This window comes from Streptomyces sp. NPDC054770 (assembly GCF_053611985.1).
In genome coordinates this window covers 503,004-558,900 of the sequence record NZ_JBSHBL010000001.1, presented here as the reverse complement: position 1 = coordinate 558,900, position 55,897 = coordinate 503,004, and the positions used below count along the sequence as shown (strand labels likewise).

53 protein-coding genes (1 of these 53 running past the window's edge) are annotated in these 55,897 nt (G+C 72.9%); 34 read left to right on the top strand and 19 right to left on the bottom strand.

The features are described from left to right. Positions 1-253, top strand: partial view of a TIGR03943 family putative permease subunit gene (locus tag ACWGKQ_RS02460; protein WP_453290009.1) — the end only. Its footprint begins 491 nt before the window's first position; 253 of the gene's 744 nt are visible here — the last part of the coding sequence; its start codon lies off the left edge, out of view; its stop codon occupies positions 251-253. Between the two features lie 39 nt (positions 254-292). Here ACWGKQ_RS02460 and ACWGKQ_RS02455 read toward each other — a convergent pair whose 3' ends face one another. Together ACWGKQ_RS02455 and ACWGKQ_RS02450 are read right to left on the bottom strand one after the other, a co-directional pair. Next, positions 293-1,099: a hypothetical protein gene (locus tag ACWGKQ_RS02455; protein WP_453289983.1), complete on the bottom strand. Its 807-nt coding sequence runs from the start codon at positions 1,097-1,099 to the stop codon at positions 293-295. Between the two features lie 119 nt (positions 1,100-1,218). Then, positions 1,219-1,740: a MarR family winged helix-turn-helix transcriptional regulator gene (locus ACWGKQ_RS02450; RefSeq protein ID WP_453289982.1), complete on the bottom strand. Its 522-nt coding sequence runs from the start codon at positions 1,738-1,740 to the stop codon at positions 1,219-1,221. Positions 1,741-1,795: 55 nt separating this feature from the next. On the opposite strand from ACWGKQ_RS02450, the gene ACWGKQ_RS02445 reads away from it, so the two are divergent. The 5 genes from ACWGKQ_RS02445 (at position 1,796) to ACWGKQ_RS02425 (ending at position 5,835) form a co-directional block, all read left to right on the top strand. Further along, the gene (locus ACWGKQ_RS02445; protein WP_453289981.1) at positions 1,796-1,939 is read left to right on the top strand and encodes a hypothetical protein; all 144 of its coding nucleotides are present in this window, start codon (positions 1,796-1,798) and stop codon (positions 1,937-1,939) included. Positions 1,940-2,330: 391 nt separating this feature from the next. After that, a complete protein-coding gene (locus ACWGKQ_RS02440) occupies positions 2,331-3,146 on the top strand; it encodes an alpha/beta fold hydrolase (RefSeq protein ID WP_453289980.1) in 816 nt (271 codons plus the stop codon). A 121-nt stretch (positions 3,147-3,267) separates the two neighbouring features. Next, complete coding sequence (locus ACWGKQ_RS02435; RefSeq protein WP_453289979.1) at positions 3,268-3,840, top strand: GNAT family N-acetyltransferase; 573 nt, start codon at positions 3,268-3,270, stop codon at positions 3,838-3,840. Further along, entirely contained in the window at positions 3,824-4,573 is a 750-nt protein-coding gene (locus ACWGKQ_RS02430) for a winged helix-turn-helix domain-containing protein (RefSeq protein ID WP_453289978.1), read from the top strand. Before ACWGKQ_RS02435 ends, ACWGKQ_RS02430 begins: the two co-directional genes overlap by 17 nt. A 2-nt stretch (positions 4,574-4,575) precedes the next feature. After that, on the top strand, positions 4,576-5,835 hold the full coding sequence (locus ACWGKQ_RS02425) for an MFS transporter (RefSeq protein WP_453289977.1): 1,260 nt from the start codon (positions 4,576-4,578) through the stop codon (positions 5,833-5,835). A gap of 35 nt (positions 5,836-5,870) precedes the next feature. Here ACWGKQ_RS02425 and ACWGKQ_RS02420 read toward each other — a convergent pair whose 3' ends face one another. The 3 genes from ACWGKQ_RS02420 to ACWGKQ_RS02410 form a co-directional block, all read right to left on the bottom strand. Further along, positions 5,871-6,197 (bottom strand): hypothetical protein, encoded by a 327-nt coding sequence (locus ACWGKQ_RS02420; protein WP_453289976.1) that lies wholly within the window; start codon positions 6,195-6,197, stop codon positions 5,871-5,873. 70 nt (positions 6,198-6,267) lie between these two features. Then, positions 6,268-7,029, bottom strand: coding sequence for an Lsr2 family DNA-binding protein (locus ACWGKQ_RS02415; RefSeq protein ID WP_453289975.1), 762 nt, complete (start codon positions 7,027-7,029; stop codon positions 6,268-6,270). Between the two features lie 210 nt (positions 7,030-7,239). Continuing rightward, the gene (locus ACWGKQ_RS02410; RefSeq protein ID WP_453289974.1) at positions 7,240-7,812 is read right to left on the bottom strand and encodes a TetR/AcrR family transcriptional regulator; all 573 of its coding nucleotides are present in this window, start codon (positions 7,810-7,812) and stop codon (positions 7,240-7,242) included. Positions 7,813-7,910: 98 nt separating this feature from the next. On the opposite strand from ACWGKQ_RS02410, the gene ACWGKQ_RS02405 reads away from it, so the two are divergent. The 3 genes from ACWGKQ_RS02405 to ACWGKQ_RS02395 all read left to right on the top strand — a co-directional run bounded on the left by ACWGKQ_RS02405 (position 7,911) and on the right by ACWGKQ_RS02395 (position 12,491). Then, complete coding sequence (locus ACWGKQ_RS02405) at positions 7,911-8,801, top strand: SDR family oxidoreductase (protein WP_453289973.1); 891 nt, start codon at positions 7,911-7,913, stop codon at positions 8,799-8,801. A 140-nt stretch (positions 8,802-8,941) separates the two neighbouring features. After that, entirely contained in the window at positions 8,942-11,434 is a 2,493-nt protein-coding gene (locus ACWGKQ_RS02400; protein ID WP_453289972.1) for an FG-GAP-like repeat-containing protein, read from the top strand. 88 nt (positions 11,435-11,522) lie between these two features. Continuing rightward, positions 11,523-12,491: a nucleoside hydrolase gene (locus ACWGKQ_RS02395; RefSeq protein ID WP_453289971.1), complete on the top strand. Its 969-nt coding sequence runs from the start codon at positions 11,523-11,525 to the stop codon at positions 12,489-12,491. A gap of 122 nt (positions 12,492-12,613) precedes the next feature. Here the strand turns inward: ACWGKQ_RS02395 and ACWGKQ_RS02390 are convergent, their stop codons facing one another. Continuing rightward, complete coding sequence (locus ACWGKQ_RS02390; protein WP_453289970.1) at positions 12,614-13,567, bottom strand: LAETG motif-containing sortase-dependent surface protein; 954 nt, start codon at positions 13,565-13,567, stop codon at positions 12,614-12,616. Between the two features lie 310 nt (positions 13,568-13,877). Between ACWGKQ_RS02390 and ACWGKQ_RS02385 the strand changes: the two genes are divergently transcribed. Next, positions 13,878-15,524: a glycoside hydrolase family 13 protein gene (locus ACWGKQ_RS02385; RefSeq protein ID WP_453289969.1), complete on the top strand. Its 1,647-nt coding sequence runs from the start codon at positions 13,878-13,880 to the stop codon at positions 15,522-15,524. A gap of 6 nt (positions 15,525-15,530) precedes the next feature. Here the strand turns inward: ACWGKQ_RS02385 and ACWGKQ_RS02380 are convergent, their stop codons facing one another. Then, the gene (locus tag ACWGKQ_RS02380) at positions 15,531-16,379 is read right to left on the bottom strand and encodes a DUF4142 domain-containing protein (RefSeq protein WP_453289968.1); all 849 of its coding nucleotides are present in this window, start codon (positions 16,377-16,379) and stop codon (positions 15,531-15,533) included. A 213-nt stretch (positions 16,380-16,592) separates the two neighbouring features. On the opposite strand from ACWGKQ_RS02380, the gene ACWGKQ_RS02375 reads away from it, so the two are divergent. Both ACWGKQ_RS02375 and ACWGKQ_RS02370 read left to right on the top strand, forming a co-directional pair. Next, positions 16,593-17,312, top strand: coding sequence for a DUF6445 family protein (locus ACWGKQ_RS02375; protein ID WP_453289967.1), 720 nt, complete (start codon positions 16,593-16,595; stop codon positions 17,310-17,312). A 138-nt stretch (positions 17,313-17,450) separates the two neighbouring features. Further along, on the top strand, positions 17,451-18,155 hold the full coding sequence (locus tag ACWGKQ_RS02370) for a DUF4232 domain-containing protein (protein ID WP_453289966.1): 705 nt from the start codon (positions 17,451-17,453) through the stop codon (positions 18,153-18,155). 20 nt (positions 18,156-18,175) lie between these two features. On the opposite strand, the gene ACWGKQ_RS02365 is transcribed toward ACWGKQ_RS02370, so the two are convergent. Together ACWGKQ_RS02365 and ACWGKQ_RS02360 are read right to left on the bottom strand one after the other, a co-directional pair. After that, entirely contained in the window at positions 18,176-19,114 is a 939-nt protein-coding gene (locus tag ACWGKQ_RS02365) for a formylglycine-generating enzyme family protein (RefSeq protein ID WP_453289965.1), read from the bottom strand. A gap of 57 nt (positions 19,115-19,171) precedes the next feature. Next, the gene (locus tag ACWGKQ_RS02360) at positions 19,172-19,528 is read right to left on the bottom strand and encodes a hypothetical protein (protein ID WP_453289964.1); all 357 of its coding nucleotides are present in this window, start codon (positions 19,526-19,528) and stop codon (positions 19,172-19,174) included. Between the two features lie 160 nt (positions 19,529-19,688). Here ACWGKQ_RS02360 and ACWGKQ_RS02355 point away from each other — a divergent pair, with 160 nt between their 5' ends. Next, positions 19,689-20,357 carry a hypothetical protein gene (locus tag ACWGKQ_RS02355; protein WP_453289963.1) on the top strand — a complete coding sequence of 223 codons (669 nt, stop codon included), beginning with the start codon at positions 19,689-19,691 and terminating at the stop codon, positions 20,355-20,357. 12 nt (positions 20,358-20,369) lie between these two features. Here the strand turns inward: ACWGKQ_RS02355 and ACWGKQ_RS02350 are convergent, their stop codons facing one another. Further along, entirely contained in the window at positions 20,370-20,645 is a 276-nt protein-coding gene (locus tag ACWGKQ_RS02350) for a hypothetical protein (protein WP_453289962.1), read from the bottom strand. A 31-nt stretch (positions 20,646-20,676) separates the two neighbouring features. Beyond that, positions 20,677-21,030 carry a VOC family protein gene (locus ACWGKQ_RS02345; RefSeq protein WP_453289961.1) on the bottom strand — a complete coding sequence of 118 codons (354 nt, stop codon included), beginning with the start codon at positions 21,028-21,030 and terminating at the stop codon, positions 20,677-20,679. Between the two features lie 108 nt (positions 21,031-21,138). Between ACWGKQ_RS02345 and ACWGKQ_RS02340 the strand changes: the two genes are divergently transcribed. Together ACWGKQ_RS02340 and ACWGKQ_RS02335 are read left to right on the top strand one after the other, a co-directional pair. Continuing rightward, entirely contained in the window at positions 21,139-21,804 is a 666-nt protein-coding gene (locus ACWGKQ_RS02340; protein ID WP_453289960.1) for an SDR family NAD(P)-dependent oxidoreductase, read from the top strand. Positions 21,805-21,949: 145 nt separating this feature from the next. Next, positions 21,950-22,885: an MIP/aquaporin family protein gene (locus tag ACWGKQ_RS02335; RefSeq protein ID WP_453289959.1), complete on the top strand. Its 936-nt coding sequence runs from the start codon at positions 21,950-21,952 to the stop codon at positions 22,883-22,885. Between the two features lie 9 nt (positions 22,886-22,894). On the opposite strand, the gene ACWGKQ_RS02330 is transcribed toward ACWGKQ_RS02335, so the two are convergent. Beyond that, entirely contained in the window at positions 22,895-23,119 is a 225-nt protein-coding gene (locus tag ACWGKQ_RS02330; RefSeq protein ID WP_453289958.1) for an antitoxin, read from the bottom strand. Positions 23,120-23,381: 262 nt separating this feature from the next. Here ACWGKQ_RS02330 and ACWGKQ_RS02325 point away from each other — a divergent pair, with 262 nt between their 5' ends. Then, on the top strand, positions 23,382-24,617 hold the full coding sequence (locus tag ACWGKQ_RS02325) for an amidohydrolase (RefSeq protein ID WP_453289957.1): 1,236 nt from the start codon (positions 23,382-23,384) through the stop codon (positions 24,615-24,617). A 10-nt stretch (positions 24,618-24,627) separates the two neighbouring features. Here the strand turns inward: ACWGKQ_RS02325 and ACWGKQ_RS02320 are convergent, their stop codons facing one another. Further along, a complete protein-coding gene (locus tag ACWGKQ_RS02320; RefSeq protein WP_453289956.1) occupies positions 24,628-27,369 on the bottom strand; it encodes a LuxR C-terminal-related transcriptional regulator in 2,742 nt (913 codons plus the stop codon). A 480-nt stretch (positions 27,370-27,849) separates the two neighbouring features. Between ACWGKQ_RS02320 and ACWGKQ_RS02315 the strand changes: the two genes are divergently transcribed. The 3 genes from ACWGKQ_RS02315 (at position 27,850) to ACWGKQ_RS02305 (ending at position 31,211) form a co-directional block, all read left to right on the top strand. Next, entirely contained in the window at positions 27,850-28,458 is a 609-nt protein-coding gene (locus ACWGKQ_RS02315) for a helix-turn-helix transcriptional regulator (RefSeq protein WP_453289955.1), read from the top strand. Between the two features lie 135 nt (positions 28,459-28,593). Then, complete coding sequence (locus ACWGKQ_RS02310) at positions 28,594-29,253, top strand: DUF4255 domain-containing protein (RefSeq protein ID WP_453289954.1); 660 nt, start codon at positions 28,594-28,596, stop codon at positions 29,251-29,253. Continuing rightward, positions 29,250-31,211 (top strand): ATP-binding protein, encoded by a 1,962-nt coding sequence (locus ACWGKQ_RS02305; RefSeq protein ID WP_453289953.1) that lies wholly within the window; start codon positions 29,250-29,252, stop codon positions 31,209-31,211. Before ACWGKQ_RS02310 ends, ACWGKQ_RS02305 begins: the two co-directional genes overlap by 4 nt. 16 nt (positions 31,212-31,227) lie before the next feature. Here ACWGKQ_RS02305 and ACWGKQ_RS02300 read toward each other — a convergent pair whose 3' ends face one another. Further along, positions 31,228-32,664, bottom strand: coding sequence for an RICIN domain-containing protein (locus ACWGKQ_RS02300; RefSeq protein ID WP_453289952.1), 1,437 nt, complete (start codon positions 32,662-32,664; stop codon positions 31,228-31,230). After that, positions 32,661-34,103, bottom strand: coding sequence for a hydrolase (locus tag ACWGKQ_RS02295; protein ID WP_453289951.1), 1,443 nt, complete (start codon positions 34,101-34,103; stop codon positions 32,661-32,663). Before ACWGKQ_RS02295 ends, ACWGKQ_RS02300 begins: the two co-directional genes overlap by 4 nt. Before the next feature lie 176 nt (positions 34,104-34,279). Between ACWGKQ_RS02295 and ACWGKQ_RS02290 the strand changes: the two genes are divergently transcribed. The 13 genes from ACWGKQ_RS02290 (at position 34,280) to ACWGKQ_RS02230 (ending at position 49,845) form a co-directional block, all read left to right on the top strand. Continuing rightward, positions 34,280-35,977 (top strand): eCIS core domain-containing protein, encoded by a 1,698-nt coding sequence (locus ACWGKQ_RS02290; protein ID WP_453289950.1) that lies wholly within the window; start codon positions 34,280-34,282, stop codon positions 35,975-35,977. 146 nt (positions 35,978-36,123) lie between these two features. After that, positions 36,124-37,707 carry a phage tail sheath family protein gene (locus tag ACWGKQ_RS02285; protein ID WP_453289949.1) on the top strand — a complete coding sequence of 528 codons (1,584 nt, stop codon included), beginning with the start codon at positions 36,124-36,126 and terminating at the stop codon, positions 37,705-37,707. A 66-nt stretch (positions 37,708-37,773) separates the two neighbouring features. Further along, complete coding sequence (locus ACWGKQ_RS02280) at positions 37,774-38,217, top strand: phage tail protein (protein ID WP_093500609.1); 444 nt, start codon at positions 37,774-37,776, stop codon at positions 38,215-38,217. Beyond that, entirely contained in the window at positions 38,217-38,687 is a 471-nt protein-coding gene (locus tag ACWGKQ_RS02275; RefSeq protein ID WP_351713193.1) for a hypothetical protein, read from the top strand. Before ACWGKQ_RS02280 ends, ACWGKQ_RS02275 begins: the two co-directional genes overlap by 1 nt. After that, positions 38,684-38,854, top strand: coding sequence for a DUF6760 family protein (locus ACWGKQ_RS02270; RefSeq protein WP_089100305.1), 171 nt, complete (start codon positions 38,684-38,686; stop codon positions 38,852-38,854). The genes ACWGKQ_RS02275 and ACWGKQ_RS02270 overlap by 4 nt, the downstream gene beginning before the upstream one ends. Positions 38,855-40,759: 1,905 nt before the next feature. Then, a complete protein-coding gene (locus ACWGKQ_RS02265) occupies positions 40,760-42,178 on the top strand; it encodes a hypothetical protein (protein ID WP_453289948.1) in 1,419 nt (472 codons plus the stop codon). A gap of 39 nt (positions 42,179-42,217) precedes the next feature. Further along, entirely contained in the window at positions 42,218-42,640 is a 423-nt protein-coding gene (locus tag ACWGKQ_RS02260; RefSeq protein ID WP_089100302.1) for a phage tail protein, read from the top strand. 15 nt (positions 42,641-42,655) lie between these two features. After that, positions 42,656-43,378, top strand: coding sequence for a CIS tube protein (locus tag ACWGKQ_RS02255; RefSeq protein ID WP_453289947.1), 723 nt, complete (start codon positions 42,656-42,658; stop codon positions 43,376-43,378). After that, positions 43,378-45,288: a VgrG-related protein gene (locus ACWGKQ_RS02250; protein ID WP_453289946.1), complete on the top strand. Its 1,911-nt coding sequence runs from the start codon at positions 43,378-43,380 to the stop codon at positions 45,286-45,288. The genes ACWGKQ_RS02255 and ACWGKQ_RS02250 overlap by 1 nt, the downstream gene beginning before the upstream one ends. Before the next feature lie 40 nt (positions 45,289-45,328). Further along, on the top strand, positions 45,329-45,772 hold the full coding sequence (locus ACWGKQ_RS02245) for a GPW/gp25 family protein (RefSeq protein WP_181806072.1): 444 nt from the start codon (positions 45,329-45,331) through the stop codon (positions 45,770-45,772). Positions 45,773-45,777: 5 nt separating this feature from the next. Next, positions 45,778-47,739, top strand: coding sequence for a putative baseplate assembly protein (locus ACWGKQ_RS02240; protein ID WP_453289945.1), 1,962 nt, complete (start codon positions 45,778-45,780; stop codon positions 47,737-47,739). Positions 47,740-47,767: 28 nt separating this feature from the next. Then, entirely contained in the window at positions 47,768-48,328 is a 561-nt protein-coding gene (locus ACWGKQ_RS02235; RefSeq protein WP_453289944.1) for a phage tail protein, read from the top strand. 446 nt (positions 48,329-48,774) lie between these two features. Further along, the gene (locus tag ACWGKQ_RS02230; protein WP_453289943.1) at positions 48,775-49,845 is read left to right on the top strand and encodes an NADase-type glycan-binding domain-containing protein; all 1,071 of its coding nucleotides are present in this window, start codon (positions 48,775-48,777) and stop codon (positions 49,843-49,845) included. Between the two features lie 37 nt (positions 49,846-49,882). Here ACWGKQ_RS02230 and ACWGKQ_RS02225 read toward each other — a convergent pair whose 3' ends face one another. The 4 genes from ACWGKQ_RS02225 to ACWGKQ_RS02210 all read right to left on the bottom strand — a co-directional run bounded on the left by ACWGKQ_RS02225 (position 49,883) and on the right by ACWGKQ_RS02210 (position 53,023). After that, positions 49,883-50,254: a dihydrodipicolinate reductase C-terminal domain-containing protein gene (locus tag ACWGKQ_RS02225; RefSeq protein ID WP_453289942.1), complete on the bottom strand. Its 372-nt coding sequence runs from the start codon at positions 50,252-50,254 to the stop codon at positions 49,883-49,885. A gap of 206 nt (positions 50,255-50,460) precedes the next feature. Further along, positions 50,461-51,408: a glycoside hydrolase family 26 protein gene (locus ACWGKQ_RS02220; RefSeq protein ID WP_453289941.1), complete on the bottom strand. Its 948-nt coding sequence runs from the start codon at positions 51,406-51,408 to the stop codon at positions 50,461-50,463. Between the two features lie 85 nt (positions 51,409-51,493). Continuing rightward, positions 51,494-52,447, bottom strand: a complete 954-nt coding sequence (locus ACWGKQ_RS02215; protein ID WP_453289940.1) for a peptidoglycan DD-metalloendopeptidase family protein — start codon at positions 52,445-52,447, stop codon at positions 51,494-51,496. 108 nt (positions 52,448-52,555) lie between these two features. After that, positions 52,556-53,023, bottom strand: coding sequence for a MarR family winged helix-turn-helix transcriptional regulator (locus tag ACWGKQ_RS02210; RefSeq protein WP_453289939.1), 468 nt, complete (start codon positions 53,021-53,023; stop codon positions 52,556-52,558). A 97-nt stretch (positions 53,024-53,120) separates the two neighbouring features. Here ACWGKQ_RS02210 and ACWGKQ_RS02205 point away from each other — a divergent pair, with 97 nt between their 5' ends. Together ACWGKQ_RS02205 and gndA are read left to right on the top strand one after the other, a co-directional pair. Continuing rightward, a complete protein-coding gene (locus ACWGKQ_RS02205; protein WP_453289938.1) occupies positions 53,121-54,086 on the top strand; it encodes a quinone oxidoreductase family protein in 966 nt (321 codons plus the stop codon). Between the two features lie 79 nt (positions 54,087-54,165). Further along, positions 54,166-55,605: an NADP-dependent phosphogluconate dehydrogenase gene (gene gndA, locus ACWGKQ_RS02200; protein WP_453289937.1), complete on the top strand. Its 1,440-nt coding sequence runs from the start codon at positions 54,166-54,168 to the stop codon at positions 55,603-55,605. The last annotated feature ends 292 nt before the right edge of the window (positions 55,606-55,897 follow it).

Below are 55,897 nucleotides of genomic sequence, written 5' to 3'. Positions count from 1 at the left end.
CTTCGTGACGCACGGTTCCGGCGGCACCTGGTACCTGACCCGGCTGATGGTGACGTGCTGCGCCGCCGACGCGACCACCAGCAAGGTCGACATCCGGGGCGAGGACGCGCCGCCCACCGACACCTGGGTCACCGTCACCGGCACCTGGCACCCGAAGGGCAGGCTGGGTTCGGACGCGGCGTGGCCGCCGGTGCTGGACGCGGCGTCGGCGAAGACGGTGCGGCAGCCGTCGGACCCGTACGAGACACCCTAGGCCGGTCCCAGGCCGGTCCCCGGCCGGTCCGAGCCGGTCCTAGGCCTGCGCCCGCCCCTGTTCCCTTACCTGGGCCAGCCGTTGGACGCCGATGTCGAGGGCCTGTTCGGTGGTGTCGCCGGGGAGGGTGCCGAGGGCGCCGGCGGTGAGGACGATCGCGTCGTCGCCGACCCGGACGACGGCGACGTCGAGGGTGAGGGTGGTGGGGTCGGCGTCGGCGGAGGGCTGTGCGGTGAGGGTGACCCGCAGCCCCTGCCGCGCGTCGCCGAGGCCCTGCAGTGCGGCGTCGGTGACCTGGACGGCCTCGGTCCCGGCCGCGGTGGTCTGCGCGGTGAACTGCCCGCAGGTGCCGGGCAGGGTGCGCAGCCAGGCCAGGGTGCGGTCGATGTCGGCGGAGCGGCTCGCGTCGACCTGGTACCGGAGCTGGGCCGCGTCGTCGCCGTCGTCGAGGGAGGTGACGGCCTGCGGGCCGGCCGGGGCGCCGAGCAGTTCGTCGGTGTACAGGGCTTCCAGGAGGCGCTGGCAGTCGGCTTGCCCGGTGGCCGCCTTGAGCAGCCCGTCGTGCCAGGTGGCGGTGGAGTCCGCCGCCGTCCACGGCACGCCCAGGTCGCTCTCGCCGATCAGCGCGGCCTGCGCCTGCGCGGGGGTGAGCGCCGGGGTGCCGGGTGAGGCGGCGGGGCTGGCCGGGGCGGCCGGGGCGGGCCGTTCGGCGGCGGTCGCGGTCGCGGCCGGGGCGGAGGCGTGAGCGTCGGCTGCCGGCGGCCCGGCGGCCGTACAGGCGGTGGCGGTGACGGTGACGGCGGTGAGGAGGCCGGCCACGACAGGGCCGGAGGCGGTGACTCTCATGACGGGCGGGGCCTCCCCGGGAACCAGGAGCAGCGGAACGCGTGCTCCCACGGCACCACCGCCCGGGCCCGCCCACCACCGCTCCGGTCCGTCCGGGTGAGGCGTGTGCGGTGGGCCGGTCACCCGGGGCCGGGGCCGGTGCCGGTGCGGTTGCGGGGGCCTCGGGCGGCGGGGAGCTGCCGCAGGCGTTCGGTGTGCTCCTGCTGGATGTCGCGGCTGCGGGTCAGGTAGTCGGCGATCAGGGCGAGTTGCTCGGGCGTGTAGCGGGGCAGGAGGCGCTCGGCGGTGTCGGCGAGGAAGGGGCCCATCAGGCCGTAGGCGCGTTCGGTGAGGTCCGGGGTGGCGCGGACGACGGTCCTGCGGCGGTCGGTGGGGTGCGGGCTGCGGCTGAGGTAGCCGAGCTTCTCCAGGCGGTCGAGCATGGCGGTGACGCTGCCGGTGCTCAGGCCCAGCCTGGTGCTCAGGGCGCGGGGGGCTGTCTCCTCGACGTCCAGCAGGATCTCCAGGCAGCGCAGATCGGTCTCGTTGACGCCCAGCAGCCGGGCCAGCTCGCGGTCGAAGTCGTCGACGGCCGCCTGGTAGCTCTGGACGACCCTGCCCAGGTCCGGGGCGGACGGACCGGATTCCCTTTCGCTTGACATTCGAGAGACCTCCCTGCGTGGCGATGATGCTATTCGAGGAGCATGTGAAGCGGTCATGTCGTCCACGGCACCCCAGGGAGCCCTGACCACCACGGACGGCGTCGGCAACACCCCGCCCTACGCTAAGCGCTGGGCGGCCGCGATCGGCATGATCCCGGCGGCGCTGCCCAGACCCTGGCCGAGAAGGCGAACGGCGTGAAGGCGCCCATGCCGTGGGAGACGGCCCGTACTCCTCCGCCGGGCTCCTGGCCCGGTGGGCGGCGAGGTCCGCCCGGCTGCCGGCGGCACCGGTGACCCGAAGTCCTGGTACAGGCACCAAGTCGCCGGTACCCGGCCGGACTTGGCCGTGACGTCCGGGCAGGGCGCCAGGGCCGCGCGCGAGCGACTGCCCACGGCCGGGCCGCTCCCCTCTGCCGCCTACCTGCTTCCAGCGCTGGTCGCCTACGATCGGACGGCCCGGTTGGGCCCCGCGTGCCCACGTCCAGCCCCCGGCCGGCACATGCCGCGCCGCGACGATCACACGCCCCGCCACCACCGCCCGCCGGCGACCGTCTCCACCCATCCGCAGCCCAGAGTGTGCAGGAGAGATGATGGCTCACGAATTCGTGCGTGTATCGGGGCGAGAGATCGCCTACCGCCGCAGTCCCGGGCAGGGGCGCCCGGTCGTGCTGGTCCACGGGAACTCCTCGTCCTCCAGGACCTGGCGTCACCTCCTGGACGGCGAGTTCGGCCGGCGCCACCGCTGCCTGGCCCTCGACCTGCCCGGACACGGGGCGTCCCCGGCGGCGGAGCCCGGGTCGGGCGTCTACTCGGTGCCCGGCTACGCCGCCGTGCTCTCCGGGTTCGTCGACGCGCTGGACGTACCGGACGCCGTGATCGTCGGATGGAGCCTCGGCGGCCACATCGCCCTGGAGGCCTCCGCCCAACTCCCGGACGCGGCCGGCTACGTGGTGTTCGGCACCCCGCCCATCAGCGGCCCCGCCGACCTGGCCGAGGCGTTCCTCCCGAACCCGGCGATGCAGGTCGGCTTCACGGCGGACGTGGACGAGGACAGCGCCCGCACCTATGCCCAGTCCTTCTACGCCCCCGGCTCCCCCCTCTCGACCGCGGACCTGGTCGCCGACATCCTGGCCACGGACGGCACCGCCCGCAGCGACCTGGGCGCCAGCCTCGCCGGGGCGACCGCCGACGAGGTCGAGATCGTCGCGACCCTCGACAAGCCGCTGGCGATCCTGCACGGCGCGGCCGAACAGTTCGTCAACCTCGCCTACCTCAACAAACTCCACGCCCCCACCCTGTGGCGCACCGCCGTCCAGCTCATCCCCGACGCCGGCCACACCCCCCAGGAGGAGACCCCGGCCGAACTCACCACCCTGCTCGACCGGTTCATCGCCGAGCTGCCGTAACTCCAGCGCTTCCACGGAGGGTGACCACGGCACGTACCGAGTAGGCCTTCACCACTTCCTGGAACACCGCGATCGGGAATCTGAGGCTCCTGCCCAGCGGGCGTGCGATAGCTTGCCCGCCATGACCGAGCCTGTTCCCGTCGCCTGGCCGCCTGCTCCGATCAAGACCGAGCGGCTTGTGCTCCGTGAGTCCGAGGCGCGGGACCGGGCGGCGTGCATCGAGCTGTCCGCCTCGCCGGAGGTGGGCACCTATGTCGGTGGCGCTCGACCGCGTGACGAACTCGAGCGCACGGTGTCTGAGGTGCCCGGGCGGCGTCCTGGCTTTTTCGTGGTCGAGCTCGACGGGGCGATGATCGGTTTCGTCCAGCTGCTCGATCGGCGCGGCCCGGAACGTCCGGGCCACGTCCGTCCGGAGGGCGGGGAGGCCGAACTCGGCTACATGTTCCTGCCGGAGGCGTGGGGGCACGGGTACGCCGCCGAGGCGTGCACAGCCGCACTCGACTGGTTTGCCGGTGCGCTTCCCGGCGAGCCGGTGGTGCTCACCACCCAGACCGCCAACATCCGCTCGATGCGCCTCGCGGCGAAGCTGGGATTCACCGAGGTGGCGCGGTTCGAGGACTACGGCGCCGAGCAGTGGTTCGGCGTGTGGTCCCCGGCCACGCCGTCCGGTCGAGGTCGTGACCGACAGCTGTGAATCACCCCTGAGCGGGCGCCGGACACGTACAGCCGATCGTGCGCTCGACCTTCCGGCGGCGGGGCAGGACAACGAAACCCCCTTCGAAAGATGTGTTTCGAGCGTAGAGTCTCGAAACATGTCTTTCGAAGCTGAGAGCGTTGCTTCACGTGAGCATCGCAAGCTCACCGACCCCAAGGCCATGCGGGCCGTCGCACACCCCACCCGCCTCGCTCTGCTCGAAGCTCTGGGCCGGCGCGAGCCGTTGACCGCGACCGAGGCTGCCCGGATGGTGCGAGAGTCCCCGACGAACTGCGCCTTCCATCTGCGCACCTTGGCGAAGTACGGCTTCGTCGAGGAAGCGGGCGGCGGCACGGGCCGCAGCCGCCCCTGGCGGCGTGCCCACATCGGCTTCAGCTTCGATACTTCCGATCCCGCGGGCGATCCCGAATCCGGCATTGCCGCTGCTGCGCTCGGCACCGTGCTGTGGGACCTGTGGCTGGAGCGGATCCGCAAGATCGGCGCAATGCGGTCCGGCTTCCCCGAACACTGGAGCAAGATCACCGGTTCTGGTGAGTCGATCTTCTACCTCACCCCTGAGGAAGCCGAGTCCTTCCAGGAGGAGCTGACCGCGCTTCTCTTCCGCTACCGCGAGCGGCTTGAAGATCCGTCGCTGCGCCCGGCGGGTGCCATCCCGATGGAGCTGATCCAGTTCACTTTCCCCGCCGACGCCGTGCGCCCGCTGGAGGACTGACCATGCGTGCCCTCCTTGCCCGCCGCGATGTCCGCCTGCTCGTCCTTGCCCGGTTGATCGACATGGCTGGGAGCAACGCCCTGTGGGTCGCCCTCGGCATCCGCGTCAAGGAACTCACCGGCAGCAGCTCCGCCGCGGGCCTGACCTTCTTCGCGTTCATCCTCGGCACTCTGGCCGCGCCCCTGGGCGGTGCCCTGGTGGACCGATTACGTCGTCGGCCCCTGCTGGTCATCATGAACCTGGTCTCGACGGTGCTGGTCCTGCCGCTGCTCCTGGTGCACGATCGCCAGGGCGTCTGGATCTGCTACGTCGTCATGACCCTGTACGGGCTGGCCAACGGCGTCACCGGCTCGGCCATGACCGCACTCACCCAGACGTTGATCCCACCGGAGCACCTGGGCGATGCCAACGGCCTGCTGCAGACCCTGCTGCAGGGCCTGCGGCTGATTGCGCCGCTCCTGGGTGCGGGCGTGCTGTCCGCATTCGGCCTGGGGCCGTTGGTCGTGGGCGACGCGGCGACCTTCGCTCTCGCAGCCCTGCTGATTGCCCTGCTCCGGCAGCGGGAGGATCGCCCGCAGCCACCTCAGGAGAAGGAAGCCGGCGCCCAGATCGCCGCCGGCTTCCGTCACATCGCGGGCTCCCCCGCCCTGCGCCGGTCGACCGTCGCCGTCGTGCTCGCCATTGTTGCCTTCGGCTTCTCCGAGTCGGTGCTCTTTGCTGTCGTCGATGCGGGACTGCACCGCCCGCCGGCCTTCCTCGGTGTCCTCAGTTCGTTGCAGGGTACTGGGGCGATAGCGGCCGGGGTTGCCGCCGCGGTGCTCATGCGGCGTACGGGGGAAGAGCTGACCGTGGTGCTCGGCCTGGCCTGCGCTGCCGCGGGCTTCTTGCTGAGTGCCGTCCCCTCTCTGCTCGCGGTCGCGCCGGGCACCGTGCTCGTCGGCGCCAGCCTGCCTTTGATCGTTGCGGGCGTCATGACCCTCTTCCAACGGCGCACGCCCGCCTCTTTGATGGGGCGCACCGACGCCGCGTTGAACGTGCTGATAGGGGTACCGCAGACCGCGGCCATCGCCGCCGGAGCGGCTTTGATCGCGGTGGTGGACTATCGCGTCATGCTCGCCGTGATGGCAGCCCTGATGGCTTCCTCGTCGCTCTACCTGGCCACCCGCACCATCCGCCGGCCGACCGAATCCGTAGCCACGGCGCGACTGGCCCAAGAGCCTGGCGAGGCAGCGCCGGAAGCATCGCCACCGCCCCGTGGGTGAAGTCGGCGTTCGCTGCTGTACCGCAACGGGTCTGCCTACAGGTCCACGCGTGACTCGTGGTCGCCCCGCCTGAGCACCACGTGCGCCGGCCGGAACGGCAGACTGCGCAGGGTCGGCTCCATGACCTTGAAGAGGGCATCGGCGTCTGGCCCGTAGGCGTACAGCACGGCTTTGCCTCCTCCGAACTCGTTGCCGTCGACCTCTCCGACGTCGGCTTCCTTTGTCGCTGCTGCCATCGCGCGCTCTGCTGCGTAGACCAGGGCCCGCTGATCGGCGGCTCCGAAGCCTTCGTCGGCAAGCCGGAAGTGCGCGATGACGGCGTGCTCCTCACCCTCGCTGTCGGGGGCAATGGGTGTCTGCATGCCGGACACACTCTCATCGGGCTCTGACATCGGACGGAAGATGAGACGGTGCTCGGACCTGCGCGGACGCTCACCTCTGTGACATCTCGTAAGCCGCGCGGATGGACGCGGGGATGCGTCCACGGTCATTGACGAGGTAGCCGTTGGCGCGTGCCCAGAGGCGTATCGGCTCGTCCTCCGGGCGGGGGTCGAGGATCCGGGGGCGGGCGGACCTGCCGGGGCCGCTCCAGTCTCCCGAGGACATCCCTTCCAGTCGGTCCGCCGTCTCTTGGAAGAAGGCGGCCAGCGAGGCGTATACGCCCTCCTCGGGACCGTATGCCTCGGCCCAGGTTCCGATGGTTCCGCTGACCGTGTCCAGAAACGTCCCGTAGAGACCGTCGCTCTCCGCGGCGATGGGCACCCACTCACGACGCCAGAACGGATGGTCGGGGTCGGCGGACGGCTCCATCTCCTCCAAGCCCATCCGGCTGAGGTAGACCCGCTGAATATCCGTCAGTCCGAGAAGGATGTGGCCGCCGGGGATGTCCATCTGGCACCCCAGCGCCACCAGGCAGGAATGAGCACCGGGTTGCCTGCCGGCATCGATGTCGTTCGCCAGCAGCCACTGCCGCATCTCCGCCGGCAGGTCCAGACCCATGCGCAGTTCGGCCTCCCTGATGGCCGCATGGCTCCCGGGGCCGCCGAGCGCGGCGAGAGTGTCGGGGTCGTGGCGTTCGAGCCACGCGGTGACCCTGCCCCACGCCTCTCGCACGTCTCCTGCCCGGGAGCGTTGCCCGGCCTCCCGGGCGGTGAAGTCGTCCTCTTGCCGGGGCGACGACTGTTGGTGATCCATGGGAGAACCGTATGAGGGACCACTGACATCGACCGACCGGGCGAGCACGAAGCCGCCGGACTTCATCGGCCGCCGGAGGTGTGACACCCGCGCGGTCCGGCGTCACAGTCCCCGCTTGTCCCCGCCACGACGTGGCGGACGGCCGGCGTGCCGGGTCAGGACAGGGCCTCGGCCCTTCGACGGCGGGGGCGGCCAGGAACCGGACGGCGGTCAGGTGAGGGTGGTCGCTGCTCGGTGGAGTTCGGTGAGGCGGTGGCGGGTCAGGGTGGGGAAGGGCTGGTCGTTCGCGGGGGCGATCCACTGCGTGAAGGCCGCGGTGAACGCGCGGACGCCCAGCTCGGCGGCGAGGCCCGCGGTCGGGTCGGGCACCCCGCGCCGGCGGAGGGCGTCGGTCAGGGCCGCCGCGAGGTTGAGCTCCTTGAAGGCCAGGCGTTCCCGGAGTTCGGCGTGGCCCGCGATGACCGCGGCGAGGCGGGGGCCGAACCCCCGCTGTTCGGGAGTGAAGGAGCCGGTCAGGGCGTCGAGCGCGGCGGCCACCGTCTCCAGTGGGGTCGCGTCGGCGGGTGCGGCCGCGGCGCCCTCCGTCAGCAGGCGGCCGTGTTCCTCCTGCCCCGCGAACAGCACCTCGCGCTTGTCCGGGAAGTGCCGGAAGAAGGTCGTCTTGGTCAGCCCGGCCCGCTCGGCGATCTGGGCGACGGTGGTGCTGTCGTACCCCTGCTCGCCGAACAGGTCGATCGCGGCTTGTACGAGGCGCAGTCGCGCGTTCGGTTCCCATCGGGCCATGGGGACAGCCTAAGTGATGTGACTTGGTACCGTCACAGGGGTATGGTGACGGTACCAAGTCACATCACCTGTTCTTCCGTCCTGGGGAGAGTGCTGTCATGCGTGTCTTCGTCACCGGCGCCGGTGGTCACATCGCCTCCGCCGTCATTCCCGAACTCCTCGACGCGGGGCACGAGGTCGTCGGCCTCGCCCGGTCCGAGAACTCCGCGACCGCCGTGAAGGCCCTGGGCGCCGAGGTGCGCCGCGGTGACCTGGCGGATCTGGACGGCCTGCGGGCGGCCGCGGCCGATGCCGACGCCGTCGTCCATCTCGCCTTCGACCACGCGGCGATGGCCGCCGGGGACATGGCCGGCGCCGCGGCGACCGACCTGACCGTGGTGCGGGCCCTCGGCGAGGCGCTCGCCGGGACCGGCAAGGCCCTGCTGGGGGTCGGCATGGGCAAGGGCGACGGCAACGAGCACCTCGGCGCGGCGTACGCCACCAATCCCCGGGGCGCCACGGGGCGCCTGTTCGGCGAGTTGGCCGGGCAGGGGGTGCGGGCCGTGCTCGTCGGGATTCCACCGGTCGTGCACAGTGCGCGGGACCGGAGCGGGTTCCTGCCGATCCTGATCCGGATCGCGCGGGCCACGGGGGTCTCCGGCTATGCCGGGGACGGTTCGAACCGCTGGTCCGCCGTGCACACGCTGGACCTCGGGCGGCTCTACCGGCTGGCGCTGGAGAAGGCGCCGGCGGGCGCTGAGCTGCACGCGGCGGCCGAGGAGGGGGTCGCGGTGCGGGACATCGCCGAGGTGATCGGGCGGCGGCTGGGGGTTGCGGTCGAGAGCGTCCCGGGGGAGCGGCTCGCCGAGCACTTCGGGTTCTTCGGCGGGCTGATACCGCTCGACGCGCCCGTGAAGAGCGCACGGACCCGGGAGTCGCTGGGGTGGCAGCCGGTGGAGGCCGGGCTGGTGGCGGACCTCGAGGAGGGGCACTACTTCGAGGGCGAGTAGTCCAGGGGTTGTGGTGCTCATGTGCGGTCAGTTGCCCTCTGTGTGTGAGGAATTGCCGCGGATCAAGGATTTTTTCTGCGGTCTCCTGAACCTAAGCTGCGCATGGGGGGCGAACGCCCCTACGGGGAGGGAACACACACATGAGCAGCAGCTCCGCCATGCCGTCGCGCCGGCGCCACCGCCGGGCCACGGCCACCGCACTCGTCACCGTCTCGCTCGCCCTCGCGGGCACCGCGTTCCCGGTCGCGGCCGCCGCCGCGACCGTCCTGCCGCCGTGGAGCGCCTCGGTGACGCTCAGCAGCGGGCGCTCGGACGTCCAGGACGTCGTCGTCACCAGGGACGGCGCCGCCGTCGCCGTGTGGACCGAGGCGACCGCCTCCAACGCGCCGCGCACCCTCTACGCGGCCGTCCGCGCCGCCGGGAGCGACAGCTGGTCCGCGCCGGTCCCGCTCGCCACCCAGGAGGGAACGGTACGGCTGCTGGCCCGGGCGGACGGATCGGTCGCCGCGCTGTGGACCGACGGCTCGACCGGGGTGCAGCGCGTCGTCGCCGCGCTGCTGGCTGCCGGGCAGACGACGGCCTGGTCCGCACCGGCGGTGCTCGCCTCGGACGGCACCTTCGACCAGCTCGACCTCTCCGAGGGCGGCGGCGGCACGCTCGCCGCCGCCTGGCGCGGCAGACCCACCGGCGCCACCGTGCCCGAGGTGTACGCCGCCACGCTGGGGGCGCAGGGCGGCTCCTGGTCCGCGTCCGTCAAGGTCAGCAACGTCTCCGTGTACGCCGGTGCGAACACCGCCACCGCGGCCCTGGACCGGCCGCAGATCGCGGTCGACGGGCTCGGCGGGCTCGTGGTGTCGTACGCGATGAACGTGGGCGGCATCGGCGGGGTGATGACGGTCGGCCGGCCCGCCGGGGCGGATGCCTGGGGGACCCCCGAGCGGCTGGTCGGCAAGGTGGGCGCCTCCGCGACGCTGGCCGCGACGCCGTACGGCGGTCTCGTGCTGCTCTGGAAGGTGGACGGCACCTTCCAGTACGCGACCCGTACCGACGCCGGCGCCGACTGGAGCCAGACGCGGACCGCCGTGGCCGCCGCCGGAAACCCCGAGGAGACCCCCGAGCCGCTGATCGGCGCCGACGGCCGGATCACCCTGGTCTGGAACGACCTGGCCGGTGCCACCGTCGGGCTGCGGACCACCACGTTCGATCCGAGCACCGGGGCGTGGTCCGCACCGGCCAAGCTCAACACGGCCTATTTCCCCGGCCACTTCGACGCGTCGATCGCCCAGGACGGCTCGGTCCACGTCCTGTGGACGCAGGCCGCGACCAGCAACACCTACACGCTCCAGGAGGCCACGCTCGTCGACGGCGCGTGGACCGCCGCCCGTCCGGTACCGCCCTACGGGGAGCAGGCCGTCGACGGGCAGATCGCGGCGCGCTCCGCCACCGACACCACCGCGGTGTGGGACTGGTCGGCCAACTCCGGCGCGTCCTACGGACTCGAGGCCGCCCGCACCGCCTGGCCCCAGCTCAAGGTCACCCAGCAGTCGGTCCCGGGCACCGCGGCCCTCAAGGGCACCACCTCCGGCAGCCAGGTCTGGCTGCCGACCTGGACCACGAACACCGCCGTCTCGTCCTGGACCCTCACCGTCACCGACCCGGCCGGCCGCACGGTCCGTACCCTCACCGGCGCCCCCGGCTCCGCCACCACCGTCGCGGCCGTGTGGAACGGCCGTACCGGCACCGGCGCGTTCGCCCCCAACGGCAGGCTGACCTGGACCCTGAAGGCGGTCCAGTACGGCTCCGGCACCTCGTACACCCTCGGCACCGGCACGGTGACCGTGACCGGCGGCGCCACCGTCTTCCGCGACTTCGGCGGCCACAACAGCACCCCCGACGGCGTCGGCGACCTCGTCACCCTCGACTCCGCAGGCCGGCTGCACTGGCTGTACGGCATCAGCGCCGGGCTGGAGAGCGGCAGAACCGGCTCGGGCTGGTCGACGAGCATCAAGGCGGTGCCGTTCGGAGACCTCAACGGCGACCGGTGCAACGACCTCCTGGTCCGGGTCGGCGACGCCCTGCGCGACTACCGCCCGGCCTGCGGTGCGGCGGTGACGCCCACGACGTCGTACAAGACGGTCTCCGGCACCGGCTGGAAGCAGTACGACGTCCTGACCGCGCCCGGTGACCTCACCAAGGACGGCCGCCCCGACCTGATCGCCCGCAACACCTCCACCGGCGCGGTCTACCTCTACAAGGGCACCAGCACCGGCACCCTCTCCGCCCGCGTGAAGCTGTACGCCGACTGGAAGACGTACAAGAAGATCGTGGGCGCCGGCGACCTCAACGGCGACGGCATCGGCGACCTGGTCGCGCAGGACACCGCCAACAACCTCTACCGCTACTACGGCAAGGGCAACGGCACCTTCGGCACCCGCGTGAAGCTCGCCGCGGGCTGGGGCGCTTCCTACAACGTGGTGGTCGGTGCCGGTGACGTCAACGGCGACGGCAGGCCCGATCTCCTCGCCCGCGACACCGCCGGCAAGCTCTACCGCCTGAACGGCGACGGCAGGGGCGCCTTCCCCACCCGCACCCGGATCAGCGCGGGTTTCGCCGGCTACAAGGGCCTGTTCTGAGACCGGGTCCGCAGCGGCCCCGACCCGGCAGCCGAGGAGTCCGGGAACAGGGGGCCTAGAGTCAGGGCCGGTGAAAGGAGCCCCCACTGTGACCGGTCAGCCCATTCCCGTGATCATCGACTGCGACACCGGTGTCGACGACGCCCTCGCCCTGCTGTTCGCCGTTCGCCACCCGGGCCTCGAGTTGCGGGCGGTGACCTGTGTCGCAGGGAACACCGACGTGGACGGGGTGGTCCGCAACACCCTGACCGTGCTGGAGCGGGCCGGGGCCGGGGACGTTCCCGTCGCCCGGGGTGCCGAGCGGCCGCTGATCGAGGCGGCGCGGTCGGCACGGCATGTGCACGGGAGCGACGGGATGGGCGACCTCGGGCTGCCCGCGCCCACCCGGCGCCCCGCCGACGTCGACGCCGTCACCCTGCTGCGCCGCGAGATCCTCGGCTCGCCCCGCCCGGTCACCCTGATTCCCACCGCGCCGCTCACCAACATCGCCCTGCTGCTGCGCACCCACCCGGAGGTGACCCGGAACATCGAGCGGATCGTGTTCATGGGCGGCGCGGTCGCCACCGGGAACGCCACCCCGGTCGCCGAGTTCAACGTCTGGCACGACCCCGAGGCGGCCGCCGTCCTGCTCACCGCCGGAGTGCCGATCACCATGTACGGCCTGGACGTCTTCCAGCGGGTGGTGGTGCCGGGCGCGGAGGTACGACGGCTGCGCACGAGCGCGGAACCGGGGGCCCGGCTGGCCGGGGATCTGCTCGCGCACCGGCCGGCCGCCCCGGACCCGGACGGCGACGATTCCGCCGGCGGGCTCGGGGACGCGGGTGCGGTGTGCGCCGTCGCCGATCCGGCCGGTCTGACCACCCGGCTCCTTCCGGTCGAGGTCTCCCTCGCCCCGGGGCCGACCCGGGGCCAGACCGTCGTCGACCGCCGCCCCCGCCCCGGCGAGGCCGAGATCCACGGCGAAGCCCGCGAACAGGCCCTGGTGGACGTGGGGTTGGACGTGGACGTGGAGCGGTACGTGCGGCTGTACCTGGAGACCGTCGCCGGTCGAGGGTGACCGCCGGCGGTCACGGGGTACGACGCCCGCTCCGGCGGGTGAGCCGGCCGGGCCGGTCTCGGGGGCAGGCGTGCGCCCCGGTCGTCAGGGACGGCCGGGGCGCACGCGCGTACCGGACGGGATCAGGCGCGGGTGGCCTTGCGGCGCCGGGACACGACGACGATCGCACCGCCGCCGGCGAGCAGCAGGGCCGCGCCGCCGGCGATGTAACCGGTGCTGGAGCTGGCGCCGGTGTGGGCCAGGTCGCCGCCACCTGCGGAGTCCGTGCTCGGGGCCGACGCCGGGGAGGTCGTCGACTCGGACGGGGAGGGGGACGCGTCGGCCGTGCTGGTCGCCGAGCTCTCCGAGGGCGCGGGGGTGGTGGTCTCCGCGGCCGGCGGGGTGGCCGGGGTGGACTCCGACGCGGAGGCGGAGGGCGAGGTGGACGTGGACGGGGACGGCGAGGACGACTCGGTCGTCGAGCAGTCCTTCGTGCCGCCGTTCCAGGACGCGATCAGCTTGTCCTTGATGACCGTGTGGTCCGGGCCGGCCGGCAGGTCGCCGTGCTCGAAGCCGTCGTTGGCGTCCTTGTCGCCGTCGAACTTCGTCGCGCCCCGGTAGAGGTCGATCTGCGCGAAGCAGCCGGCGTCCGGGACGGCGATGTCGAGGGAGTCGGTCTGGCCCTGCTTGACCGTCACCGTGTCGAAGTCGACGAAGATCTGCTGGCCCGAGGTGGCGAAGGTGGGACCGTGGGCGATGTACGAGGCGAGCGAGGCGGTGCAGGAGGCGGCGCCACCGGCGGCGCGGACCTTGAGGTGGACCTTGCCGTCGTCGGTGACCTTCAGGTTCTGGTCGTCGACCTTCACCGAGTCGAAGAAGTTCGAACCGTCGATCGAGAACTGGCACTTGTCGGTGCCGGTCTCCGTGCCGGCACCGGTGCCGGGGCTGTAGTGGCCGCCGGACTTCCAGCCGTCACCGCCGGGGGTGCCGTGCGCCCAGGCGCCGGACGCGCCGGCGACGGAGGCGGCACACAGGGCGAACGAAGCGACGCCCGTTCCCAGCAGGCGACGTGCGGTGACATGTCTGGCTATGGACATGGAGATCCCATCCGTGGGGTGCTCATCTCTCGCCGGCCCGTCGATGCTCGGCAGGAGCAGCGGGCGGACGGCGGAAAGGCAACGGGAAGCGAAGAGACACCGGGCCCAATGGTCACATGCGCCACAGTGTGCGGCCCATGGTGGTTGGCCCTGCCGAACCCTGTCAACCTGCCGTCAGGCAAGGGGCGTTCGGAGGTCATCACAACTTCCTCACACAAGGAACGATCCGCTCCGGCCGGTGTGAAGTTTCGCTTTCTCGGCAATATGGACAGACTTCTTCACGGTGTCTCTCCGCCCGAAAGGAACGCGCGTGGTCGACCTCTCCTCCAGGAATCCCGACTGGTGGCGTCAGGCCGTGATCTACCAGGTGTATCCACGCAGCTTCGCCGACGCGGACGGTGACGGGCTCGGCGACCTCCGGGGCATCACCGAGCGGCTGTCCCATCTGGGCGCGCTCGGCGTGGACGCCCTGTGGCTGAGCCCCTTCTATCCCTCCGAACTCGCCGACGGCGGCTACGACGTCGCCGACTACCGGGACGTCGACCCGCGCCTGGGCACCCTGGACGACTTCGACGCGATGGTCGCCGAGGCGCACCGGCTGGGTCTGAAGGTGATCGTCGACATCGTCCCGAACCACACCTCGCACCTGCATCCCTGGTTCCGGGAGGCCCTGCTGGCCGGTCCCGGCTCGGCGGCCCGGGACCGCTACGTCTTCCGGGCCGGCCGTGGCGAACACGGCGAACTCCCGCCCTCCGACTGGCAGTCGGTGTTCGGCGGCAGCGCCTGGCGCCGGGTCCCGGACGGCGAGTGGTACCTGCACCTCTTCGCCCCCGAGCAGCCCGACCTGAACTGGGCGCACGACGAGGTCCGCGCCGACTTCCGCGCCACCCTGCGCTTCTGGTCCGACCGGGGCGTGGACGGCTTCCGCGTCGACGTGGCCCACGCCCTGGTGAAGGACCTCGCCGAACCGCTGCGGGACGTGGCGCAGTTCGGTCCGACCGGGGAGGAGGCGCTGGAGCGCATGGCGCCCGGCACCCACCCCTACTGGGACCGCGACGAGGTGCACGAGATCTACCGGGACTGGCGCAAGATCTTCGACACCTACAGCCCGCCCCGCACCGCCGTCGCCGAGGCCTGGGTGCCCGGCGCCCGCCGCGCCCTGTACGCCCGCCCGGACGAACTCGGCCAGGCCTTCAACTTCGAGTACTTGCAGACCCCTTGGGACGCCGGGGCGCTCCGCGACGACATCACCGGCTCGCTCGCCACCGCCCGCGCGGCCGGCGCCTCCGCCACCTGGGTGCTCTCCAACCACGACGTCGTACGGCACGCCTCCCGGCTGATGCTGCCACCCGGAACGGACGAGAACGCCTGGCTGCTGTCCGGCGGCCGCACCCCGCACGCCGATGTCTCCCAGGGACTCCGGCGCGCCCGCGCCGCCACCCTGCTCATGCTCGCGCTGCCCGGATCGGCGTACGTCTACCAGGGCGAGGAACTCGGCCTGCCCGAGGTCGCCGACCTGCCCGGCTCCGTCCTGCGGGACCCGATCTGGGAACAGACGGGCCATGCCCGCAAGGGCCGGGACGGCTGCCGGGTGCCGTTGCCGTGGACGACCGGCGGCCCGTCGTACGGCTTCGGGTCCGGCGGTGCCTGGCTGCCGCAGCCGGAGTGGTTCGGGTCGTACGCCGTCGAGGCGCAGGCCGGGACGGCGGGTTCCACCCTTGAGCTCTACCGCACCGCCCTGCGGCTGCGCCGCAAGCTGCTGGACGGCGAGACGCTGACCTGGGCCGAGGCGCCCGCGGGCGTGCTGCACTTCGCCCGGACGGAGGGCTGGCGGTGCGTCACGAACGTGTCGGACGCACCGGTACCGCTGCCGCCGGGCGAAGTGCTGCTGACGAGCGTGCCGCTGCCGCATGACGGCACGCTCCCGCCCGACACCACGGTGTGGCTGGGCGCCTGATGCGACTCAGCCCGCAGTGGGGGCGGGGCTGGCGCCCGGGGTGACGTTCACGCCGGTGGTGGTTCCGGTTCCGGTGCCCGTGCCGGTACCCGTCCCGCCGGTCGCCGTTCCCGTGCCGCCGCTCCCGGCGATGCCGTCGATGTCCACCGGGGTGGAGGTGGCGTTCGGCGGCGGGGTGAGCACCACCTGGGGCTGGCCCGCGGCCGGCGGCGGCGGGGTCAGGTCGACGGCGGGCAGCTTCGGCGGGGTCGTCTCCTGGAAGAGCACGGTGCCGAAGTCGACGAGACCGGTCTTCTCCATCACCGTGATGTGGTCGAGGACCGTGTCGTTGGCCTGGTCGGCCAGGGCGCGCACCAGGGTGTTCTCGGTGGTGGAGCGGATCTTCGCCACCGTGTTGAAGATCGAGCCGTGCGTGATGCGCAGGATGTTGGCGAAGTCGGTGTCGAACTGCTTGCCGGAGTCCGCGGTCAGCGTGTTGACGAAGCCCTGCTGCTGCGGGCTCGGCAGGTTCGGGATGGTGATGTTGAGCATCTGGGCGACCTTGCGGTCGGTGGTGTCCAGCGCCGAGTGCCCGTCGACCAGGTGCTGGCTGGCCGTGATCACGGCCTGGGACTGGCCCTTCTTCTCACCGAGCAGACCCACCGGGTACTCCCAGAGTCCGGCGGCGCGCACCTTCACCACGAAGTCCCGGTCGCCTTCGGTCAGCGGCCCCCACTGCGTGTTGGCGATCACCCGGGTGGTGTCGCTGGACACGGTGTTCAGGCCCAGCATGCTCGGGTAGGCGAGGGCCGCGAGGGTGAAGCTCAGGGCTCCGCCAACAAACAGCGTTCCCGTCGCGTTCCGCGAAAAGCGCACCGGTGTCTCCTGCTTGGTCGGGGGTCCCGCTCGGCGCGGGGTCGGTTCGCAGGGGAGTACGGACCGGGAAGCGCCCGTAACCTTTTGATTTGGCAAAGAACTTGTGAGGGTCGGCTCTGCCGGGTCGCCACCACCCCATGTCTTGGCCAGGAGAGGGTGATGATTTCCCCTGGTGATAGTGGTCATGACAAAGTCGCGGGCAGGCTTCGCGGCATGCCCCCACACTCATCCCCCCGAGTCCCCCGGCTGCCCAACGGAGCGGCTCCGCGGGGTCCCGCCGCGCTTCCCGTCCTGCCCTACCGCAAGCCCACCAAGGGCCGCGACTACTGGGTGTTCGACGACGTCCTCCCGGACGTGGACGCCGTACGGGAGCGGTGCCTGGCCAAGGACGACTGGGTCCAGGGGTACCCGTACACCTCGGAGACCTGGCCCGGACTGCGCACCATGCCCGGCCTGGAACCCGCCGAACTCGCCGTCGTGGAAGAGCTGGTGAAGAAGGCGACCGGGGCCGGGAAGCTGTGGGTGCAGCAGGCGCCCGGCGGCGGCACCCTCAACCACAACTGCGTCCAGGTGGTCGGCGAGGGCGAGAGCGAGCCGCGCCCGCACACCGACTCGCGGGCGCTGTGCCGGTACGCGGCGGTGCTGTACCTCAACCCCGGGGTGGCCAAGGACTGCGGCACCGCGTTCTACCGCCAGTCGCTGCCCGGCGGCCGGCTCGGCGGCAACATCGTCCAGGCCCCGCACAACAACCTCGTCGAGGCGCTCGGGACGCGGTTCGTGCCCGGCGACCACTTCGAGGAAGACGTGCGCGTCCCGCACAAGTACAACCGGCTGCTCCTCTACAACGCCAACCTGGTGCACAGCGCGACCGGTTACGCCGGGAAGACGCTGGAGGAGAAGCGGATGACCGCGGTGTTCTTCTGGATGGCGTGAGCGGGCGCGTTTGTAACAGCGGGCGTGACACGACCACGACGGGCCCGTGACGGCGATCTCCGAACTTCCCTTCCCGGGCCCGCATCGAAAGGGGTGTCCGGCAGAGAGCCGGGGAGATCACCACCGCTGGGGAACACCATGTCGAAGCTTCGCAACCGCCGTACGAACGTCCGCAAGACGGCTGTCGCCGTGACCGGTGCCGCCGCGCTGCTGGCCCTGCTGACCGCGTGCAACGGCACCGCGAGCGGCTCCGTCAGCGCCGACGGCGGTACGGCGGCCCCGGCCGCGGGCGACTCCACGACGGCGTCCGGTTCGACGGGCGGCTCGACCGGGGGTTCGACCGGTGGCTCCGGCAGCGGTTCCAGCACGGGGAGCAGCGGGAGCGGGAGCACCTCGGGCTCGTCCACCTCCGGCGGTTCCTCCGCCTCCGGCTCGGTGCCCGCCTGCCAGGCCTCCCAGCTCGGCTACTCCTGGGCCGACTCGGGCAGCGGCACCGGCCAGCAGAAGCACGCGGTCGTGGCGTTCACCAACAAGAGCGGCCACTCCTGCACGATGTACGGCTTCCCGGGCGTCGACCTGGTGAACAGCGGTCAGAAGTGGTCGCTCCCGCGCACGAACGCCACCCCGAAGCGGGTCACCCTGGCGAACGGCGCCTCCACCGACTTCGCGATCACCTTCCTGGTGCCGGCCCAGGGCGACTCCAGCGATTTCACACCGACCACGGTCGTCGTCACCGCGCCGAACCAGCGCACGTCGTTCGACCTGCCCTGGCACGGCGGTGCCGTGGTGCTCCAGGACGGCGCGACGCACCCGGGGTCGTTCATCGGTCCCGTCGGCGAGTGACCACGGACCGGCCCCTCGGTTCACCCCGCGTCGCGGGCGCAGCGGAAGCCGGTGTGGCCGGTGGAGCTGTCGGGGGTGTTGGCGGTGCGGGCGGCGACCCGGTAGCGGTTGCAGTAGGACGCGTGGCACAGGTGGGAGCCGCCGCGGATGACGCGGGCGCCGCCGTGGGCGGGGTCGACGGGACCGGCGGGGCCGGTGCTCCACCGGTCGGCGCACCACTCCCACACGTTGCCCGAGGTGTTGTGGAGGCCGTATCCGTTGGGCGCGAAGGCGTCGACGGGGGCGGTGCCCCGGTAGCCGTCGGCGGCGGTGTTGCGGGTCGGGAAGGTGCCGCGCCAGATGTTGCACCGGTACTCCCCGCCCGGGTCCAGCTCGTCCCCCCACGGATAACGGGCCTGCTCCAGACCGCCCCGGGCCGCGTACTCCCACTCCGCCTCGGTGGGCAGCCGCTTGCCGGCCCAGGAGGCGTAGGCGGCGGCGTCGTACCAGGAGACGTGGACGACGGGATGGTCGCCGAGTCCGTCGAGCCCGCTGCCCGGTCCGGCCGGCTCGTGCCAGGCGGCCCCCGCGACCGCACACCACCAGGGCGTCTGAGGCGGCCGGGGCGCACCCCGGCGCAGCGCGGCGGGCAGGAACCCGGCGAAGACGTAGGACCAGCCCAGCCGTTCGGCGTCGGTGACGTAGCCGGTGTCGGCGACGAACGCGGCGTACTCGTCGTTGCGCACGGCGCAGGCGTCGATCCGGAACGGCGGCACGCGCACGGTCCGTACCGGACCCTCCCCGTCCGCCGGGAAGCCGTCGGCGTCCTCGGTGCCCATCAGGAACTCACCGCCGGGCAGCGCGACCATGCCGGTGCGCTCGAGGGCGGTGCCGTCGGGGGCGGGCAGGGGCCGCGGTACCGGCGGGCGCGCGGGGGCGGCGGGCGCGCAGCAGGCGGACGGCGGCTGGGTGGGCTCCATGCCCGGAGTGTGCCGCAGGCACCTGTGACGCCGGCCGCGTGGGCCGTCCGGTGACGTTCAGCCGAGGAGTTCGCGGACCGCGGCGGCGGTGTTGAACACGGCCGGCAGCAGGAAGATCCCGCCGAAGACCATCCAGGCACAGCCGAGGCCCGGCCGTGCGCGGGTGGGCGGTTCCGGCTCGCGGGCGAAGTCGCCGATGCGCATCGGCGCGGTGGAGGTGCCCGGGGCCCGTCCGGTGTGTGGCCGCGTGAGCCCCGTCCGCTCGAAGACGTCGGCGGTCAGGGTGCGTCCGGTACGACGCTGTCGGCGCCCCATCCACAGCGCGACGGCGGCCACCGCCGCCGTGAAGGCCGCGAGTTGCAGATGCTCGCCGGGCGTATCGGCGCCGGCGAGGCTGACGGCCAGGTACGACACGGTCTCTCCCCCATGGTCCCCCGAGATCATGACGCGCACATCTCTCCATGCCGGTTCGGGTGCGTCAACCGAATTGACCGGTGCCGGGCGCGGAGTCGTCGCACCGCGCGCCCCCGACCGGCGATAATCGCCCCATGGCTCCTCCCTCGGCCGCCGCCGCGTGAACATCACCCACCTGCACCGCCGCCTGCTGCCCGACCTGCTGTCGGTGGGCGCCGGGTACCCCCTCGCGCTGACCGGTGACTACGCGGCCCAGGCCCACGGTCTGTTCGACCGCCCCGGCCGGACCGTGGACGTGGCCACGCAGAGCCCGGAGCCCATGCGGACGATCGCCGAAACGGTCGCGGCGGGCCTCCGGGAACGCGGCTGGCGGGTCGCCGCCCGCGAGACGGACCCCCTCTCCGCCCAGCTCGTCGTCACCGATGCGGTCGCGGAGGAGGACGGCGAGGTCGACCTCCTCAAGGAGGCCCTCTGGCACCCACCGGTCCGGACGGAACTCGGCCTGTCCCTCGCCCTCGAGGACGTGGTCGGCATGCGGGTCTGGGCGCTGACCGACCGCGGCCTGCCCCGCGACCTCCTGATCGTCCACGCCGCGGCGGACCGCTGGACCCTCCCCGACCTGGAAGACCTCGGCCACCGCCACGCCCGGGACACCTTCGACCTCGCCGACCTCCAGTCCCGCCTGACCGGCACGGACTGGATCGACGACCGGGAGTTCTCGGTACTCGGCCTCGACGACGCGGCGGTCACCGCCCTCCGCCACTGGGCCCAGACCTGGGCGGACGACATCGCGGAACGCCTGATCGAGGCCCGGCCCCCGGAGGACTGACCCCGGGCGGGGTCACCCGCTCGCCGTCTCCCGCTCCGCGCCCCGGGCCCGCCAGAGGGCCAGGCCCTCCATGCCGAGGCCGGTCACGACCAGCAGGATGCCCAGCCAGAAGAGCACCGTGTTGTGCCGCTCGACGCCACCGAACAGCATCAGGTTCGCGCCGAGGACGGGAAGAACGGCCTCGGCGGCTTTCCGCCACCGGCCCTTCCTGGCATGCCGGACGGCCAGGCCCGACCCGAGTACGAGCATCAGCGCCATCAGCGCCATCAGCGCCATCGCGATCCGCATGACCGCAGTGTGCCGTTGCCGTGCTCTGCCGTCAGGCCGGCTGCCACAGTTCGATGCGGTTGCCCTCGGGGTCGGTGACCCAGCCGAAGCGGCCGATGCCTGCCATGTCCTGGGTCTCCTCGGCCACCTCCGCTCCCTTGGCGCGGAGTTGCGCGAGCATCGCGTCCAGGTCGCGGACCCGGAAGTTCAGCATGGTCTGCTGGGTGCGGGAGCCGAAGTAGTCGGTTCCGGACTCGAAGGCCGCGAACACCGTCGGCCCGGCCGCCGGCTGCCACAGGCCGTGGTCGTCGAGGTCCAGGCCCAGGCAGTCGCGGTACCAGGCGCCCTGGGCCGCCGGGTCGGCGGACCGCAGGAAGTACCCGCCGATTCCAAGTACACGTTCCATGCCGCCATCCTGCCAGGGCGGCGGCAGGAAGGCGCGGACGTGTGAAGTCGGGGGGCGCGCGGTACGGACCTAGGTGCAAGCGTGCCGTGTCCGTCGTGGGGAGTCGTCGTGAGCAGTATCGCCATCGTGGGGGCCGGGCCCGGGCTCGGGGCCGCTGTCGCCCGGCGGTTCGGGCGGGAGGGGTACGGGGTCGCGCTCGTCGCGCGGGACGGGGAGCGGCTCGGGGCGCTGGCCGGGGAGCTCGCCGGGGAGGGCGTGCGCGCCCACGGGTTCTCCGCCGACGTCAGGGATCCGCACGCCCTCGCGCAGGCGCTGGCGCGGGCCGCCGAGGAGCTGGGGACCGTCGAGATCCTCCAGTACAGCCCCGTACCGCAGCGGGACTTCATGCGGCCGGTCCTGGAGACCACCCATGCGGACCTGCTCGGGCCGGTCGAGTTCTCGGTGTACGGGCCGGTCGCCGCCGTGCAGCAGGTGCTGCCGGGGATGCGGGAGCTGGGGCGCGGGACGATCCTGTTCGTGAACGGCGGTACGGCCGTCATCCCGCACCCCGACCGGGCCGGGACCTCCATCGCCTTCGCCGCCGAGAGCGCGTACGGGCATCTGCTGCACGACCGGCTCGCCGGGGAGGGCATCCACGTGGCGCAGCTGGTCATCCCGGGGGCCATCGTCGCCGGGCACGCGCGCAAGGATCCCGCCGTGCTCGCGGACACGTTGTGGGGGATGCACCGCGACCGGCACGGGTTCCGGCACTACGCCGACGACCTGGAGAGCTGACCGGAGCCGACCGGCGGGCGCCGCGCCACCCCGGTGTCTCCGGGCAAAAGGGTCGATCTGCGCGAACATCATCTATAGGCGAAAATGGTGTTCGCCCGACTGCTCCTCACCGGGAGCCGGGGACGGCATGGCTAAGGGGTCAGCGATGGCTGTGGAAATATCTCCTCTCCTCAAGCCCTCCAAGCTCAAAAGTCGTGGAGGCCTGCTCGGTGAGTGCCTGGCAGAGTTCCTGGGGACGTTCGTCCTCATTTCCTTCGGGTGCGGTGTCGTGGCGATGGCCGTCGCGGCGCTGCCCGGGTCCGGGCGCGCGGCGACGCCCACGACCATCTTCCTCGCCGCCGGGGACTGGCTCCTGATCACCTGGGGCTGGGCCCTGGCCGTGACCTTCGGCATCTACGTGGCCGGCGGCGTCAGCGGCGCCCACCTGAACCCGGCGGTGACCCTGGCGTTCGCCGTGCGCCGCAGGTTCCCGTGGATGAAGGTGGTGCCCTACTGGGTGTCCCAGGTGCTCGGCGCGCTCGCCGGAGCCGCCCTCGTCTACCTCGTCTACCACGATGCGATCAACGCGTTCGACGCCGTCTCGAAGCCGCCCAAGGTCGGCGGCCACACCGAGGCCACCTTCTCGATCTTCGCGACCTTCCCGGCGCCGTTCTTCCACGGCGGGATCTGGGGGCCGCTGATCGACCAGATCGTCGGCACGGCCTTCCTCGTCATGTTCGTCGTCGCGGTCATCGACCTGCGCAACACGGCCGTGCAGTCCAACCTCGGCCCGTTCGTCGTCGGTCTGGCCGTCGCCGCCATCGGCATGTCCTACGGCGCGAACGCCGGCTACGCCATCAACCCCGCCCGCGACTTCGGACCGCGGCTGCTCACCTGGCTCGCCGGGTGGAAGAGCTACGCGTTCCCGGGGAACGGGGCGTGGTTCAGCGGGTACTGGTGGATCCCGATCGTCGGCCCGCTGGTCGGCGGCGTGATCGGGGTGCTGATCTACGACCTGTTCATCGGCGACGTCCTGCACGCCCGGCTCAAGCTGGGCGAGTTGCCGGAGCCGGGCCGCACCCGCCCGACCACGGACGAGTAGCGGCGGCCGTCACGGCTTCTCGGCGCCCTGTTCGCCCAGGCGCTGCACCAGCTGCTGGGCCTTGGAGACCCCGGTGTCGATCTGCTCGGTGTACTTGCCGTCGGTCCGTTCGTCGACCAGGTCGCCCGCCTTCTCCAGACCGGTCCCGATCACCTCACCGTGTTCCTCGGCGATGTCCTTCGCCTTGTCCGCCAGGTTCTTGAGTCCGTCGATTCCGCCGATTCCATCGAACATGCCGGAATCGTCCCCGGCGGAAGCCGACGGCGGCAAGACGGCGCCCGGGGCATCCGGCGGGGCGTGGAAGGAGCGTCCAGGGGCTGCGTCCCGGGCCCTGTTCGGAGAACGCGGCGGAGGGAACGGAGCCGGCACCGGAATCCGGCAGGCCGCTGCCGTTCACGTCGTTTTCCTGCGTTTCCGCGTGAAGTCCGGTCCCGGGGTTGATCCTGATCCATGACTCGGCAGCCGCGCGACGCACCCACCCCCGGGAGACGACACCATGACCACCAGCCCCCTCCTGACCGGCCTGAGCGACAGGCTCCCCGAGCTGCGGGCGCTCTACGAGGACCTGCACACGCATCCGGAGCTGTCCTTCGAGGAGGAGCGGACCGCGGCCGTCGTCGCGGGGCGGCTGCGGGAGCAGGGCTGGGAGGTCACCGAGGGCGTCGGCGGCACCGGGGTGGTCGGGGTGCTGGCCAACGGGGACGGCCCGGTCGTGCTGCTGCGGGCCGACATGGACGCGCTGCCGGTCCGGGAGGAGACCGGGCTGCCGTACGCCTCGAAGACCGACGGGGTGATGCACGCGTGCGGGCACGACATGCATGTCGCCTGGCTGCTGGGGGCCACCGGGCAGCTGGCCGCCGCGCGGGACGGCTGGCGCGGGACGGTGGTCGCCGTGTTCCAGCCGGCCGAGGAGGTGGGCGGGGCGCCGAAGATGCTCGCGGACGGCTTCGCCGAGCGGTTCCCGCGCCCCGACGTGTGCCTGGGCCAGCATGTGGCGGCCGCGCCGGCCGGACTGGTCGGGACCCGCGCGGGGGCGCTGATGGCGGGCGCGGACAGCATGCGGGTCACGCTGTTCGGGCGGGGCGGGCACGGGTCCACGCCGGAGGCCACCGTGGACCCGGTGGTGCTGGCCGCGGCCGTGGTGATGCGGCTCCAGACGGTCGTCTCCCGGGAGGTGGCCGCGGGCCAGCAGGCCGTCGTCACGGTCGGCTCGATCCACGGCGGGACCAAGGAGAACATCATCCCGGACACCGTGGAGCTGAAGATCAACATACGGACCACCACGGAGGCCGTCCGGGAGCGGGTGCTGGCGGCGGTCGAGCGGGTCGTACGGGCCGAGGCCGCCGCCTCCGCCGCGCCCAGGGAGCCGGAGTTCGTCCCCATCGACTCCTTCCCGGTCACCCGCAACGACCCCGCCGCGACGGCGGCCGTGCAGGCCGCGCTGGCCGGCGAATTCCCCGGCCTCACCTTCGAGTTGACCTCACCGGTGCCCAACAGCGAGGACTTCGGGGCCTTCGGCACGACGCTGGGGGTGCCCTCGGTCTACTGGTTCGTCGGCGGCGCCGAACACCGGCTCTACGAGGGCGTCGACCTGGAGTCCCTGGTCCGCGACGGCATCCCCCCGCAGATCCCCGGCAACCACTCCCCGCACTTCGCCCCGGCTCCCGACCCCACGATCGAGACGGGCGTACGGGCGCTGCTCGCGGCGGCGGCCCACTGGCTGGCCCCCTGACGCCCCGGCCTCAGCCCCTGGGGGCGGTCTGGTCCAGGGCCGGGCGCAGGTCCGCGCGGCGGCGGATGCCCAACTTGCGGTAGGTGTGCGTGAGATGGGTCTCCACGGTACGGCGGGCCAGATGGAGCAGGGCGGCGATCTCCACGTTGGTGCGTCCCTCGGCGGCGAGTTCGGCGATCCGCCGCTCGCTGCCGGTGAGGGAGGCGGCGCCCGTACGGCGCCGGGGGGAGCGGGCGCCGCCCTTGCGCAGGACCGACTCGGTCAGCTCCAGAAGCCTTGTCGCGCCCAGTCGTTCGGCGTGCTCGGCGGCCTCCCGCAGGCAGTCGCGGGCGCGGGCCGTCTCACCGGCGGCGATCAGCCGGCGGCCCAGCGCGACCAGGGCGAGCGCCGGCTCGGTACCGGCCGGGCCGCCGTCCCGCAGCAGCCGTACGGCCTCCTCGGTGAGCTCCAGGCCACGGCGGCCGCCGGTCGCCGTACCGAGGACGCGCAGTGCCCGCCCGACGGTGCGCGGGGTGCCCCAGACCCGGGCCAGCCGCAGCTCCTCCTCGGCCAGGGCGATGGCCTCCAGGGGGCGGTCCAGGGCCAGCCGGCACTCGGCGGCGGCCGTCCGCCAGGGCGTGACCACCGGGCTGATCACCTCACGGGCGGTCTGGCGGCGGCCGCACTCCAGGAAGTCGTGCAGTGCCGCGGCCGGGTCCCCGGCGGCGGCCCGCACCACCCCCCGCGCGTACAGGAACCGGTTCAGCTCCCAGGAGTCCGGCGCCTCCCGCAGGTCGATCCCGGCGACGAGCCCCGCGGCCTGCGCGGTACGGCCGGTCTCCACGAGCGCGATCAGCGTGTGCGCGTGGGCGTTGGTGGGCGTGACCGCGTCGGGCAGGGCGGGCAGGGCGGCCAGGCGGGCGTAGTCGGCGCGGGCCGCCGCGATGTCCGTACGGCTGTTGAGCAGGGCGTGGTGCATGGGGTGCAGCAGGTCGGGGCGCTGTCCGGCCAGGCCGCGGGTCACCAGCCGGTCGGCCTCGTCGAGTTCGTCGGCCCACTGGGCGACCGTGGCCGCCGTACCCACGAGGAACGGCTCGGTGAGCGGGTCGGCGGGCTCGGCGAGCAGGGCGCGCAGCTGCCGCATGGCGTTCCGGGCCGAGGTGAGGCCCGCGGAGGCCGCGTGCCGCACCAGCAGGGCCTGCCCCGCCGTGCCGACCAGCTCCGGGGAGCGCTCGGCGGTCTCGGACAGCCGGCGGTAGACCTCCTGCCGTATCTCCTGGTCCTGGTCGGACAGGAGCACGGAGGCGGTGTGCAGGGTGCGGACCAGGTCGGGGTGGCCGTCGAGTTCGACGTCCACGGAGCGGAGCAGCTCGACGGCCTTGCGGGTGCGGCCGCGGCCGGTCAGCGCGGTGCCGAGGGCGACGGCCGCGCGCACCCGGTCCTGCGGGGCGGCCGGCAGCCGGACCGCCTCGGCGAGGCGGGGGATCGCGGCGGAGGAGCGGGGCGCTGCGTACTCCAGCGAGCCCAGCTCGGTCAGCAGCCGCTGCCGGTGGCCGTCGGCGAGGGGTTCCGCCAGGGCGCGGCGCAGATAGCCGACGGCGTCCTCGGCCCGGTCCTCGTAGAGGGCGACGGCGGCCGCGTCCTGGAGCAGGGGCAGCGCCCAGGGGGCGTCCACCGGGCCGGTCGCGAGCAGCTGGCGGGCCACGGCCTCGGCGGGGGCGTCCTGGTGCAGCATCGCCTCGGCGATCGCCCGGTGGGCGGTGCGGCGGCGGGCGGCCGGGACACCGGCGAGGACCGCGTCGCGCAGCAGGGGGTGCGGGAAGTGCGGGCGGCCGTCGGCGCCCAGGGTGAGCAGGCCGAGGTTGGTCATGGCGGTGAGCCAGCCGGCCACCCGGGTCGGGTCGGCGTCGGCCAGTTCGGCGAGGAGCGGGGTGATCTCGTTCTCCGGCAGGCCGGTGCCGGGGTCCTCCTCCAGGACGGCCAGGGCGCGGGCGACCTCGGTGGTGGCCGGTCCCGCACTGTCCAGCCACCACTGGACGGCGGCCGGGTACGCGCCCGGGTAGAGCGCGGCGGTCGCCTCCGGGACGTCCGGGTGACGGCTCTCGTCGAGGTCGTCCAGGAGGGCGCGCAGCAGCAGGGGGCTGCCCGCCGCGGCCTGGACGCAGGCTTCGATCCAGAACCGGGACGCGTCGGGGAACCTGGCGCGCACCCGGGCGGTGGCCGCCGCGGGGGCGAGGGGAGCGAGGGTGTGGGTGCGGACCAGCGCCGGCGGGAGGGTGTGGGCGAAGCCGGGGGCGGGCGGATCGAGGTCGTACTGGCTGCGTTCGGTGACGGCGAGGAGGATGGGTAAGCGGTCTATGTGCCGGGCGGACTCCACGAGCCAGCGGCGCGAGGGGGCGTCGGCGAGGTGGACGTCGTCCACGGCGACGAGGAGGGGCGAGTCCTCGGCGTAGGCGCGCAGCACCCGCCAGAGTCCGGCGGCGGTGGCCCGTTCGTCCCCGTCCACCGCGAGCTCGGCGAACTCCGGTACCGGGCCGAGGAGTTGCAGGACGGTGCTGAAGGAGATGGCGGTGTCGCCGGGTGAGCAGCGGGCGCGGAGGACTTTCAGGCCGAGGCCGGCCGCGTGTTCGGCGGCGGCCTCCAGGACGGTGGTGCGGCCGGTTCCGGTGGCGCCCCGGAGCAGCACGAGCCGGCCGCCGCCGGCCGGCGTGCGCGCGGCTTCCTCGGCCAACAGGTGCATGGCGTCGGCGAGTTCAGGGGACGGCTGGGTCATGCCTGGCTCCTCGCGGTGCGCTGGTGGGTTCGGGGGGTTAGAGCGGGTGGGGGTGGGAGAGGTTGTGGGGTGGTGGGGCGGGGCGGGGGGTTTGTTGCAGGGGCTGCACATTTGATACGGGGCTGTGGATTTGGGTGGGGGGTGCCGGGGGCCGTGCGCGGCTGACGGTGCGTTGTGGCTGGTCGCGCCCGCGCGGCGGTAGCCGCATATCCGATGCAGCCCCGCGCCCCCAAGAAGCCTTCTTGGGGGCGCGGGGAACTGCGCGAGCAACCCCCACCGGCCCGCACCCGCCCACAACACCGGGCGCCCCGAACATCTCGTGGTCCTTCTCGTGGTCGTCCACGATTGTGCTTGCCCCTTTGGCCACAGCAGGCTGGAGTACTCCCGCCCGTCACCGTTCCCTCGGAGGCGACGGGCACGTGGACATAGGGGAAGCGGTTGGTCAGCAACAGCTCATTCGCGTCGGTCGCTCGCACGCCCGTGGCCGTGCACGCACCCGATCCGATCTCCCGGGAGGGCGCGCTCAGCCAGTTACGGCGGCACCCCGAGATCGAGGTCCGCGAGGAGTCCGAGACCGGGCCCGGCACGGTCGCGCTGCTCATCAGCGACAGCCTCGACGCACCGGAACTGACCCGGCTGCGCCGGGTGGTGCGCAGCGAGGGCGCGCGGGCGGTACTCGTGGTCGGTGCGCTGCGCGAGACCGAGCTGCTCGATGTGATCGAGTGCGGGGTCGGGGCCATCGTATGGCGCCACGAGGCCACCGAACTCCGGCTCGTGCAGGCCGTGTTGGCGGCGGCCCGGGGCGACGGGGACCTGCCCGCCGACCTGCTCGGCCGGCTCATCAACCAGGTCGGCACCCTGCACCGCAGCGCCGCCGGCCGTCCGGGTGCCCCGGCCGCCGGGCTGTCCGCCCGTGAGGTGGACGTACTGCGGCTGGTCGCCGAGGGACTCGACACCGGTGAGATCGCCAGCAAGCTGTCCTACTCCGAGCGCACCGTCAAGAACGTCATGCACGGGCTGACGACCCGACTGCATCTGCGCAACCGGGCCCACGCCGTGGCCCATGCCCTCCGGGAAGGCTACATCTGACCGATCGGGCAGCGGACACCGGTTCCGGGGCAGGCCGGTCTGCCCGGCCGTTCCTGCGGGGGCGGCGGGGGCGAAGGGCAGGATGGACGTGAGTGACGAGGGGGCCGGGCGGGTCCGTGGGATGGTGAGTACGGCGTGATCCACGAGGTGGACCAGGTGCTGCGGAACCTGCTGACCGGCGGTGCGCTGGAGGGTTCCGGCATCGAGGTCTCCTTCGACGCGCCGACCCGCGACTGGTCGGCCCGGCGCAATGGCCCGGTGATCAACAGCTACCTGTACGACATCCGGGAGGACGTGAAACGGCGGCAGCGCGGGCACGTCGACCTCCGTGACGAGCGGGACGTCGTGGTCAGGCGCCGCCAGCCGCCGCGCTGGTTCCGGCTGTCGTACCTGGTGACGGCGTGGACCAAGCGGCCCGAGGACGAACACCGGCTGATCAGCGCGGTGCTCGCCACCCTGATCCCGCGGGAGCTGCTCCATCCGTCCGAACTGCCCGGCTCGCTGGGCGCGTTGGGTCTGACGGTGCCGCTCTCCTGCGCCGGCATCCAGACCGAGGCCCGCTCCCTCGCCGAGATCTGGTCGGCACTCGGCGGCGAGCTCAAGCCGTCCCTGGACGTCGTGATCACGGCGCCGTTCCCGGCCTACCCCGAGTACGACGCCGGTCCGCCGGTCACCGAGGGGGCCGTGGTGCGGGTCCGCGACGGGCTGGAGGACACCGCGCCGCTGCTGGAGGAGCGGGCCCACCGGCCCGGCCAGGTCGCCGAGGCCGCGGCCGCCCGGAGGGGCCGGGCGTGACCCTCGACGTCTCCCTGGAGCCGGCCGCGCCGCTCCTGACCCGGCTGTCCGCGCTGCGCGACCGGGTCGCCGCCCTCGTCGCCCACCGCTCGGCCGACGACCCGACGGCGGACGACCCGCTGCGTGGCCTCTACCTCTCCGAGGAAGCGGTCCGGCACCTGCTGCACCCCGAGCCGGAACCGGCCGAACTCCCCTCCCTCGCCGACGACTTCCCCGACCCCCTGGCCGCCCTCGCCGGCCGCCTGCGCCTCGCCCCGCTCGACACCGCCCTGCTCCTCATCGCCCTCGCCCCCGACCTCGACCGCACCTTCGAGCCGCTGTACGGCTACCTCAACGACGACGTCGGCCGCCGCCGCGCCACCGTCGGCCTCGCCCTCGACCTGTACGGCGCCCCCGCGCACCTCGCGGCCGCCCGCGCCCGCTTCCATCCCACCGCCCCGCTCACCGCGCTCGGCCTGCTCACCGTCGAGGAGCCCGAACGCCCCTTCCTCAGCCGCTCGTTGCGGGTCCCGGACCGGGTCCTGGCCCACCTCCTCGGCGACGACACCCCGGACGCGGCACTGACCGGACACCTGCGGGCGCCGTCGTACGGCAGTGAACCCGCCGACCCCGACTTCGCGGGCCGGCTGGCCGCGCGGATCGCCGCCGGGCCGCTCCTCGCCTTCCTGCGGGAGCGGCGGGAGGGCGAGGGCCTCGGCTGTGCGACGGCCGCGCTGCGGCTCGCCGGGCGCGCGGCGCTGCACTACACCGGGCCCGAGGAGCGGATCCCGGAGCTGCTGCGGGAGGCCCGCGTGAGCGGCCGGGCGATCCTCGTCGACAGCGACCGACCAGGGCCGCTGCTGCGGGCGTTGAGCACCGACGCCCCGGACGTGACCGTGCTGCTCAGCACCGGCCGCCCCTACGACCCCCAGTGGTGCGACCACCGCGACCCGCTGGTCCTGGAGGTGCCCTCCCGGCGCGCCGCCGCCCCGGACGCCTGGGCGGCCGTGCTGCCCGGCGAGCCGGGCTTCGACCTCGCGGCCACCGTCGCCCCGTACCACCTCGGCGGCGAGCGGCTCACCCGGGCGGCCCGCGCCGCACAGGCCCTCGCCGCCTTCGACGGCACCCCGCTCACCGCCGCCCACCTGCGGCTGGGCGCCCGCCAGCAGTCCGCCTCCGGGCTCGAACAGCACGCCCGCCGGATCCGACCCGCCGTCGACTGGCGGGACCTGGTGCTGCCCGAGCGGCCGCTCACGGAACTCCGCGAACTGGCGCTGCGCGCCCGCCACCGCGACCGGGTGCTCGGCGACTGGCGGCTGAGCGCGGGCGGCGGCAGGGGGCGGGGGGTGCTCGGCCTCTTCGCGGGCGAGTCGGGCACCGGCAAGACCCTGTCGGCGGAGGTGGTGGCCGCCGAACTGGGCCTGGACCTGTACGTCGTCCAGCTCTCCTCCGTCGTCGACAAGTACGTCGGCGAGACCGAGAAGAACCTCGAACGCATCTTCACCGAGGCCGACCGCACCGACGCCGTGCTGCTCTTCGACGAGGCCGACGCCGTCTTCGGCAAGCGCTCCGAGGTCAAGGACGCCCACGACCGGTACGCCAACCTGGAGTCGGCCTACCTCCTGCAGCGCCTGGAGGCCTTCGACGGCATCGCGCTGCTCACCACCAACCTGCGTGCCAACATCGACGAGGCCTTCACCCGCCGCCTCGACCTGGTGGTCGACTTCCCGTTCCCGGACGAGGAGCAGCGGCTGGCGCTGTGGCGGCACGGCCTGGTGCACGTCCCCAGCGAGGAGGGCATCGAACTGCGGCCGCTGGCCCGGGACTTCGAGCTGGCCGGCGGCGCGATCCGCAGCGCGGTGGTGACCGCCGCCTACTTCGCCGCCGCCCATGACCGGCCCCTCACCGCGGCCGACCTCCTGGAGGGCGCCCGCCGCGAGTACCGCAAGGCGGGCCGCCTGGTGCCCGGCACCTGGTGAGCCGGGCCGGCCGGGATCAGTCGCCCGACGGTTGCACGATCCGCCACTCCTGGTCGTCCGTGTTCGAGCAGTAGTAGAGGGTCAGGTTGGTGTCGTTGCCGCCGGTGCTGTAGCCCGCGACGTCCAGGCAGAGGTTGTCGCTGGCGAAGTTGCGGATCCAGTAGGCCCCGCTGGGCTGCTTGTCGATCCACCACAGCTGGTTGTCGGCCTTCGTGCCGTCGCACTTGTACTCGGTGATCGGCGAGGACAGCTTGGCCGAACCGTAGTTGGGCAGGTCCATGCACAACTGGTCCTTGGCGTTGCGGATCTGGAAGAGAGCGGCCGAGCCGGGGCCGCCCTTCGCGTAGCGCACCTCCAGGTTCCACAGCTGGTTGTCGTTCGTGGTCTCGTCGCAGGTGTACTCCCGCACCGGGCCGTTGCTGGTGCCGTTGCCGTAGCCGGGGATGTCCGCGCACTTCTTGGTGGTCGTGTTGAGAAGCAGGATGTTCGTCGCCGGGACGACCGGCTTCGCGGCCTTCTTCTTCGTCGCCTCGGGGGTCGGCTGGGACTGGCCGCCGCCTCCGCCCTGGGTGTCGGACGAGGCGTCGCCGCCGTCGGCCGGTTGCTGCTGCGTCTGCGAGGGCGCCGGTGCGGCCGCCAGGGGGGCGCTGGCCGAGGGGCTGGGGGCGATGCTGCTCACTCCGGCTTCCTGGACCTGTGGCCGGGCGAGGCTGCTGACCTGGGGTTTGTAGTTGAACCAGATCAGGGCGAAGGTGATGGCGAGGGCCATGAGGGTGCCGAAGAGGGTGGCGAGCCAGCGGGGCAGGAAGCCGCGCTGGATGTAGATGCCGTCCACAGGCTGTGGACGGACGCCCGACCGCTGGACGGTGAGGGCGTACGGCCGCTGTTCCTTGGGCCCGAACCAGATGATCTTCCGGGGTTTGAGGGTGGCGTTGACGAAGGCGGCGCGGCCGGGTTCGATCTGGACGTTGCTGGGGTGGAGGTCGTAGGCGAGCTGGTCGCCGTTGTCGCTGCCGCTGACGGAGGCGGTGAGCTTGGTGTTGCCGAGGTTGTCGATGGCCAGCTTGGGGCGGCCCCGGAAGCGGCCCTTGACGGTGGGCGGGACGAGTTCCGCACGCAGTTCGGTGAACGGGGTGATGGTGAGGTTGCCCTCGGGGACGGTGACCGCCTCGGGATGTTCGGTGGGTGTGATGCGGACCGCGTAGGGGTTGGGGCCGGCCGTCGCGTCCGGGGTGCGGGGCGGGGCGAAGGTGAGCTCGACCGTGCCGGTGGTCCCCGGGTAGAGCCGGAGTGTCTGCGGCTCCACGGTCGTCCAGGGGGCGACGGGGCCCACTGGTTCGAAGCGGTACTCGTCGACGACGTCGCCGGTGTTGCGCAGGCGCAGGCGTACGCGGGTCGAGGCGCCCGGATCGACGGTCGCGGAGGCGGGTTCCAGGGAGGTCCAGAGGGTCATGGGGTCACCGTCAGCTTGAAGGCTTCGAGCCAGAGCGTGTTGTCGAGGGTGCCGACGAAATCGAGTGCGTTGTTGTCGCTGCGGGAACCCTGGCACCACTGGCCGCCCCAGTCGTGGTCACGGACCTTCGCGTAGTTGCAGCCCTGCCCGCTGCCGACGTTGAAGGCGAAGCCCTCGATGTAGGGGTCGGCCGCCTTCGTGCTGCCGATGTAGTTGTCCTTGCCGTCGGGCATGATCGCCGTCCAGTTCGGGTTCCACTTGCCCTTGCCGTCCGTGGACTGGGGGTTGTAGAGGAAGGCGTTGGCGGCGGAGCCCTGGACGCCGTACACCGCGAGGTTGATGGCCTTGATCGGGGTGTTCTTGCCGACCGTGCCGGCCATGGTGCCGTCGCAGACGGGCTTCTGCCAGCCGGTGCCCTGGACGTAGGCGCGGTAGCAGATGTGCCGGCCGGCCGGGTCGGCCGCGGCGAGCCGGTTCACGGCGGTTGCCGCGGTGTCCTGCTTGGGCTTTGCGGTCACGGTGGCCGTCGCACCGCCGCCTCCCCCGCCGCCGCCTCCGTTGCCGCCGTCCCCGGCGTCCGGAGCGGCGGGCGCGGTGGAGGCCGTGACACTGGGCGCCGGCGGCGGGGTCGGGGTGGCCGAGGGGCTGGGGGCGATGCTGCTCACTCCGGCTTCCTGGACCTGTGGCCGGGCGAGGCTGCTGACCTGGGGTTTGTAGTTGAACCAGATCAGGGCGAAGGTGATGGCGAGGGCCATGAGGGTGCCGAAGAGGGTGGCGAGCCAGCGGGGCAGGAAGCCGCGCTGGATGTACGTCCCGTCGACGGGCTCCGGCTTCACCCCCGACCGCTGCACGCTGAGCCGGTACGGCCGCTGTTCCTTGGGCCCGAACCAGATGATCTTCCGGGGTTTGAGGGTGGCGTTGATGAAGGCGGCGCGGCCGGGTTCGATCTGGACGTTGCTGGGGTGGAGGTCGTAGGCGAGCTGGTCGCCGTTGTCGCTGCCGCTGACGGAGGCGGTGAGCTTGGTGTTGCCGAGGTTGTCGATGGCCAGCTTGGGGCGGCCCCGGAAGCGGCCCTTGACGGTGGGCGGGACGAGTTCCGCACGCAGTTCGGTGAACGGGGTGATGGTGAGGTTGCCCTCGGGGACGGTGACCGCCTCGGGGTGCTCGGTGGGTGTGATGCGGACCGCGTAGGGGTTCGGGCCGGCCGTCGCGTCCGGGGTGCGGGGCGGGGCGAAGGTGAGCTCGACCGTGCCGGTGGTCCCCGGGTAGAGCCGGAGTGTCTGCGGCTCCACGGTCGTCCAGGGGGCGACGGGGCCCACTGGTTCGAAGCGGTACTCGTCGACGACGTCGCCGGTGTTGCGCAGGCGCAGGCGTACGCGGGTCGAGGCGCCCGGATCGACGGTCGCGGAGGCGGGTTCCAGGGAAGTCCACAGGCTCACGTCGACACGCTACGGGCGGCCCAGGACGCTGTCGCAGGAATAGGGGCACGGTCAAGTGCCCGAAGAATCAGCTCTGTTGACCGACCGGACGGGGACTGGGGGGTCAGGAGTGCCCCTGCGGCTCTTCAGTCCCGGCCGCGGCCCCGGTAGAACGACGGGAGGCGAGAGGACGGTACATGCAGGCATACGCGCGCTCAAGCACGGACTCCGGACGGGACCGCGACGGGGGCCGCGGGCCTCGCCCGGCCGTACCCCGGCCGACGGCCGCGGTCCAGCTGGCGCACCTTCAGGCGACGGCGGGCAACGCGGCGGTCGTCCGGGCCGTCCAGCCCGACCGGCACCGGCACACGCAGGGCTGCGGACACGGCGAGGAAGAGGCGGCGGTCCAGCGGGACTCGGCGGTCCAGCGCGACTCGGTGGTCCAGCGGGACTCGGTCGCCGACGCGGTGCGCTCGCCCTGGAGCCCGCTCGAACCGCGGATCCGCAAGCACGCCGAGGCCGGGCTCGGCATGGACCTCGGTGGCGTGCGCGTGCACACCGGGGACGTCGCCCAGCGCTCGGCGGTACGGTACGGCGCTCGCGCCTACACCACCGGCATGGACATCGTCGTAGGTCCGCAGAGTGTGGACGACGAGACGATGTACCACGAACTCACCCATGTCTGGCAGCAGTCCGCGGGGGAGGTGGCGGGCACCGACGCCGGGGACGGGACGAAGGTCTCCGATCCGGGCGACCCGTTCGAGCGGCATGCCGCCGACAGCGGCCGCAAACTCGCCCAGGGCATCACCCCGGACATCGGGCCATCGGGGGCGGTCGGGGGCGCGACGGGCTCGGCGCCGGTGCAGCGGTACCAGGTGATCGAGCCGGGCCAGGAGGGCTACCCGACCAAGCATCCGGACGCGGACGACGAGCAGTTCTTCGTCGGGCAGGACACGAACGCCGCCGGCAGCTGGTACGACCAGGACCACCCGCCGCTGCCGCACCTCGTCTACGAGGGCACCGTCCGGCTCGCCGTCTCCGACGACTTCACGCTCGCCGTGCAGCACGCCGCCGGCGCGAAGGAGCCGAAGACCTTCTTCGCCACCGACCGGCGGATCGGCTCCTCCAACGAGAGGCTGCCCGACATCACCAGGGGCAGGGGCGTCCAGCTGGAGAAGACCGGCCGGTACCTGACCTTCGAGGGGATGGGCCGCAAGGAGGTGCTGTTCGAGGTCCAGCCGAAGGGGCGGCCCTCGCGACGGGACGCGACCGTGCAGCACGGCCTCGATGTGCGGGTCCCGCAGCGCTGCAACGCGATGGCGGAGTTCGTGACCGGGCAGAAGTCGGTGGACCTGAGCGGCAGCGACGCCTACTGGGAGACCCTGGGCAAGGCGCTGGACCGGCTGACCTCCGGCAACAAGTACGAGAAGCGCGTCAAGGACGCCTTCAAGAAGGGCGACGCCGATGTCGCCGGACCGCTGACGCTGGAGATGAGCGGGGTGTTCCAGCGACTGGTCGAGCAGCAGCCGGACGAGGTGGAGCGGGTGCTGCGGCGGCTGGAGATCAACGAGCACGCGAAGATGCCGAAGGTCGGGCACGTGATGATGGTGAAGGCGGAGGCCGACGAGGGGCAGCTCGCGGAGATGGAGCAGACCGGTGACCGTCCCATGCCGTTCCACTTCGGTGGTGTGGTGGCGAAGGCCGGCGAGGACTACGTCACCATGGAGAACTACGCCCGTGAGCAGCCGAGCCGCTCCACCCTCGACAGCGGCGACCCGCTCTGGTACTTCCGGATGTACGGCAGGGAGTCCGGGCGGACCTGGCACGAGTGCTGGGCCACCCCGGGGAACACCAACCTGGTCGGCGCGATGCTGACCGTCACGCTGCGCGGCTGAGCGGCGAGTGGCCCGTCCGTCCGGGTGTCCTGCCCTTCCGGGCACCCGGACTGCCCTCGAACCGGCACCCCAGGACGTTTCGGCGACCACGCTTCGCGCCTGAGAGTGGGAAGCGTTCCTGTCTCGTACCCCGAGGAGAGCAGAGCATGCCGTCCTACCTGTCGCCCGGCGTCTACGTCGAGGAGGTGGCCAGCGGCTCGCGCCCCATCGAGGGGGTGGGCACGTCGGTGGCGGCCTTCGTGGGCCTGGCCCCGACCGGTCCGCTGAACGAGCCGACGCTGGTGACCAACTGGACGCAGTACGTCGCGTCCTTCGGTGAGTTCACCGACGGGTACTACCTCGCGCACTCCGTCTACGGCTTCTTCAACAACGGCGGCACGGCGGCCTACGTGGTCCGTGTCGGCGGCACCCGGGAAGACGCCGAGGGCGCCGTCAACACGCCCGCCGCCGTCGGGGGTTCGGCCGCCCCGGCCGCCCTGCCGCCCGGCGAGGCCAAGCAGCTCGGCACCTTCACCGTCAGCGCCATCGCCTCCGGCGACCTGAGCGTCGAGGTCGCCGACCCGGAGGGCGAGGGACCCGCCGAACGCTTCCGGCTGGTCGTCAAGGACGGCGGCAAGACCGCCGAGACCTTCGACGTGACCGCGAAGAAGGGCGGCCGCAACTACGTGGTCACCCAGGTCAAGGAGCGCTCCAGGCTGATCACCGTGACCGAGGCCGCGCCCGCCGCGCAGCTGGCCCGGCCGGAGAACCAGACGGTGGCCCTCGCGGCCCCGACCCAGCCGCCGGCGTCCGCGTCCCCCGTCGCGGACGCCGGCTCGCACCCCGGGCCCGCCACCTACCTCGGCGACTCGGCCGACCGCACCGGCTTCGGCGGCCTGGAGGCCGTCGACGAGGTGTCCATGGTGGCCGTGCCCGACCTGATGGCCGCCTACCAGCGCGGCGCGATCGACCTGGAGGCCGTCAAGGCCGTCCAGCTCGGCCTGATCGCGCACTGCGAGCTGATGGGCGACCGGGTCGCGGTCATCGACCCGCCGCCGGGCCTCAACGCCCGCCAGATCCGGGTCTGGCGCCAGGAGACGGCCGGCTACGACTCCAAGTACGCGGCCCTGTACTACCCCTGGATCAAGACCTTCGACCCGTCCTCCGGCCAGTCCCGGCTGATCCCGCCGTCCGGCCACGTGGCCGGCGTCTGGGCCCGCAACGACGCCGAGCGCGGCGTCCACAAGGCCCCGGCCAACGAGGTGATCCGCGGCGCGGTCGACCTGGAGCTCCAGATCACCCGCGGCGAGCAGGACCTGCTCAACCCCATCGGCGTGAACTGCATCCGCGCCTTCCCCGGCCGCGGCATCCGCATCTGGGGCGCCCGCACCCTCTCCTCCGACCCGGCCTGGCGCTACCTGAACATCCGCCGGTACTTCAACTACCTGGAGGAGTCGATCCTGATCGGCACCCAGTGGGTGGTCTTCGAGCCCAACGACCACAACCTCTGGGCCCGGATCCGGCGCAACATCTCCGCCTTCCTGGTCAACGAGTGGCGCAGCGGCGCCCTGTTCGGGCAGCGGCCCGAGGAGGCGTACTACGTCAAGTGCGACGAGGAGACCAACCCGCCGGAGTCGGTCGACGTCGGCCGGGTGATCTGCGAGATCGGCATCGCCCCGGTCAAGCCCGCCGAGTTCGTGATCTTCCGGCTGGCCCAGTTCAGCAGCGGCAGCGGCGAGCTGCAGGAGTAGCGGGCGGGCCCTCGGTCCCCAACCCCTTCGATGTCACGGCACCTTGAGAAGAACGGGCAGTAACACATGAGTCTCCAGCCGGGTGACGCCCTCACATCGCACAATTTCGGCCTGCAGATCGACGGCGTGATGGTCGAGTACCTCGCCGAGGTCAGCGGCATGACGATGGAGCAGGACGTCATCACCTACCAGCAGAACACGCCGGACGGGAAGAACCACGTCCGCAACCTGCCGGGCGTGAAGAAGAACGGCACCTGCACGGTCGTCCGCGGTATGACCCAGTCCTCGTCGTTCACCCAGTGGATCAACGAGTCGATCAACGGCCAGATGACCACGGCCCGCAAGAACGCCTCCATCATCATGATGGACTTCGAGAACAACCCGGTGAAGCGCTACAACCTGCGCAACGCCTGGTGCAGCAAGATCGACACCAGCACGGTGAAGGCGGGCGAGGCGTCCGCGCTGACCGAGACGGTGACCATCACGTTCGAAGAACTGGTCATCGAGTAATGAGGCGTTCGGCTGTCAGGGCCCAGGGCGTGGGGGCGCCGCTCGCACCGGAGGCGGCGGCGCCCCAGGCCCCCCAGCAACCGGAGACGCCCGTCGAGGTGCTGCGCACGGAGTTCCCGTTCCAGCTCCCGCGCGGGTACGTCGACGAGCAGGGCACCGTCCACCGCGACGGCGTGATGCGCCTGTCGACGGCGCGGGACGAGCTGATCCCGCTGCGGGACGTCCGCGTCCAGGAGAACCCCGCGTTCCTGTCGGTGGTGCTCCTTGGCCGGGTCATCACCCGCCTCGGCACGCTCCCGCTGGTCCACGACGGGATCGTGGAGAACATGTTCGCCTCCGACCTGGCGTTCCTGCAGGACTTCTACCGCCAGATCAACGCCGAGGGACACACCCGGGCCGCGGTCAACTGCCCGCACTGCTCCGAGCCCTTCGAAGTGGAACTCGGCGGGAGCCGCCTGGGGGAATCGTGACGTACGCGACCGACCGGCTGCACGAGGAGATCGCGTACGTCGCCTACCACTTCCACTGGAACCTGGAGGACATCCTGGACCTGGAGCACGCCGACCGCCGCCGCTACACGGCCGAGATCGCGTCTCTGGTGACCCGGGCGGCGGCCTCCGCAGGGGCGGAGGGCTGACGGGTGGGGCTGTGGGATCGGATGCGGGGGCGTGGACGGGGGTCCGAGGCCGGCGAGCCGGGCGGCGGGCCGGACGAGTCCGGGAACGGGCCCGGGGTTTCCGCGGAGGCGCCGCGTCCCGTGGTGGCGGCGGCCTGGTCCGGGCTGCCGCCGATCCAGCGTGCGCTGGGGACGGGCGGGCCGGTCGCCGACGCCGGGTTCGGCGGCCGGCTGCCGACCTGGCAGAACCCGTCGTTCACGGGCACGCGCTCGCACGCGGTCCTGGACGGCGAGTCCAGCGCGGGTCTCGCCGGTGGCGGCCTTGCGGGAACCATGGGTGCGGGGGCCGTGTCCGGACTCGAACGTCCGCTGCAGTCACTGCCGTTGGCGGGGCCGACGGGAGCGGCGGGTCGGGCGGGGCCGACGGCGGCCGGCCGGCGGGCGTCGTCGGTCCCGGTGGTGCCGTTGCGGGCGGTCGGGGGCGGTTCGGCGGGGGCGGCGAGGACTGCGGCTCCTGCGGGGGCTGTGAGGTCTGTGGCATCGGCTGCTTCGGCCGGATCCGCTGGTTCGTCGGCTGGTTCGGTGGCGCCGGCGGTGCAGCGCGTGCCTCTGGCGGGACGGCGCGGTGGTGCTACGGCGGCGCAGCCGCCGGGGGCGACGGCAGGTGTGACGGCAGGGACGGCACGGAACGGGAAGAGCGCGCCGAGCCCGGCGCTCCCGTCGGCCTCGCCGACCGCCCCGGCCGGGGGACCGGCGCCCTCCGCGGCGGGGGCGGGACAGCGGGCGACACCTGCTGTCCAGCGGTCGGTCACGCCGACGACCGGCGTCCCGGCAACCGCTTCTCCCGCCGGTTCCCCCGTTGCTTCTCCCGCCGCTTCGACGGCGGTGCCGGTGGCGTGGGCGCCGCAGCCGACTCCGGTCGCTCCGGTTCTGGCCACCGGCCCGCGCGTCGCCCCGGCACCTCCCGTCCCGCCGCGCCGCAGCGCGCTGACGAAGGCACCGGTGAACACGTCGGTGACGGCGGTACAGCGGCGTACGTTGCCGTCGGCGCCGAGGGTGACGGCCGCCGAGGGCGCGGCGCCGGCGTCGGGTGACGACGACCGAGCCGCCGGCGAAACGGCGGCGGACGGGGTCCTACAGCGCGCGGTCGAGGGCGGCGGCGGGGATCCGGTGCGGGTGAGCGGGGGCTGGTCGCGCCCCCGCGGTGACGGCCGTACCTCCCCCGGCAGCGCCCCGCACGCTTCTCGGGCCGCCGCACCCGGACGGGCGCCGGCACCTGCCGTCGTACAGCGGTCGGCGTCCGGTGGCGGACCGGCAACTGCCCGGCCGGGCGCGACAAGTCCGGGTCCAGGTCCGGGTCCGGGTCCGGTCAGGGCGCCCTCCGGTGGTGGTGGCGGTGGTACGGCTCGTACGGCCCCCGCGTCGCCCACGCCGACACCCCCTCCTGTCGGTTCCCCTTCCCCTTCCCCTTCCCCTTCCCCTTCTACTTCTACTTCTACGGCTGCTGCGCCACCCTCGGTATCCGCGACGCCCACGCCGACCGCCGCGCACGCGCAGACCCCTGTGCAACGGCAGGCGGTGAGCGGAGCCCGAACCCGCAGCCCCGGGACGGCGGCCCCCGTACAGCGCAGTACCGTCACCGGCCCGGCCGCCCGGCACACGCCGCCGTCCCCGGACAGCGGTCGTACGGCGGCGAGTTCGGCGCCGGCACCCACGACCGGCACGGCGGCCACCGACGCCACCGCCAGCAGCGCTGTGTCGCCCGCCGCCGAAGCCACGCCCCCCGTCCCACCTGCCTCGGTATCCCCGGCCGCGAGCGGTGGCCGTGAGGTGTCTGTGCAGCGAAGGGCGACGGAGAGTGCGGGCGCGACCGATGCCGTACCGGAAGCGCCCCGTCCGGCAGGGAAGGGAGCCGTACCGGCTGCCGTGCCGACGCCATCCGGTGAGCCCGGCCGGGACGCCGCGGTCGCCACCTCGACCACGGCGGCGGTCACGCCCGCTCCCGCGGCGGCTCCGGCTCCGGCCCCCGTGCAGCGTGCGGCGACGACCCCGGACGCCCCGCGCCCCGGCCTCGGCGCCCCGCTTTCGCGCGTGGCCGGGAGCGGTGGCCGTGAGGTGTCCGTGCAGCGGCGGATGACGGAGGGCCCGCAGGTTTCCTCGGCCGCCGTGCCGGATGCGCAGACGCCGCCAGGTCCGCGCGAGCAGGGACCCGCCCCGTCGTCCGCCGACCCGGCCACGGCGGCCCGGCCCGCGCCTGCGCCGGTTCCCGCTTCCGCGCCCGTACAGCGTGCGGCCACCCCCCGCGCACCCCGCCTCGGCCTCGGCGCCCCCTTCACCGTTCCGGTCGCGAGCGCGGCTGCCGTGAGGTCCGCGGGCCGCCAGGCGGCTGTGCCGTCCGTGCAGCGGCAGCAGCAGCGGCGGGCGTCGAGTGGTTCGGCGAGTGGTTCGGTGGTGGGTTCTTCGGGGGACCGCCCGGCCGCCGTTTCCGGTCCGGCGCCCGCACCACCCCGGCCGGTACCGCGAGCTTCGGCACCGGACCTGCCGACGACGACGGCCGAACGCGCCGAGCCCGCCCCCACCGGTCCTGCGACGCCGCCGCCACCGTTTTCTCCCGGCCCCGCCACGGCGGACCCTTCGGCGACGACGGCCGCACCGCTTCCCCCCTTCGTCCAGCGCACCGCCGCCCCCGCCGCCCCCGCCGCTCCCGGCCCCGGAGGCCGCCCGGCAGCCGTGCAGCGCAGGGCACAGTCGCCCCGGTCGCCCCGCCCCACGGCCGTCCCGCCGCCCACCGGACCGACGGCACCCCAGCCCTTCTTCGTACAGCGAGCCGCGACCGCGACCGCGCCCCCGCCCGCGCCCGCCGCCCTGCCGGTCAAGCCGGCCGCCACCGCTCCCGCTCCCGCTCCCGGCCAACCCGTCCCCCTGCGCCCGACCACCCCGATCTCCGCCACCACCCCCCTGCCCGTCGCTCCCCTGGGCCGCGTCACCGTCCAGCGCGACGCTCTCACCACCGCGCTGCCCGGCGACCACCCCACGACGCCCCTGAAAAAGGCGCCGGCCACCCACACCGCCCGTGCCGCGGCTCCCCGGACCCAGACGTCCAGGCAGCCGCCGCCCTCCGACGACCCGCCGCCGCCCGGGTACTCCGCCGCCGCCTCGGCCGCCGACGACCCGCCGCCCGGCTACACGGCGGTCGAGGGCGGCGGTTTCGACCCCCGTGCCCTCACCGAGTTCCAGGTGGACGCCCTCGTCCACCGGATCATCGACCGGATCACCCGGCACGTCCGCACCGAACTCCGCCGTGACCGCGAACGCGTGGGAAAACTGCGCGACTTCCGCCCCTGACCACGACGACCGCGCACCCACTCCACAGAAAGGCCCCCGATGGACCGCCAGGACCCGGGAACCACAGTCTGGTTCAGCCTCTCCATCGACGGCGAGGACCTCGGTTACTTCAACGGGTGCGAGGGACTGTCCTCGCAGGTGGAGATCGAGCAGCGGCAGGAGGGCGGGAACAACGGGTTCGTGTGGCAGCTACCGACCCGGGTCACCTTCTCCCACATCCGGCTGACCCGCCCGCTCACCCCGGACACCTCGAAGGTCGCGAAGTGGATCTCGTCCGTGCAGACGGGGATCGAGCGGCCCACCGGGCAGATCACCGCGCTGCGCGCGGACGGCTCGGAGGTGGCCCGGTGGGGGCTCCTCGACGTGCTGCCGGTGAGCTGGCAGGGGCCCTCCCTGGACGCGGGCAGCCCGTCCGTGGCCACGGAGGTCCTGGAGATCGCCCACCACGGATTCACGGACTGAGAGGCAGACCAGATCATGGCCAGGAGCAGCCGGGGCGCCGGCAAGAGCCTCGTGCGGGCCACCCTCGCGATTCACGAGCCGCCCGTGGGCACCAGCACCAGTCCGGGCGGCATCATCAAGACGTTCGGCTTCGAGTTCAACCCGGCGCAGCTGTCGATCGCCCGCCGGGCGGACTGGAAGTCGTCGGCGGCGCCGATCGAACGGGACGGCGCGCTGCCGGAGTTCCTCGGCACCCACCCGCGCGAGATGAGCGTGGAGATCTTCCTGGACCGGTCCGACGACCCGGACAGCAACGACGTGATGAAGAAGGTGGAGTCGCTGCTGGCCTGCTGCGAGGTCACCAGCAAGAGCATCGCCGCCAAGCAGCCGTCGCCGCCCTGGGTGGTCTTCCAGTGGGGCTCGTTCTCGACGGCCAACTTCACGGCGTACGTCGCCTCCGCGGACGTCTCCTACTCCCTGTTCGGGACCAGCGGGATGCCGATCCGGGCCAGCTGCCGGCTCCAGCTGCACGAGATCCCGAGCAAGACCGCGCTGCAGAACCCGACGTCCGGCGCGCTCACCGCGCAGCGCGTGCACCGGGTCGTCGCCGGGGACTCGCTGCAGTCGCTGGCCTGGCGGGAGTACGGCAACGCGGCCGCCTGGCGGGCGATCGCGGACGCCAACGACATCGACGACCCGGGGTGGCTGCCGACGGGGACGGAACTGGTGTTGCCGGCCGCCGAGGAGGTGCGGTCCTGATGGTGAAGCACGCTTTCTCGAACGTCATCAAGGTCGTCATCGGCGGCCGGGAGCTGACCGCGACCTCGGAGTACGGGCGGTACCTCGTCGACGCCCACGTGGACCAGGGCGTCGGGGTGCCCGCCGCCTTCCAGCTGACCTTCCGCGACCCGGCGCGCAAACTGCTGGGCAAACTGGGCGTGCAGTTCGGCACCCCGGTGGTGATCACGCCGGTCTCCGACGGCCAGGGCACCGGCGACCCGCTGCTCACCGGCGAGGTCACCGGGATGGAGGCCGAGTACGACGGCACCGGCAGCTACGCGGTGGTCCGGGGCTACGACTACGGGTTCCGGCTGATGCGGCAGCGCCGCGTGGTCGCCTACCGCAACCAGACCGCCTCCGACATCGCCCGCAAGCTGGCCGCGCAGGACGGCGTGCCGGTCGGGCGGATCCAGGCCACCAGGACCGTCTACGAGTTCATCAGCCAGTCGAACGTCACCGACTGGGACTTCCTGGCCCGGCTCGCCGACGAGAACGAGATGGTCATGTCGGTGGACGCGGACGGCAAGTTCCAGTTCGTGAAGCAGAAGAGCGCCTCCGGGGCGCCGTCGCCGCAGACCGACGGCGACCGGAGCCCGTTCGTCCTGGAGGCCAGGCACGACATCCTGCGGCTGCGCACCGCGGTCACCGCCTCCGACCAGGTGAACAAGGTCGAGTCGCGCGGCTGGGACGTACGGACGAAGAAGACGCTCACGGCGACCGTGACCCCGGCCGACAACACCGGGTACAGCATCGGCACCACCCCGGGTGCGGCGGCCGGCGAGTTCAAGACGTCGAAGCTGGTCGAGACGCGCACGCCGTACGACAAGCAGACCGAGGTGAAGTACGCGGCCGACGCCCTCTCCGACGACGTCACGTCGACGTTCGCCGAGGTGGAGGTGGTCGTACGGGGCAACCCCAAGCTGCGGCCCGGGGTTCCGGTGGCGCTCGCGGACGTCGGGGACCCCTTCGAGGGGAAGTACACGGTCACCTCGGTACGGCACGTCTTCGGCGACGCCAAGCACTACGAGACCTGGGTGACGGTCAGCGGCCGGCAGTGGCGGTCGCTCTACGGCGTCGCCTCGGGCGGTGGCGGGGACACCGGTGGCGACCGGCAGCCCAGCGTGGCGCAGGCCCTGGTCACCGACGTACAGGACCCGCTCCAGCAGGGGCGGGTGAAGATCAAGTTCCCGTGGCTGGACGACACCTACGTCAGCGACTGGACCCGGACCGTGCAGTGGGGCGGGGTGCGCGGCGGCGGGGTCTTCCCGATGGACGTCGGGGACGAGGTGCTCGTCGCCTTCGACCGGGGCGCCCTCGACCACGCGTACGTCATCGGCGGCCTCTACAACGGCAAGGACAAGCCGACCCGGGTCAAGGACGTACCGCTGCACGACGGCCTGCGCGGCCGGGCCACCCGGCACACCGTCTCCGACCGGGTCGGCAACCGCATGGACCTGCTCGACCAGCGGGGCCGCAAACAGGGCGTCCGGCTGGCCAGCGGCGACGGCAAACTCACCGTCTTCCTGGACCGGCAGCAGACCGAGATCACCGTGGACAGCAAGGGCAGCGTCTCCATCAAGGGCAGCAGGTCGGTGTCGGTCGAGGCCGGCGCCGACCTGTCCCTGAAGGCGGGCGGCGCGCTCAGCCTCAGGAGCGGGGGCCCGCTGTCCATCCAGAGCGCGGAACTCGTCGACATCAAGGCGCCCGCGGGCGCGGTCTCCGTGAACGCCGCCGCCGTGAACCTGATGGCCAACGCCGCCCTGTCGCTGCGCGGCAACGCCGCCGTCGCGATCAGCTCCCTGGCCACGGTGGCGATCCAGGCCCCGGAGGTGCCGGTCCTGGGCAACCTGATGATGGGCGGCCTGACGGTGATGGTGATCCCGGCATGAGCGGGCGGCAGGACTTCCCGGAGGGGCGGGTGCGGGGCTGATGGCAGAGCAGTTCGTCGGCTCCGGCTGGTCGTTCCCGTTGCGGATCGGACCCACCGGCGGCATCGCCCTGGTCAGCGGCGAGAAGGAGGTGGAGGAGGCCATCCGCCTCATCCTCTCCACGGCCCCGGGCGAACGCCCGATGCGGCCGGAGTTCGGCTGCGCCATCCACGACCTCGTCTTCGCTCCCGTCAACGAGCAGACCGCCGGCCGTATCCAGCACGAGGTGCACGCCAGCCTCGACCGCTGGGAGCCGCGGATCGAGGTCGAGGACGTCGAGGTCACCACCGGCGCCGACCCGAGCGTGCTGATGATCGACGTCCGCTACTCGATCCGCGGCACCAACAACCCGCGCAGCCTGGTCTTCCCCTTCTACGTCATCCCCTCCCACGACGAGCCGGACCTGCCCCCCGCCTCCCCGGACTCCTCCGAAAGCGACCGCTGATCCCGATGGCCCTGCCCTCCCCGAACCTCGACGACCGCCGCTTCCAGCAGTTCGTCGACGACGCCAAGCGTTACATCCAGCAGCGCGCCCCGGAGTGGACCGACCACAACGTCTCCGACCCCGGCATCACGCTGGTGGAGACGGTCGCGCACATGGCCGACCAGATCGTGTACCGCCTCAACCGGGTCCCGGAGAAGAACCACCTCGCCTTCCTGGACCTGGTCGGCATCACGCTGTTCCCGCCCTCCGCCGCCCGCACGGACGTGACGCTCTGGCTGTCGGCGGCCCAGGAGGACCCGGTGCTCGTGCCGGTCGGCACCGAGGTGGCGACCCGCCGGACCGAGACGCAGGAGGCGGTGGTCTTCGCGACCGAGCGCGAACTGACCATCGTCCCGAGCGAGTTGCGCTACCTGCTGCGGCAGCGGCAGGGCTCGGCCGTCGTCGACCTCACCCACGAACTCGCCGAGGGCAAGGACCTGTCGTGCTTCACCGAGTCCCCGAACCCCGGTGACTGCATGCTGCTCGGCCTCTCCGCCGCCGTCCCGCACTGCGCGGTCGCCCTGGACCTGGACAGCCGCGTCGACGGTGTCGGCGTGGACCCGCGGCAGCCCCCGCTGGTGTGGGAGGCGTGGACGGAGGACGGCTGGCGGGAGTGCGAGGTCGACCGGGACGGCACCGGTGGCCTGAACCGCCCCGGCGAGGTCGTCCTGCACGTCCCCGGCGGCCACGTGCTCTCCCGCAACGGCGGCCTGGAGGCGAGCTGGCTGCGCTGCCGGGTCACCGAACCCCACTCCGACCAGCCCTTCTACACCACCTCCCCGACGATCCGGTTCGCCGAGGCCTGCACGGTGGGCGGCACGACCGGCGCCGTGCACGCGGAGACCGTGGAGGACGAGGCGCTCGGCGAGTCCACCGGCCTGCCCGGCCAGCGCCTGCGGCTCGCCCACGCCCCCGTCGTCGGGGACAGCCCGCCGCTCCTCCTCCAGACCGCCGAGCACGACGGCGCGGGCGGCTGGGTGGACTGGCAGGTCGTCCCGCACTTCGCGGCCTCGGGACCGTACGACCGGCACCTCACCCTCGACGCGACCACCGGCGAGATCGCCTTCGGCCCCGCGGTCCGCGAACCGGACGGCTCGCTGCGCCAGTACGGCGCGGTGGCCCCGAAGGGCGCGGTCGTCCGGGCCCGCCGCTACCGCACCGGCGGCGGCCGGGACGGCAACGTGGCCCGCGGGGCCGTACAGATCCTGCGCTCCTCCATCCCGTACGTCGCGGAGGTCGTCAACCGGGAGGCCGCGCGCGGCGGAGTGGACGGCGAGACGGTCGCCGAGGCGAAGGTCCGCGCCCCGATCACGCTGCGCGCCCAGGAGCGGGCGGTGACCCTGCGCGACTACGAGGAGCTGGCCCGCCGCGCCGCCCCCGAGACCGCCCGGATCACCTGCCTGGAGGGCGAGGAGGGCGAGCACGGCTCGTACGCGGTCCGGGTCCTGGTGGTGCCGCAGGCGGTCTCCGACCCGGGCGGCCGGCTCCGCTTCGAGCAGCTCGTCCCCGGCGACGCCCTGCTCGACCGCATCACCCGCTACCTGGACGAACGCCGGCTGATCGGCACCCGGCTCGCGGTCGGCCCGCCGTTCTACCAGGGCGTCACGGTCGTCGCCACCGTGCACGCCTTCCGCGGCGTGGACGTCGACCGGGTCCGCCGCCAGGCCCACGACGCCCTCTACCGCCACCTGGACCCGCTGACCGGCGGCGCGGACGGCAAGGGCTGGCCGTTCGGGCGCCCGGTGCAGTCCGGTGAGATCTTCGCGGTGCTGCAGCGCGTCCCCGGTGTCGAACTCGTCGACGAGGTCGTCCTGCACCCCGCCGACCCGCTCACCGGCAAGCGCGGCGACCCGACCGACCGCATCGACCTGGACGCCCCGTCCCTGGTCTTCTCCTACGACCACCGGGTGAGGGTGATCGGCGAATGACCGGCAACAACCCGACCGGAGGCCTCCGTTGAGAGGGTCCATCGACGGCCTCGGCTCCTCCGTCCCCATCGGCCGCATGCTCCCCGCGGTCTTCGCCGACGACGACCTCGCGCTGCGCTTCGTCGCCGGCCTGGACGACGTGATCGCCCCGATCCCGAACGTCCTCGACTGCCTGCCCAGCTACTTCGACCCGGCGCTGGCTCCGCTGGACTTCGCGGAGTGGCTCGGCACCTGGGTCGGTGCCGAGACCGACGGCACGGAACCGGAGCCGCTGCTCCGCGCCGCCGTGGCCGCGGCCGCCTACCTGCACCGCATCCGGGGCACCCGCTGGGGCCTGTCCGAGGCGGTCCGGCTGGCCTTCGGCGTGGCACCGGAGATCACGGAGAGCGGCGGCGCCGACTGGAACGCCCGCCCGCTGGGCCCCTTCCCCGGCACCCCCCGCCCGCACCTGCACGTCCACCTCACGCTCCCGTCCCCCACTTCGGCCGACGAGGTCCGCCTGGAACACCTCGTGGCCGCCGCCCGCCCCGCTCACATGCCCTACACGGTCCAGGTGACCGCGTCCGCCGAAAGGACCCCGCAGCGATGACGACCCACCGGAACTGCACGGAGTGCGGCACGGTCGCGGAACCGGGCCAGTCCTTCTGCGACGCCTGCGGAGCGGTGCTGAGCTGGACCGGCACCAGGGAAGAGCCCCGCCAGACCCCCGCCCCCGCCTGGGACGCCTTCACCCGCAGAGACGGCGCCACCGGCCTCCCCCAACGCACACCCCCCCTGGAACCAGCAACAACAACAGCCCCCCGCGCCGACATGGAAGCCCCGGCAACGACAGCACCCCGCCAGTCCCACGGCGCCACGGAACCAGCGGCAACGCCAGCGCCCCGTCAGGCGCACGGCGACATGGAACCAGCGGCAACGCCAGCGCCCCGTCAGGCGCACGGCGACATGGAACCAGCGGTCACGACAGCGCCCCGTCAGGCGCACGGCGACATGGAAGCCCCGGCCACGACAGCGCCCCGTCAGGCGCACGGCGACATGGAACCAGCGGTCACGACAGCGCCCCGTCAGGGGCGCGGGGAACTGCGCGACCAGCCCCCACTCACCGCCACCGCACCCACAGCCGAAACCACCCCGATCCCCACCCCGCACCCCGCTCCCGAACCGGAACCGCACCCCACACCCACCCCCACCACCGACCCGAACCCCGATCACGACCGAGCCCGCCGCCTCCTCATCCCCGTAGGGGACCCGGAACCGGCCCCCGCACCCCCCACCGTCGCCCCCGTCCTCCCCGGCCGCCCCACCCCCCAACGCCCCGCCTCCGTCCGCGCCCCCGGCGAAGACCTCGGCGCCCACGGCGGCACCCCCTGCCCCTGGTGTGCCACCCCCAACCGCCCCGACCGCCACTTCTGCACCCGCTGCGCCATGCCCATGGCCGGCCACCCCGGCACCGCCGCCTCCGCCCCCCGCCCCTGGTGGCGCCGCATCCTCGACTTCCGCCGCAGAGAGACCCCCTGGGCAGGCGACCGCCCCCGCCTCCGCCGCACCTTCGACCGCGTGCTCACCTGGATCGTCGCCGCCGTCGTCCTCACCGGCGTCACGGTCCTGGCGGTCAACACGCCGAAGGCGATCAGCGCCACCCGCGACCACTTCGCCAAGCGCGCCCAGGTCTCCCCGGACAGCTACCGCGCCTCCCGCTCCTACGCCGGCCACAAGCCGGACCTGCTCTTCGACAAGCTGAACAACACCTGGTGGGGCCCGGGCATCGTCGGCGGCGGCGAGGGCGAGTGGATCGAGGCGCACTTCGACGAGCCGACCCGGCTCCTGAACGTCGTCATCACGTCCGGCGAGTCCACCGAGAACGACCAGCTGAAGAAGTCGGCCCTGCCGCACCGCCTGAAGGCGACCATCAAGACCGCCGACGGAAAGACCGAGACCCGCGAGCTGACCCTCGACCAGACGGCCGGCGGCCAGCCCCGCGACCTGCGGGCCGCGGACGTCGTCTCCGTCCGCTTCACGATCGAGTCGTCGTACCGGGCGCCGGGCCGCACCCAGGTGGCCATCGCCGAGATCGAGTTCTTCGGCCCGTCGAGCGCGAACTCCTAGCCGAGCGGTTGGGAAGAGAGGCGGTCCGCCACCCGCGTCATCCGCCCGCCCCGAACAGGAGCGTGTCCAACCCGCGCACAAGGCCGATGTGTTCGGTCACCCTCGCAGCGGCCAGCAGGGTCCCGTCGACGTAAGGCGTGGCGTCCGGTCCGGCATCGTGCCGCATCGTGAGCCGCTCGCCGGGCAGCCCGAACATGATCTCGACGCTCAGTGTGTAGCCCGGCAACCTGACGCTGTGCACCTGTGTCGCGGACACCGACGCGCCGCGCGCTCCCGGGACACCCCCGGTGTCCGCGAGGGCGACGTCGATGCGCGGCTCGTGCACCTCGGCGAGGCGTTCGGCCGGCCGCGTGACGTCCCGCCGGGCGCGTCCGCCTTCGTGGAGTCCGCGTACTCCACGATCTCCCACGTCGGCAGATGCTCGGCGGCGAGCAGCCCCGCGGCGGCTCTCGCCACCGCCGACCCTGTCCAGCCCGTCGCCCCGGCGATGCACAGACGTATGAACGGATGCAAGAGTGCATGCAAGGTGGGCCATCCCGCCGCCGCGGTCAACGGGGGAACTCCGCGGCCGCCGGTCGCGGGCCGCGTCCGAAGCCCGGCTCCGGAACCGCTCGCCTAGCCCTTCATCAGGGACCGGTACACGGCCGTGGACCTGGGGTTGCCCCGGCATGTCCACACGCCGTGCGGGCAGTAGTCGGTGATCGTCTGGTAGAGCGGCCGGTTGCTCGCGAACCAGGCCAGCATGCCTCGCAGGTACGCCGGATCGTCCCCGTTCTCGTATAGCCCCCACTCGGGGTACGAGACCGGTTTGCCGTGGGTCCGGGCGAAGTCGACCTGGGCCCGCAGCCCGTACGGCTCGGTGACCTGCTCGGTGAAGGGCATCCCCCGCGGGGTGTCGTACGCGTCCATCCCCAGCACGTCCACGAACCCGTCCCCCGGGTAGCACGCGGTCCAGGGGACGGCGTCCCGCCCCCGGTTGGGCGCGAAGTCGAACCGGAACCGGGCGCCCGGCACCGACCGCATGGCCGTCACGATCCGCCGCCAGTACGCCCGCCAGGCGGCGGGGTCCGGTCCGCAGCGATGGGTGTAGGTGTCCCCGTTCATCTCCCAGCCGAGCACGACGACGGTGTCCGGCGCGCCGACCGCGACCAGCCGGCGGGCCAGCGTACGGAAGTGCACGTCGTACGACCCCCGTGCCCCGAGCTGGAGTTGGCGGCGCACCTCGGCGTCCGGGACGTGCGCCTCGGTGTGTTCCAGCATCGGCACGTTGAGGACGAGGAGCCGGTCGGGTTCGGCCCGCCGCCACCGGGCCCACAGCCGTACGAAGTCCGGGGCGCCCTCGATGTTCCGCCACACGTCACCGGGCAGGTAGGTGTGCCCGACCCGGGGTTCGTCACGCAGCCAGCTCCCGAGCGCCGCCACCCGCCGCACCCCGTCCGCGCCGTACCCGACGTACGCCCCGAACGGCCCGGGTGCGGCGGGCCGCGGGGTCTCCGGCCGGGAGACGGGCAGCAGCAGGAGGGCGACCAGCGCGGCCACCCACAGGAACCTCAGACGTGCCATGGAAGGCAGTCTGGCCGTTCCGCGCACGGGGGCCACGCTATGTGGTCATACCGTGACCCTGCGCGCTGCCCTCGTGGTACCGGCTTCACCGTGGCATCGGGTTCCACCGTGCCATCGGGTTCCACAGGGTCGTCGGGTCGGTCGTCGGATCCCAGGGCGCCATCGGGATCCACTGCTTCGCCGGGAACCTCGGTGGCGTCGAGTTCCCTTGTCGCGCCGGCTTCGCCCGTGGCTTCGGCTTGGCCGGTGTCCTCGCCGGTGTCCTCGCCGGTCGGACGTGTCGCGTCGACGTGGTCCGCGCCGGGGCGACCGGTCCGGCGCCGCCGGCCGACGGCGCCGCACTCGGGGTCGCGGTGACCGGGGTGCCGCTCGGGGTCGGATGCGGGTGTTCCGGGGACACCGGTGCGGGCACGCGTACGCCGTGGTGCCGCAGCCACGTCAGCGGCGGCACCGCGGAGCCCAGGTGCGGGGTGGTGCGGACCTCGAAGTGCAGGTGGGGGCCGTCCGCGTTGCCGGTCGCACCGGCCGCGCCGATGCGCTGGCCCGCCGAGACGCGCTGGCCGGGGCGGACGTTGATGACGGACAGGTGGGCGTACTGGGTGTAGTAGCCGTCGGGGTGGTGTAACACGACCTGGTTGCCGAAGCCGTCGCCGCAGGACGCGGTCACGACCCGGCCGGGGCCGACGGCGTACACGGGCGTGCCGGCGTCGACGGCGAAGTCCTGGCCGGTGTGCCGGTGTTTCCACAGGTGTCCCTTGGCCGCGTAACCGGCGGAGAGCCGGTAGTGGACGGTGGGCGCGGTCCAGTGGGCGGTGCGATCGGAGTGATCCGCGCGGTCCGTGTGAACCGTGTGACCGGTGCGACCGCCGCCGTCGGTGCGGTCGGCTCCGTCGCCGCGGTCGGCGGGCGGTGGGCTGCTGGGGGAGCCGAAGGCGCAGTGCCCCGGGAGTTCGTCGGCCTTGGCGGGCGTGGTGAGGAACGCGCCGGTCAGGAGGAGCACCAGCGCGGCGGTGAAAAGTCGTAGATCATCCGTTCGCATCTTCGGATCCTCTGACGACCGGCTCGCCGGTCGGCGGCCCCACGCGCCCGGCGCCATGACTTTCGCCTGTTCGGATGATCGGCGGCCGCGCCCGCCCCGGTCGCCGGACTAGACCGGGGTGTGCTGGTTGACCAGCGCGCTCGCGAGCAGCGAGAGCCGGGTGCGCTGGGCCTCGGTGAGGTGGGCCGCGAGGTCCAGGATCTGCCGCTCGGCGAGCACCTCGCACTGCCGGGCCAGGCGCTGCCCCTCCGGGGTGATCGACACCAGGAGGCTGCGCCGGTCGTGCGGTGCGGGGGTGCGGCGGACCAGGTCCCGGCGCTCGGCGCGGTCGACGAGGCCGGTCATGCTGGACTTGTCCAGGCCGAGGTGGTGGGCGAGTTCCTGCATGCCGGGCGTGCGGTCGCGCAGTACGCCGAGCAGCCGCAGCTGGACGACCGACAGCCCGTGTTCCGCCGCGACCTTCCCGAGCGCGCCCTGCACCAGGAACGACAGCTGGGCGAGGCTGTCCACGAGTCCCAGGTCCTCGACGCGCTGGTCCGCGTCCCCCGCCGGTTCGGAAGATGGCTTGTTCTGCATGGGCCCCATCCTACGAGCATTAGTACGTGGTCCCAACTAATTGACTTGGTACGTGGCACCAACTAATTTGGTTGGTGCCACTAACTAAGGAGTCGTCATGCACGCTGCTGTCGTCCGTTCATTCGACCGCCCGCCGCGCTTCGAGGAGTTCGCCGACCCCGAGCCGGGCGAGGGCAAGCTGACGGTGGAGGTGATCGCCGCCGGTCTGCACCCCCGGGTCCGCTCCGGTGCCGACGGCACCCACTACACCAGCGACGGCCGCCTCCCCCTGATCCCCGGCGTCGACGGGGTGGGCCGGCTGCCCGACGGGCAGGTCGTGTACTTCGTGGCCGACGACGGGGACCCCGGCACCATGGCCGAGCGGACCGTCGCCGACCCGCGCCGGGCCGTCCCGCTGCCCGACGGCGCCGACCCGGTGACCATCGCCGCGGCGATGAATCCGGCCATGTCCTCCTGGGTGGCGCTGCGCCGCCGGATCACCTTCCAGCCCGGACAGGGCATCCTCGTCCTCGGCGCCACCGGCAACGCGGGCCGGATGGCCGTACAGATCGCCCGGCACCTCGGCGCCGGCCGGATCGTCGCCGCCGGCCGCGATCCCGAGCGCCTGGAGCTGCTCGGCGGTCTCGGCGCCACCGACGTGGTCTCCCTGGCCGGCGACCCGGACAAGGCCGACACCCGGCTCGGCGAGGCCGCCGCGGACGTCGACGTCGTCCTCGACTACACCTGGGGCACCCCCACCGAGCGCGCCCTCCCGGCCGTCGTCACCCGCCGTACCGACCGCAGTGCCGCGCTGGACTGGATCCAGATCGGCTCCATGGCCGGCCTGGAGATCACCCTCCCCTCCGCCGTGCTGCGCGCGGCGAACCTGCGGCTCATGGGCAGCGGCCAGGGCTCGGTCACCGCCCGCGGCATCGTCGCCGAACTGCCGTCCCTGATGGCCGAACTGACCCGGGGCACCCTCACCGCCGACGCCCGGCCGGTGCCGCTCGCCGACGTCGAGGGGGCCTGGACCGCCCCCGTCGAGCCGGGCCGGCGCCTGGTGTTCACCACAACCCCCAGGTGATCGTCCCGGAACTGAACGCCCGCCCGCCGTCCGCCCGTACCTCCGGACACAGCAGGCGTCCCCAGAACGGAGTCCCCCCGTGAACGCATCCGCAGCCATCGGCGTGACCGGCCTCGGCGTGATGGGCCGCAACCTGGCCCGGAACTTCGCCCGGCACGGCTACCCGGTCGCCGTCCACAACCGCACCCCGGCCCGCACCCGCGCGCTGATCGAGGAGTACGGCAGCGAGGGCGACTTCGTCGGCGCCGAGACCGCGGCCGAGTTCGTCGCCGCCCTGGAACGCCCCCGCCGCCTCATGATCATGGTCCAGGCGGGTGCCGCCACCGACGCCGTCATCGACGAGTTCGTGCCGCTCCTCGAACCCGGTGACATCGTCATCGACGGCGGCAACGCCCACTTCGCCGACACCCGCCGCCGTGAGGCCGCGCTGCGCGAGAAGGGCCTGCACTTCGTCGGGGTGGGCGTCTCCGGAGGCGAGGAGGGCGCGCTCAACGGGCCGTCGATCATGCCGGGCGGGTCCGCGGAGTCGTACGCCGTGCTCGGGCCGATGTTCGAGGACATCAGCGCGAAGGTGGGCGGCGAGCCGTGCGCCACGCACGTCGGCGCGGACGGCGCCGGGCACTTCGTGAAGATGGTCCACAACGGCATCGAGTACGCCGACATGCAGCTCATCGCCGAGGCCTACGACCTGCTGCGGCAGGTCGGCGGGTACGCGCCGGCCGAGATCGCCGACATCTTCCGGGAGTGGAACGGCGGCCGCCTCGGCTCCTACCTCATCGAGATCACCGCCGACGTCCTCGCGCACGTCGACGCCGACACCGGCGCGCCCTTCGTCGACGTCGTCGCCGACGCGGCCGGGCAGAAGGGCACCGGGCGGTGGACCGTGCAGACCGCGCTGGACCTGGCCTCCCCGGTCACCGCGATCGCCCAGGCGACGTTCGCGCGTGCCGCGTCCGGCCGCCGTGAACTGCGCGCCGCGTACGCCGGGTTGCCCGGCGGCACCACACCCCCGCTCAGCGCCACCGAGGCCGACCGCTTCGCCTCCCGCGTCGAACACGCCCTGTACGCCTCGAAGGTCATCGCCTACGACCAGGGCTGGACGATGATCCAGGACGCGGCCGCCGAGTACGGCTGGAAGATCGACCTCGGTGCGGTGGCCCGGATCTGGCGGGGCGGCTGCATCATCCGCGCGTCCTTCCTGGACCGCATCCGCGCGGCCTACCGGGCCGACCCGGACCTCGTCAGCCTGCTGGCCCAGGAGGAGTTCGCGAGGGAGATCGCCGACGCGCAGGTGCCGTGGCGGGAGACGGTCGCGTCCGCGGCCCGCCGGGGCATTCCCGTCCCCGCGTTCTCGGCGGCCCTCTCCCACTACGACACGCTCCGCGCCGACCGACTCCCCGCGGCCCTCCTCCAGGGCCAACGCGACTACTTCGGCGCCCACACCTACGCCCGCATCGACAAAGAGGGCACCTTCCACACCCACTGGGCGACCGAGGGCCGCCCGGAAACCGAGGGCTGAGCAGGCTTTTAGGGGCGCGGGGCTGCATCTGATTCGCGGCTGCCGCCGCGGGGCGCGTCCAGCCGTCCGACACCCACCGGATGAGCTCCGTAAGGGGTGCGGGGCTGTATTTGTATTGCGGCTGCCGCCGCGGGGCGCCCCCAGTTGTCCGGCACCGTGCGGATGAGCCCCGTAAGGGGCGCGGGGAACTGCGCGGCCAGCCACGATGACGGCGCAGCCGATTGACGACGGATCGCGGCACTCTCGGACCGCCATTCCGTTCAGTGTCGACTGCGGGTGCGCCGTGGCTTGT

Bases quoted from the DNA above. Each gene is read 5' to 3' on its own strand.
- ACWGKQ_RS02255 (WP_453289947.1), top strand. From the start codon at position 42,656: ATGGCCAGGAGCAGCCGGGGCGCCGGCAAGAGCCTCGTGCGGGCCACC.
- ACWGKQ_RS02210 (WP_453289939.1), bottom strand. From the start codon at position 53,023: ATGCAGAACAAGCCATCTTCCGAACCGGCGGGGGACGCGGACCAGCGC.
- ACWGKQ_RS02425 (WP_453289977.1), top strand. From the start codon at position 4,576: ATGCGTGCCCTCCTTGCCCGCCGCGATGTCCGCCTGCTCGTCCTTGCC.
- ACWGKQ_RS02280 (WP_093500609.1), top strand. From the start codon at position 37,774: ATGAGTCTCCAGCCGGGTGACGCCCTCACATCGCACAATTTCGGCCTG.
- ACWGKQ_RS02415 (WP_453289975.1), bottom strand. From the start codon at position 7,029: ATGGATCACCAACAGTCGTCGCCCCGGCAAGAGGACGACTTCACCGCC.
- ACWGKQ_RS02285 (WP_453289949.1), top strand. From the start codon at position 36,124: ATGCCGTCCTACCTGTCGCCCGGCGTCTACGTCGAGGAGGTGGCCAGC.
- ACWGKQ_RS02230 (WP_453289943.1), top strand. From the start codon at position 48,775: ATGGAACCAGCGGTCACGACAGCGCCCCGTCAGGGGCGCGGGGAACTG.
- ACWGKQ_RS02440 (WP_453289980.1), top strand. From the start codon at position 2,331: ATGGCTCACGAATTCGTGCGTGTATCGGGGCGAGAGATCGCCTACCGC.
- ACWGKQ_RS02320 (WP_453289956.1), bottom strand. From the start codon at position 27,369: ATGACCCAGCCGTCCCCTGAACTCGCCGACGCCATGCACCTGTTGGCC.
- ACWGKQ_RS02400 (WP_453289972.1), top strand. From the start codon at position 8,942: ATGAGCAGCAGCTCCGCCATGCCGTCGCGCCGGCGCCACCGCCGGGCC.
- ACWGKQ_RS02390 (WP_453289970.1), bottom strand. From the start codon at position 13,567: ATGTCCATAGCCAGACATGTCACCGCACGTCGCCTGCTGGGAACGGGC.
- ACWGKQ_RS02450 (WP_453289982.1), bottom strand. From the start codon at position 1,740: ATGTCAAGCGAAAGGGAATCCGGTCCGTCCGCCCCGGACCTGGGCAGG.
- ACWGKQ_RS02205 (WP_453289938.1), top strand. From the start codon at position 53,121: ATGCACGCTGCTGTCGTCCGTTCATTCGACCGCCCGCCGCGCTTCGAG.
- ACWGKQ_RS02325 (WP_453289957.1), top strand. From the start codon at position 23,382: ATGACCACCAGCCCCCTCCTGACCGGCCTGAGCGACAGGCTCCCCGAG.
- ACWGKQ_RS02250 (WP_453289946.1), top strand. From the start codon at position 43,378: ATGGTGAAGCACGCTTTCTCGAACGTCATCAAGGTCGTCATCGGCGGC.
- ACWGKQ_RS02300 (WP_453289952.1), bottom strand. From the start codon at position 32,664: ATGACCCTCTGGACCTCCCTGGAACCCGCCTCCGCGACCGTCGATCCG.
- ACWGKQ_RS02350 (WP_453289962.1), bottom strand. From the start codon at position 20,645: ATGCGGATCGCGATGGCGCTGATGGCGCTGATGGCGCTGATGCTCGTA.
- ACWGKQ_RS02220 (WP_453289941.1), bottom strand. From the start codon at position 51,408: ATGGCACGTCTGAGGTTCCTGTGGGTGGCCGCGCTGGTCGCCCTCCTG.
- ACWGKQ_RS02345 (WP_453289961.1), bottom strand. From the start codon at position 21,030: ATGGAACGTGTACTTGGAATCGGCGGGTACTTCCTGCGGTCCGCCGAC.
- ACWGKQ_RS02290 (WP_453289950.1), top strand. From the start codon at position 34,280: ATGCAGGCATACGCGCGCTCAAGCACGGACTCCGGACGGGACCGCGAC.
- ACWGKQ_RS02370 (WP_453289966.1), top strand. From the start codon at position 17,451: ATGTCGAAGCTTCGCAACCGCCGTACGAACGTCCGCAAGACGGCTGTC.
- ACWGKQ_RS02365 (WP_453289965.1), bottom strand. From the start codon at position 19,114: ATGGAGCCCACCCAGCCGCCGTCCGCCTGCTGCGCGCCCGCCGCCCCC.
- ACWGKQ_RS02330 (WP_453289958.1), bottom strand. From the start codon at position 23,119: ATGTTCGATGGAATCGGCGGAATCGACGGACTCAAGAACCTGGCGGAC.
- ACWGKQ_RS02215 (WP_453289940.1), bottom strand. From the start codon at position 52,447: ATGCGAACGGATGATCTACGACTTTTCACCGCCGCGCTGGTGCTCCTC.
- ACWGKQ_RS02405 (WP_453289973.1), top strand. From the start codon at position 7,911: ATGCGTGTCTTCGTCACCGGCGCCGGTGGTCACATCGCCTCCGCCGTC.
- ACWGKQ_RS02420 (WP_453289976.1), bottom strand. From the start codon at position 6,197: ATGCAGACACCCATTGCCCCCGACAGCGAGGGTGAGGAGCACGCCGTC.
- ACWGKQ_RS02455 (WP_453289983.1), bottom strand. From the start codon at position 1,099: ATGAGAGTCACCGCCTCCGGCCCTGTCGTGGCCGGCCTCCTCACCGCC.
- ACWGKQ_RS02445 (WP_453289981.1), top strand. From the start codon at position 1,796: ATGTCGTCCACGGCACCCCAGGGAGCCCTGACCACCACGGACGGCGTC.
- ACWGKQ_RS02375 (WP_453289967.1), top strand. From the start codon at position 16,593: ATGCCCCCACACTCATCCCCCCGAGTCCCCCGGCTGCCCAACGGAGCG.
- ACWGKQ_RS02275 (WP_351713193.1), top strand. From the start codon at position 38,217: ATGAGGCGTTCGGCTGTCAGGGCCCAGGGCGTGGGGGCGCCGCTCGCA.
- ACWGKQ_RS02260 (WP_089100302.1), top strand. From the start codon at position 42,218: ATGGACCGCCAGGACCCGGGAACCACAGTCTGGTTCAGCCTCTCCATC.
- ACWGKQ_RS02245 (WP_181806072.1), top strand. From the start codon at position 45,329: ATGGCAGAGCAGTTCGTCGGCTCCGGCTGGTCGTTCCCGTTGCGGATC.
- ACWGKQ_RS02410 (WP_453289974.1), bottom strand. From the start codon at position 7,812: ATGGCCCGATGGGAACCGAACGCGCGACTGCGCCTCGTACAAGCCGCG.
- ACWGKQ_RS02335 (WP_453289959.1), top strand. From the start codon at position 21,950: ATGGCTGTGGAAATATCTCCTCTCCTCAAGCCCTCCAAGCTCAAAAGT.
- ACWGKQ_RS02435 (WP_453289979.1), top strand. From the start codon at position 3,268: ATGACCGAGCCTGTTCCCGTCGCCTGGCCGCCTGCTCCGATCAAGACC.
- ACWGKQ_RS02240 (WP_453289945.1), top strand. From the start codon at position 45,778: ATGGCCCTGCCCTCCCCGAACCTCGACGACCGCCGCTTCCAGCAGTTC.